This is a genomic window from Streptomyces sp. NPDC020875, from assembly GCF_040641415.1.
Taxonomy (GTDB): domain Bacteria; phylum Actinomycetota; class Actinomycetes; order Streptomycetales; family Streptomycetaceae; genus Streptomyces.
This window is the reverse complement of sequence record NZ_JBFADP010000060.1, coordinates 1-50,224: the sequence shown is the minus strand read 5'-3', so window position 1 is coordinate 50,224 and position 50,224 is coordinate 1. Positions and strand designations below refer to the sequence as shown.

The 50,224-nt window shown below is 71.9% G+C and carries 43 protein-coding genes; 18 read left to right on the top strand and 25 right to left on the bottom strand.

Features of this window, described 5'->3' with window-relative positions:
• Window positions 1–349 precede the first annotated feature (349 nt).
• The 12 genes from AB0G74_RS28495 to AB0G74_RS28440 form a co-directional block, all read right to left on the bottom strand.
• Complete coding sequence (locus AB0G74_RS28495; RefSeq protein WP_361151791.1) at window positions 350–1,525, bottom strand: tyrosine-type recombinase/integrase; 1,176 nt, start codon at window positions 1,523–1,525, stop codon at window positions 350–352.
• Window positions 1,525–1,704: a helix-turn-helix domain-containing protein gene (locus tag AB0G74_RS28490; protein WP_361151788.1), complete on the bottom strand. Its 180-nt coding sequence runs from the start codon at window positions 1,702–1,704 to the stop codon at window positions 1,525–1,527. Before AB0G74_RS28490 ends, AB0G74_RS28495 begins: the two co-directional genes overlap by 1 nt.
• Window positions 1,697–3,061 carry a replication initiator protein RepSA gene (gene repSA / locus AB0G74_RS28485; protein ID WP_361151809.1) on the bottom strand — a complete coding sequence of 455 codons (1,365 nt, stop codon included), beginning with the start codon at window positions 3,059–3,061 and terminating at the stop codon, window positions 1,697–1,699. The genes AB0G74_RS28490 and repSA overlap by 8 nt, the downstream gene beginning before the upstream one ends.
• 14 nt (window positions 3,062–3,075) lie before the next feature.
• Complete coding sequence (locus AB0G74_RS28480) at window positions 3,076–3,270, bottom strand: hypothetical protein (protein WP_361151785.1); 195 nt, start codon at window positions 3,268–3,270, stop codon at window positions 3,076–3,078.
• Window positions 3,263–3,445 (bottom strand): hypothetical protein, encoded by a 183-nt coding sequence (locus AB0G74_RS28475; protein ID WP_361151806.1) that lies wholly within the window; start codon window positions 3,443–3,445, stop codon window positions 3,263–3,265. Before AB0G74_RS28475 ends, AB0G74_RS28480 begins: the two co-directional genes overlap by 8 nt.
• A 93-nt stretch (window positions 3,446–3,538) precedes the next feature.
• The gene (locus AB0G74_RS28470; protein WP_361151782.1) at window positions 3,539–3,778 is read right to left on the bottom strand and encodes a hypothetical protein; all 240 of its coding nucleotides are present in this window, start codon (window positions 3,776–3,778) and stop codon (window positions 3,539–3,541) included.
• Between the two features lie 22 nt (window positions 3,779–3,800).
• Window positions 3,801–4,085, bottom strand: coding sequence for a hypothetical protein (locus tag AB0G74_RS28465; protein WP_361151779.1), 285 nt, complete (start codon window positions 4,083–4,085; stop codon window positions 3,801–3,803).
• A 14-nt stretch (window positions 4,086–4,099) separates the two neighbouring features.
• Entirely contained in the window at window positions 4,100–4,288 is a 189-nt protein-coding gene (locus AB0G74_RS28460; protein ID WP_361151776.1) for a mobile element transfer protein, read from the bottom strand.
• A 16-nt stretch (window positions 4,289–4,304) separates the two neighbouring features.
• The gene (locus AB0G74_RS28455) at window positions 4,305–5,006 is read right to left on the bottom strand and encodes a DUF2637 domain-containing protein (RefSeq protein ID WP_361151773.1); all 702 of its coding nucleotides are present in this window, start codon (window positions 5,004–5,006) and stop codon (window positions 4,305–4,307) included.
• A gap of 65 nt (window positions 5,007–5,071) precedes the next feature.
• Window positions 5,072–5,242 (bottom strand): hypothetical protein, encoded by a 171-nt coding sequence (locus AB0G74_RS28450; protein WP_361151771.1) that lies wholly within the window; start codon window positions 5,240–5,242, stop codon window positions 5,072–5,074.
• A 17-nt stretch (window positions 5,243–5,259) separates the two neighbouring features.
• Window positions 5,260–6,609 (bottom strand): FtsK/SpoIIIE domain-containing protein, encoded by a 1,350-nt coding sequence (locus AB0G74_RS28445; protein WP_361151769.1) that lies wholly within the window; start codon window positions 6,607–6,609, stop codon window positions 5,260–5,262.
• 4 nt (window positions 6,610–6,613) lie between these two features.
• On the bottom strand, window positions 6,614–6,943 hold the full coding sequence (locus AB0G74_RS28440) for a hypothetical protein (RefSeq protein ID WP_361151765.1): 330 nt from the start codon (window positions 6,941–6,943) through the stop codon (window positions 6,614–6,616).
• 129 nt (window positions 6,944–7,072) lie between these two features.
• Here AB0G74_RS28440 and AB0G74_RS28435 point away from each other — a divergent pair, with 129 nt between their 5' ends.
• The 9 genes from AB0G74_RS28435 (at window position 7,073) to AB0G74_RS28395 (ending at window position 17,454) form a co-directional block, all read left to right on the top strand.
• Entirely contained in the window at window positions 7,073–7,846 is a 774-nt protein-coding gene (locus tag AB0G74_RS28435; protein ID WP_361151763.1) for a GntR family transcriptional regulator, read from the top strand.
• A gap of 11 nt (window positions 7,847–7,857) precedes the next feature.
• Complete coding sequence (locus tag AB0G74_RS28430) at window positions 7,858–8,367, top strand: GNAT family N-acetyltransferase (RefSeq protein ID WP_361151760.1); 510 nt, start codon at window positions 7,858–7,860, stop codon at window positions 8,365–8,367.
• Between the two features lie 959 nt (window positions 8,368–9,326).
• Window positions 9,327–9,707, top strand: a complete 381-nt coding sequence (locus tag AB0G74_RS28425) for a hypothetical protein (RefSeq protein WP_361151758.1) — start codon at window positions 9,327–9,329, stop codon at window positions 9,705–9,707.
• A gap of 175 nt (window positions 9,708–9,882) precedes the next feature.
• The gene (mtrA, locus tag AB0G74_RS28420) at window positions 9,883–10,572 is read left to right on the top strand and encodes a two-component system response regulator MtrA (protein ID WP_187740742.1); all 690 of its coding nucleotides are present in this window, start codon (window positions 9,883–9,885) and stop codon (window positions 10,570–10,572) included.
• Between the two features lies 1 nt (window position 10,573).
• On the top strand, window positions 10,574–12,634 hold the full coding sequence (mtrB, locus tag AB0G74_RS28415) for an MtrAB system histidine kinase MtrB (RefSeq protein ID WP_361151754.1): 2,061 nt from the start codon (window positions 10,574–10,576) through the stop codon (window positions 12,632–12,634).
• An 85-nt stretch (window positions 12,635–12,719) separates the two neighbouring features.
• Window positions 12,720–14,474, top strand: a complete 1,755-nt coding sequence (locus AB0G74_RS28410) for an LpqB family beta-propeller domain-containing protein (RefSeq protein WP_361151804.1) — start codon at window positions 12,720–12,722, stop codon at window positions 14,472–14,474.
• Window positions 14,475–14,618: 144 nt separating this feature from the next.
• Window positions 14,619–15,503: a phosphoribosyltransferase family protein gene (locus tag AB0G74_RS28405; RefSeq protein WP_361151751.1), complete on the top strand. Its 885-nt coding sequence runs from the start codon at window positions 14,619–14,621 to the stop codon at window positions 15,501–15,503.
• A 309-nt stretch (window positions 15,504–15,812) separates the two neighbouring features.
• Window positions 15,813–16,502, top strand: coding sequence for a ribosome-associated translation inhibitor RaiA (raiA, locus tag AB0G74_RS28400; RefSeq protein WP_361151749.1), 690 nt, complete (start codon window positions 15,813–15,815; stop codon window positions 16,500–16,502).
• 205 nt (window positions 16,503–16,707) lie between these two features.
• The gene (locus tag AB0G74_RS28395; RefSeq protein ID WP_358823995.1) at window positions 16,708–17,454 is read left to right on the top strand and encodes a response regulator transcription factor; all 747 of its coding nucleotides are present in this window, start codon (window positions 16,708–16,710) and stop codon (window positions 17,452–17,454) included.
• A gap of 54 nt (window positions 17,455–17,508) precedes the next feature.
• Here the strand turns inward: AB0G74_RS28395 and AB0G74_RS28390 are convergent, their stop codons facing one another.
• Together AB0G74_RS28390 and AB0G74_RS28385 are read right to left on the bottom strand one after the other, a co-directional pair.
• Window positions 17,509–18,672 (bottom strand): crosslink repair DNA glycosylase YcaQ family protein, encoded by a 1,164-nt coding sequence (locus AB0G74_RS28390; RefSeq protein WP_361151745.1) that lies wholly within the window; start codon window positions 18,670–18,672, stop codon window positions 17,509–17,511.
• A gap of 130 nt (window positions 18,673–18,802) precedes the next feature.
• Window positions 18,803–19,447: a GNAT family N-acetyltransferase gene (locus tag AB0G74_RS28385; protein WP_361151743.1), complete on the bottom strand. Its 645-nt coding sequence runs from the start codon at window positions 19,445–19,447 to the stop codon at window positions 18,803–18,805.
• A gap of 248 nt (window positions 19,448–19,695) precedes the next feature.
• Between AB0G74_RS28385 and secA the strand changes: the two genes are divergently transcribed.
• Window positions 19,696–22,512 carry a preprotein translocase subunit SecA gene (gene secA / locus AB0G74_RS28380; RefSeq protein WP_361151740.1) on the top strand — a complete coding sequence of 939 codons (2,817 nt, stop codon included), beginning with the start codon at window positions 19,696–19,698 and terminating at the stop codon, window positions 22,510–22,512.
• A gap of 121 nt (window positions 22,513–22,633) precedes the next feature.
• Here secA and AB0G74_RS28375 read toward each other — a convergent pair whose 3' ends face one another.
• Complete coding sequence (locus tag AB0G74_RS28375; protein ID WP_361151737.1) at window positions 22,634–22,960, bottom strand: Rv3235 family protein; 327 nt, start codon at window positions 22,958–22,960, stop codon at window positions 22,634–22,636.
• Between the two features lie 680 nt (window positions 22,961–23,640).
• Here AB0G74_RS28375 and AB0G74_RS28370 point away from each other — a divergent pair.
• On the top strand, window positions 23,641–24,165 hold the full coding sequence (locus AB0G74_RS28370; RefSeq protein WP_361151734.1) for a hypothetical protein: 525 nt from the start codon (window positions 23,641–23,643) through the stop codon (window positions 24,163–24,165).
• 139 nt (window positions 24,166–24,304) lie between these two features.
• A complete protein-coding gene (locus tag AB0G74_RS28365) occupies window positions 24,305–24,976 on the top strand; it encodes an HAD hydrolase-like protein (RefSeq protein ID WP_361151801.1) in 672 nt (223 codons plus the stop codon).
• A gap of 211 nt (window positions 24,977–25,187) precedes the next feature.
• Here the strand turns inward: AB0G74_RS28365 and AB0G74_RS28360 are convergent, their stop codons facing one another.
• Entirely contained in the window at window positions 25,188–25,745 is a 558-nt protein-coding gene (locus tag AB0G74_RS28360) for a DJ-1/PfpI family protein (RefSeq protein ID WP_361151732.1), read from the bottom strand.
• Window positions 25,746–26,176: 431 nt separating this feature from the next.
• On the opposite strand from AB0G74_RS28360, the gene AB0G74_RS28355 reads away from it, so the two are divergent.
• Window positions 26,177–31,147 carry an NAD-glutamate dehydrogenase gene (locus AB0G74_RS28355; protein ID WP_361151729.1) on the top strand — a complete coding sequence of 1,657 codons (4,971 nt, stop codon included), beginning with the start codon at window positions 26,177–26,179 and terminating at the stop codon, window positions 31,145–31,147.
• Window positions 31,148–31,316: 169 nt separating this feature from the next.
• On the opposite strand, the gene AB0G74_RS28350 is transcribed toward AB0G74_RS28355, so the two are convergent.
• The 3 genes from AB0G74_RS28350 to AB0G74_RS28340 all read right to left on the bottom strand — a co-directional run bounded on the left by AB0G74_RS28350 (window position 31,317) and on the right by AB0G74_RS28340 (window position 34,498).
• Window positions 31,317–32,606 (bottom strand): glycosyltransferase 87 family protein, encoded by a 1,290-nt coding sequence (locus AB0G74_RS28350; RefSeq protein WP_361151725.1) that lies wholly within the window; start codon window positions 32,604–32,606, stop codon window positions 31,317–31,319.
• Between the two features lie 175 nt (window positions 32,607–32,781).
• A complete protein-coding gene (locus AB0G74_RS28345; RefSeq protein WP_361151799.1) occupies window positions 32,782–33,615 on the bottom strand; it encodes an ABC transporter ATP-binding protein in 834 nt (277 codons plus the stop codon).
• A gap of 7 nt (window positions 33,616–33,622) precedes the next feature.
• A complete protein-coding gene (locus AB0G74_RS28340) occupies window positions 33,623–34,498 on the bottom strand; it encodes an ABC transporter permease (RefSeq protein WP_361151796.1) in 876 nt (291 codons plus the stop codon).
• A 237-nt stretch (window positions 34,499–34,735) separates the two neighbouring features.
• On the opposite strand from AB0G74_RS28340, the gene AB0G74_RS28335 reads away from it, so the two are divergent.
• Entirely contained in the window at window positions 34,736–35,356 is a 621-nt protein-coding gene (locus AB0G74_RS28335; RefSeq protein WP_361151722.1) for a TetR/AcrR family transcriptional regulator, read from the top strand.
• A 299-nt stretch (window positions 35,357–35,655) separates the two neighbouring features.
• Here the strand turns inward: AB0G74_RS28335 and AB0G74_RS28330 are convergent, their stop codons facing one another.
• The 4 genes from AB0G74_RS28330 to AB0G74_RS28315 all read right to left on the bottom strand — a co-directional run bounded on the left by AB0G74_RS28330 (window position 35,656) and on the right by AB0G74_RS28315 (window position 43,190).
• Window positions 35,656–36,603, bottom strand: coding sequence for a carbohydrate ABC transporter permease (locus AB0G74_RS28330; protein WP_361151719.1), 948 nt, complete (start codon window positions 36,601–36,603; stop codon window positions 35,656–35,658).
• Window positions 36,600–37,946 carry a sugar ABC transporter permease gene (locus AB0G74_RS28325; RefSeq protein ID WP_361151716.1) on the bottom strand — a complete coding sequence of 449 codons (1,347 nt, stop codon included), beginning with the start codon at window positions 37,944–37,946 and terminating at the stop codon, window positions 36,600–36,602. The genes AB0G74_RS28330 and AB0G74_RS28325 overlap by 4 nt, the downstream gene beginning before the upstream one ends.
• 16 nt (window positions 37,947–37,962) lie before the next feature.
• Window positions 37,963–39,315, bottom strand: a complete 1,353-nt coding sequence (locus AB0G74_RS28320; RefSeq protein WP_361151713.1) for an ABC transporter substrate-binding protein — start codon at window positions 39,313–39,315, stop codon at window positions 37,963–37,965.
• A 398-nt stretch (window positions 39,316–39,713) separates the two neighbouring features.
• Window positions 39,714–43,190 (bottom strand): FHA domain-containing protein, encoded by a 3,477-nt coding sequence (locus AB0G74_RS28315; protein WP_361151710.1) that lies wholly within the window; start codon window positions 43,188–43,190, stop codon window positions 39,714–39,716.
• 790 nt (window positions 43,191–43,980) lie between these two features.
• Here AB0G74_RS28315 and AB0G74_RS28310 point away from each other — a divergent pair.
• The 3 genes from AB0G74_RS28310 (at window position 43,981) to prfB (ending at window position 48,595) form a co-directional block, all read left to right on the top strand.
• Window positions 43,981–45,768, top strand: a complete 1,788-nt coding sequence (locus tag AB0G74_RS28310) for a serine/threonine-protein kinase (protein WP_361151707.1) — start codon at window positions 43,981–43,983, stop codon at window positions 45,766–45,768.
• A 273-nt stretch (window positions 45,769–46,041) separates the two neighbouring features.
• On the top strand, window positions 46,042–47,289 hold the full coding sequence (locus AB0G74_RS28305) for a serine/threonine-protein kinase (RefSeq protein WP_361151705.1): 1,248 nt from the start codon (window positions 46,042–46,044) through the stop codon (window positions 47,287–47,289).
• Between the two features lie 187 nt (window positions 47,290–47,476).
• Window positions 47,477–48,595, top strand: coding sequence for a peptide chain release factor 2 (gene prfB / locus AB0G74_RS28300; protein WP_361151703.1), 1,119 nt, complete (start codon window positions 47,477–47,479; stop codon window positions 48,593–48,595).
• 22 nt (window positions 48,596–48,617) lie between these two features.
• Here the strand turns inward: prfB and AB0G74_RS28295 are convergent, their stop codons facing one another.
• A complete protein-coding gene (locus AB0G74_RS28295; protein ID WP_361151700.1) occupies window positions 48,618–48,890 on the bottom strand; it encodes a hypothetical protein in 273 nt (90 codons plus the stop codon).
• A gap of 278 nt (window positions 48,891–49,168) precedes the next feature.
• Between AB0G74_RS28295 and AB0G74_RS28290 the strand changes: the two genes are divergently transcribed.
• The gene (locus AB0G74_RS28290; RefSeq protein WP_361151698.1) at window positions 49,169–50,050 is read left to right on the top strand and encodes a hypothetical protein; all 882 of its coding nucleotides are present in this window, start codon (window positions 49,169–49,171) and stop codon (window positions 50,048–50,050) included.
• A 43-nt stretch (window positions 50,051–50,093) separates the two neighbouring features.
• On the opposite strand, the gene AB0G74_RS28285 is transcribed toward AB0G74_RS28290, so the two are convergent.
• A complete protein-coding gene (locus AB0G74_RS28285) occupies window positions 50,094–50,210 on the bottom strand; it encodes a hypothetical protein (protein ID WP_361151793.1) in 117 nt (38 codons plus the stop codon).
• Window positions 50,211–50,224: the final 14 nt, after the last annotated feature.

The following is a 50,224-nucleotide window of genomic DNA, read 5'->3' as shown; positions in this document are numbered from 1 at the left end:
GCAGTCGCAAGGCGGAGGGTTTCCCTCGTACTGGACGTACTTGGGAAATCCCGACAACGCGGCGAATGCGCGTGCCGGGCGTCGCGGGCCAGGCGGGATTTTGACGACACGGCCTACGAGGCCGCGGGCGGGCCGGTGTTCGGGACCGGTACGCACCGGAGCCGGACGGAAACCGGCTGTGACCAGGGTTGGCGTTCCGGCTGGTGGCGTGTGTCACAGGTCAGTGACCTATCTCACCGGAACCCGTGCAGGCCGTGGGGTAATGGGATGATGTCGATCCCGCACAGCGGAAAGGCCCCTCACCTGCGGTGATCGCAGGAACGAGGGGCCGTGACATCCACGGGAGACATCAGCCGGAGTCCGGGCGCCCCCGGGACGGTTGACGAAGCAGGCGGTCAAGCTGCCCGACCGCGTCCACCACGTCAGGATCCAGTGCTTCGGCGTAGATGTCGAGGGTGGTCGAGATGCGGCTGTGCCGGAGGATCGCCTTGATGACCCTGGGGTGAACGCGAAGGTGGACCAAGAGCGTGCCGCAGGACTTCCGGAGTTCCTTGAGGTTCATCCGTTCCAGCCCGGCACTGGCGATGATCCCTTGCAAGGTCGAGTAGAGCTGTGCGACCTGGAGAGGCTGGCCGGTCCGGGTGATGAACACGTGCCGCTCAGGATCCTCGAACCAGGGCCGCCCCTCCGCGAACGCGGATTCCCGCAGCCAAGCCGTCCGCATCCGCGTCCACCGCAGGGGAGCGATGCACTGTGCCGGTAGCGGAAGGGGAGCCTTCGACGTCGCGGACTTCAGCTCCACGTCGACCGTGCCCGCACTGGTCCGCTGCCGCTGTGTCTCCACCCAGAGAATCCGCTGCTCAAGATCGATGTTCTCCCAACGCAGGCCGCACACCTCGGCCCGCCGCAGCCCCAGCAGACACAGCAGCAGGTACGCCGGGTAGTAGACGGTCCGCTGCCGAGCCTCTGCCAGGAGCAGGAGCACTGCCGCCGCGTCTCTGCTCTTGCCGCTGTTGGTCGACGCCCGGACATGGACGAGCTTGGCCACGTTCCGGGTGAGGCCGATGTCTTCGACCATGGCAGCCGTGAGGGCTGCCGAGAGAACCCGCAGCACGTGCCGGGCTGTCTGGGGTGTCTTCTCCTGAGCCAGGCGCGTGATAGCCCCGCGCAGCTCCTTAACGCCCAGCTTGACCATGACGACGGACCCCAGCCGAGGCCGCAGATGGTTGCGAACGGCTCGGGAGTACGTGCGATAGCTGCCCGCCGAGAGGTCAGGCTTGACGATGCACTCCAGCCAGTAGTCCAGCCACTGACCCAGCGTCATGTCCCGGGTCGGGGTGGGGATGCCGTCAGCCGCACGGTTCAGCAGGTCACGGCGCTTGCGGTCGCACTCGTCGTAGTCCCTGCCGTACGCGAACTTCCGCTTGGTCGTGCCGTCCGGCTGAGGCACGTAGACGGCTGCCTGATAGCGGCCATCGGACCGCTTGGTGACCGTGCCTCCACCGTTGGGACGCCGCTTCGCCATCAGGCAGCACCTCCCATCTCACGGGCGATGAAGTCCTGGACAGCAGCGAGCGGGATCCGCCGGGCCCGGCCGACGAGCATCGACGCGAGACGGCGGGAGCGGATCAGGTCGTACACGGTCGATCGGCCGAGCCGCAGCCGGGCCATCACCTCAGGGACCGTCAGCAGTTCGTCACCCACAACGAACCTCCCCTTCGGCCCGGATCTCCCGCGCGGTGTCTCTGCTGGCTTGGATGTCTCGGTGGATGGTGGCGGCGAGCCAGGATTCTCCGGGGGTGTGGCCGTGTCCGGCGTAGGTCCAGTGGGCGACGACGAGGGTGGTTGCCTCGGGGTGGTCGTCGGGGTCGGGCAGGCCGAGGGCGGTCCGCTCTTGGCGGGCGCGGTAGTCGGCGCGGGTCTGGCGGAGGGTGCCGAGGGTGGTGGAGTACCGGCGGGCCTTGGTGGAGAAGTGGCCCCGGAAGCCGAGCATGTGAGCCCAGGCCCGGAGCTTGCGGTCCGGGTAGACGGGGTCCAGGTCGAGGCAGGTTTCGATCAGGCGCCGGGGGTGGTCGGCGATGCCGAGGAGGACGAGGGCTTCCTTGTTGCCGATGGGGTGGTCCGGGGTGCCCGTGGTCTCGGCCGCCTTGGTGGCGTACTTGGCGACGTAGGAGGCAACCGCCTGCTCCGTGATGTCCGTGCCGTCGCCGAGGGCCTTGATGGGGCGGATGTCGAGCTGGGTGCCCCATCGCAGGGTTCGGGCGGGGTGGTCGTCGGCGGGCGGGATGTCGGCGGCGACGCGGGCGGCGGCGGCCCGGATGGCGTCGGTCAGAAGGGCGAGGGTCGCCCACGGTGGGGGCGGGGAGTCGGGGCCGTCGGGTCCGTCGAAGCGGATGACGGCGTGGAAGTGGATCGAGCCCCGTTTCTGGTACTCGGCGACCTTGGCGTAGGCGATGCGGGCCTGGGCGTGGGCGTCTTTCTGGGTGAGTCCGGCGAGGCGGGCGATCTGTCGGCGGAGGTAGATCGTGAAGAGCCGCCACAGGTCGGGGGAGTGGTTGTTCCAGAGGACGGCTCCGGCGTAGTCGTACGTGGCCGGGTCGAGGGGGGTGCCGAGTTCGGGGGCGTCGTCGGGGTGGCGTAAGCCGCAGCGGCACGGGTGGTCGCCGGGGCGGTTGTGGACGGGGCCGAAGCTGGGGGCGGTGAGGGTGGCGAAGACCCGGGGGTGATCGCGGACCGTGTCGGAGACGCCCTTGGCCGGGTCGCCGACGAGTCCGGCGCGGATCAGGTGGTAGGTGTCTCCGGCGTAGGTCCAGGCGCAGGCCGGGCAGCGGGACGCGCGGCGGTTGCCGCAGGCGATCCGGAGCAGTCCGCCGGGCTCGGTGTCGGTGGAGTAGGTGTGGATGGTCTGGCCGGTGGCCCGGTCGCGGGTGGCGGTCGTGCCGGTGAGGTGGATCGGGTCGGAGCAGCCGCCGGTCCGGCGTACCTGGTCCTGCCAGCGGTCGAAACCGGGGAGCCCGGCCACCCTCAGCGCGTCGGCGAGGGTGGCCGGGTCCGGTCCCATCAGAGTGGGAGTGCTCACCGGGCGCCCCCGTGGTGGGCGGGGCCGTGGTGGGCGGTGTAGCCGTCGATGAGGGCGCGGACGGGGGCGTCACCGGTCGCGGTGGCGGAGGCGCCGCAGGGGCAGACCGCCGAGGCGCGAGCGGGCTGGTTGCGGGTGGGCGCGGTGATGTGGAGGCCGGGCCGGTCCGGGGTGGGGGTGAGGTCAGACATGGGTGACCGCCGGGCGGGGGGCCGGGGTGGTGCCGGTCCCGTGGCAGGTGGGGCAGGTGGCCTTGAGGGTGGCGCGGGAGCCGTCCGGGTGGCGGGTACCGGTGGTGATCGTGACGACGGGGAAGCCGTCGCAGTCCGGGCAAATCTGCTCCGGGGCGGGGGTGTGCTGGGGCATCATGGGATCTCCCTTTCGGGTCCGTTGGATCAGGAAGAGGTGCAGGCGCCTGGGGCGGCGGAAACTTGGCGGTTGAGGCCGCCCCGGGGGCCGTTAGCTGCGGCGGCGGCGCTGGCCGAAGCGGGGGACGGGCGGGATGGAGTCGTACTCCTGCTGGCCCCGCTGGAAGGACGCGGCGTCCGTGTCGGTGCGGGCGGTGTCGCTGTACTGGCGGCCGATGCGGCGCATCGTCTTGCGGTCGCCGTGACGCCGGGCGATCGCGAACTCACGTCCGAGTTCGGTCATGGCCGGGTTGCTGGAGGGTTCCTCGGTCTTGCGGGAGAACAGGCCCATTTAGGGGCTCCTTCCTGGTTCGCTAGGACTTGCGGTTCTTGGTGCGGGCGAGGGTGAGGCCGACGCCGCCGGAGGCGGAGAGGACGGCGACGGCGGCGACCGAGGCCACGTGAAGGGTGACGGCGATCATCAGGACGACGAGCGCGACGCCGCCGCTGATGGTGATCGCCAGCAGGATCGGGCCGGTGTAGGAGCGGGGCGCGGTCTGGACGATCACGACCCGGCGGGGGTCGGTTCCGGGCGGGAGGCGTCGCATCACGTCGGCGGGGATGTGCCCGGCGGCGAACTGGTCCTCAGGTCCACGCATGCTGATCACCTCTTTCAGACCGCGCAGCGGTGGGTGCGGGCCGCGAGTTCGGCGGCGGCACGGCTGGTGTAGTCGGCGGAGAAGCCGCAGCGCGGGGCGGTGCAGGCGGCGGTGTGCAGCTCGCGTCCCCGGCGGTCGAGGTAGGTGCCGACCTCGACCGGGCCGAGACGGCGCATGTTGCGGAAGCGGACAGGGCGGGTCACTGGATCTGACCTCCGGTCAGGTGAGTTGGGCGGCGATGGCGGAGGCCATCGGGGCGGGGACACCGAGGCGGGCGCACAGGGTGTCGGCATCGATCCGGTTGCCGGTTGTGGTCCGGTGGGCGTCGGCGATCTTCTGGGCGTGACCGATGAGCGCCACCGGAACCACGGGGGCCGGGACGGTCACAGGTACGGGCTCGGGCTCGGGAACCGGCTCGGGCTCCGGGGCGGGTTCGATGGCCGGGGCCGGGGGTTGCGGCGGCGGCTCGGGCAGTGCCGGTGCCTGCTCCGGTACCTCGTCGTCGGCGACGGCCGGAGGGACGGGGCCGGGGACGGGGACGGGGCCGGGGTCGGTGTCGGTCTTGGGCGGGGTGTGGGCGAGGAGGGTGCCGCCGAGGAAGGCGATGGCGGGCCATCCGGCGACCAGGACCCGCAGCCACGCGGGCGGGGAGCCGAGGTCGAGGAGTCCGGCGGTCGCGATGTTCGCGCCCAGCGACGCGGCCAGGGCGATGAGGAACCAGCACCAGCCCGACGCCCGGCCGTGGCCGGAGCGGAGGCGGTGCCAGGCGGCGACCAGGAGCAGATCGACGCTGATGGGGTAGAGCCAGGCTTTCCACCCGCTCTGTCCGGCGGCGGCGGCGAGGTCATGGATGTGAGCGAAGGAGAGCGTGGCGGCGATCACCGCCTGGACCAGGACCGCGTCTACGCGGATCCGGCGCATGTCTCCTCCCTTCTGGGATACGGGCCCGGCCGGGCGGTCCGGCCAGGGGTGACGCTGACGGTGAGTCAGGCGGTGCCGGTGCCCCAGCAGCCGGGGCACATCGAGGTCTGACGGTGACCGGTCTCGCGCCGCTTGCGGCCGATGCGAACGGTCTCGGCGATCTCTCCGGCGCCGCCGCACTCCGGGCACGGGGCCGGGGTGGTGGTCTTGCTGGTGGTCTTCTTCCGGGCAGCCACAGCGGGTTCCTTCCGGATCAGTCGGTGACGGGCCGGGGCTTGACCGCCGGGGCGCCGGGGACGGCGGGGGCGGCGGGGGCGGTGACCGTGAGGGGTCGCCAGGGCGCGAGGGACGGCAGCCGGGGCGCGAGGTGCGCGTAGCGGGCGCAGACGGCGGCGGTGTCGTCGGCGGTGATGTGCGGGGTACGGATCCGGGACCAGCCGCCGGAGGTGTCTCCGGCGATCGCGACGCCGGGGCGGTCGGGCGGGATCGTGGTGACCGCGACCACGGCGTCCGGGGCGATGTCGCCCAGTCCCATGTCGGCGGTCTGCTTGTCGTTGACCCGGTGGACGACCCGGCCGGTGAGCTGGGCGCGGAGCGTCGTAGCGCCGCGTCCGAGGTCGGAGCCGAAGCGCTGGCCGCAGATCTCCAGGTAGATCCCGGCGGCACGGGCCATCTGGGCCAGCCGGATCGAGGCGGTGACCATCCGGTCCCGCCGTTCCTCGTCCTTGCGTGAGGAGGTGAGGAACAGCTCCGCCACCTCGTCCACGAACAGGACGACCGGCACCGGCCGGACCCCTTCGGGCAGGGCCCAGATGTCGGAGGCGCCGTGCTGCTTGAGGAGGTCGAAGCGGGCTTCCATCTCGCCGACCAGGGCGTCCAGGAGGCCGGATGCCTCGTCCGGGGTGGTCGCGAAGGCGGAGAGCCGGGGCGCGAACGGCGCCAGCTCGACCCCCCGCTTGCAGTCGATCCCCACCAGCGCGACCGGCAGGCAGGCGAGCCCGGCGATCAGGTTGCGCTGGTACATCGACTTCCCCGACTGGTTCGCGCCCAGGGTCAGGGCGTGGGGAACGGTCCGGTAGTCCCGCACGAACGGGGTGCCGTCGTCCCGCAGCGCGGCCGGGACCATCAGGTCACGCGGCCGGGCGGACCGGGGCAGACGCACCCGGCGAAGAACGTCGTAGCCGGTCATCCGCAGTTCGACGAACCCGGGCCGGGGCTCCGCCACGGTGATCGAGCGGACACCCCAGGCGTGACGCAGACGCTCGGAGGCGGCGGCGATGTCGGCGGGTTCCATCCCGGCCGGGAGCCGCAGGGTCACCCGCAGCCCGGTCGAGGTACCCCGGACCCGGCGGACCTTCGGCGGCACCTGCCGCACCTCGCGCCGGGCCACCGTCCGCGTCATGAAGATCCGCAGATCCGACGGCTGCACCGTCAGCCCGCACACCTCCATGGTGGAGGCGTAGGAGGCGGCGAGCCGGACCCGGGTCACCGGGAGGCCGACCAGCGTCCAGTACACCCGGGGCGCCCGGTACTTCGCGAGGCCGAGGCCACCGGCGCCCGCTAAGACGCCGGAAGCCTCCACCCACAGCGGGAGATCGGTCACCACGTCAGGCCGCCGGGGCGATCGCGACGGCGCGGAAGCTGATCCCGTGCCGGGTCTGGCCGTTGAACGTGTTCTCCCAGTCCCGGGCCCGCAAACCGACCACCGACACCGGCGTCCCCGGGACCAGCGTCTCCGGGAGCCCCGTCTTCGGGATGGTCACCTGGTAGAGGTTCCCCTCCCCCTCGTCCGACACCAGCAGACCCACCGTCGCCAGCGGGGCACCGGTCTCCCGGTCCATCGCAACCTCACCCGACGCCTTGCTCACCAGCTTCGGCACCGGCGCCGTCGCCACGAACACCACAGCGGACGACAGATCGATCTTGAAGGACGGCATGTGAACTCCCTTCGGGCCACGCCGAAGCGGGGCCAACTGGCTTGAGCCACTTACTGGCTTAAGCCAGTTGAGCATGAAGGGGGCCCGGGGTCAAGCTGCTGGCTTGAGCCAGTTGCTAAGCTGGCTGACATGACCCCATCCGGCCCTTCGACCCCGCCGCCTCCGAGCAGGCGAATCGCTGAGGAACTCCGCCTCCAGATCGAGAGTGGAAAGCTACGCAGTGGCGACAAGCTGCTGTCCGAACGCGCACTCGCTGAGAAGTACGGCGCTGCCAGGAACACGGCCCGCGAGGCTGTTCGCCTCCTTGCCGAACAGGGACTCGTGACGGCCGAGCACGGGCGCGGAGTTTTCGTGCGCGAGCCCCGGCGGCTGTTCAGGTTCGGCAGTGACCGTTACTCGATCAAGAACCGGGAGACCGGTCTCACCCCGTTCCGGCTTGAGGCGAAGCGCCAGGGCAAGACAGCACGTATCGACGTTCCGTCGATCACTCGGGAGAAACCGCCCGCAGACGTGGCAGAGCGGCTGAAGGTGAACGCGGATGAGGAGAGCGTGGTTCACCGAGAGAACCACTACTTCGCGGATGACGAGCCTGTGCAGATCGTCTCTACGTACATCCGGTGGGATGAAGCCCAAGGAACCCTGCTCATGCAGGCCAAGACCGGGAAAGACGGCATCTACGGCCGCCTTGAGGATCTAGGCCACGTTATGACGCGAGTACGGGACGAGATCAGCGCGAGGATGCCGACGCCAGCGGAAGCATCGACACTCGGCCTCCCGCCGGGCGTGCCCGTGCTGGAGGTCCTGCATACCAGCCTGGATCAGGATGGGACGCCGTTTGAGGTGTCCCGCTACGTCCACCGTGCCGACCGAACCGGCCTGCTCTACGAACTCCCTGTCGAATGAGAGGACCCATAGTGACGGCTGCCGCTGTACGTCCCTTCGAGGAAGACGATCTCCCCGGTGCCGCCTCCGCGTTGGTGGAGGTACATAGGAGTGACGGGTATCCGGTCGAGGGAGTGGAGGACCCAAGGGCCTGGGTGAGATCTGACGGTGTCGTCGCGGCCTGGGTGGCAGAAGCTGAGGGTCGGATCGTTGGCCATGTCGCGGTCATGAGACCTCAGGGCGAAGACGCAGTGTCCATATGGATCGAGCAGAGTGGCGATGATCTCAGCGGCATAGCTGTGCTGGCGAGGCTGTTCGTCGTCCAGTTCGCGCGGAAGTACGCCTTGGGAAGGACGTTGACCGAGGCGGCCATGGCCTACGGGCGCGATCATGGCCTACGGCTCGTCCTTGATGTCATGTCCAAGGACACTGCCGCCATACGTCTCTACGAGCGCCTTGGCTGGCGCAAGATCGGCGAGACTGCCCACACCTTTGGGTCTGGCCAGACGATCACAGCCCTTTGCTACGTGGCCCCAGCCTGAGTTGTTACAAGTTTCTCTACCTCATCAAGACCCCGCCTTCGGCGGGGAGGGGGTGCCGGGGTCTTCAGAGTCGGGACTCCCGTCGAGGCGTTCTTGCCTGATGGGGGAGTGTCGAGGGATCGCGGGCCGACCGGTGGGGAGGCGCCCATCGTTCACGGTCGTCGCTCAGTCGGATGCGGTCGGGGTTCTTCGGGTGGTCTCGGCGGTGCTGTACGGGTGTCTCCCGGGAGGCGCTTCCGGCCTGTCTTCGGTGCTCTTGCTCTGCGAGCATCCGGCGGGGGCATGCCGATCGGCTTCTACTCGAAGCCGTCGCTACGGGCACACCACGGCCGGTCAGTGACCGGCCGCTCGGTGGCCGCCGCTCCGGGGTGCGCTCCTGCCTTCGGCCCGCTCCCCCCGGGCTGCGGCCCCCGCGCCGACAAGCGCCACGGGGTAGCCCGCTAGACGCTTTCGTCCCGCCCAAAAGCACCCTCCGGACTCCGAGAGCCACCGGGCCAGGCCCACGCCCACCCTGCCGACACCCAGCCCCTTGCCGGATCCCCTGGACACCCAGCCCAACCACCAGAGGCACCACGCAGAACCAAGCACACCCACGGGAGCCAGCACACCCGGACCGGCCCCTCCAGCACGAGGCCGAAGGGCGACCGAGCAGAGGCATATAGAGAGGAGCAGGACCGGGGCGGGGGCCGGTCGGTTCCACGGCTTTAGGCAGCCACCAGGGGGCGAGCCTCGAAGATCGGGGGCCCACTCGGACTATTGCGGGCAGGTCCAGAGACTGCCCGAGTCGCGGAAGCTTACGGGCCCCCGATCTCTCGCCCCCTGGCAGCTCCCGCCCAAAGCCGTTCCACCGACCTCACGCAGTCCCGCTTCTTCCGCACTCGTCCCGAGAGGATGATTTCCCCATGACCCCTGACAGGTTCTCCTTAGCGTCCGAATGCTCAGCGGCCCTCGGTGCACTCGTGACCGCCGACTCCCTCGATCTGGATGCCTGCGCGGCGCTGGCCCGGCGACTTCGCAAGGAAGGCATCGAGAACATGATGCACATCGAGCCCCTGAACCCCGAGGACTACCGAGACGGCGATAACGTGCAGCCCCTCCTCGCGGCGCTCAAGGTCGACCTGTTCATCATGTCGGCACGGCCCTGGCACATCCGAGTCGAACACACCCTGGGCCAGATCCTGGACACCCTGGAGGGTCAGGTGAACGTGTGGAAAACCTCCACCATCCCGGGCTACCCTCCGCAATGGCTGATCGACTCCACCCGCCAAAGCGGGATAGAGACCCTGGACCGGCACCACGCGACCCTCATGGCCCTGCTGGACAACCACCCAGACGCCTAGAGGGGCCGGCCGAACCCGCTTCGCGGAACCGGCAGGCCCCTCCCGGATCAGCCCTGACATCCGCTGCTGACATCAACGGCAGCGGACACCGACGGATACCAGCAGCTCAGGGCAAACATCGTCACAGGTCAGTGACCTATCTCACCGAGCGGTATGTCAGACGTGAGGTAATGGGATGATGTCGATTATGAAGGGACGAGTCCTGGTCGTCGACGACGACACCGCACTGGCCGAGATGCTCGGGATTGTGCTGCGTGGTGAGGGTTTCGAGCCGTCGTTCGTGGCGGACGGCGACAAGGCGCTCGCCGCGTTCCGGGAGGCAAAGCCGGATCTGGTGCTGCTGGATCTGATGCTGCCGGGCCGGGACGGCATCGAGGTGTGCCGGTTGATCCGGGCGGAGTCCGGGGTTCCGATCGTGATGCTCACGGCGAAGAGCGACACCGTGGACGTCGTGGTCGGACTGGAGTCCGGGGCGGACGACTACATCGTCAAGCCGTTCAAGCCGAAGGAACTGGTCGCCCGGATCCGGGCCAGGCTGCGGCGTTCGGAGGAGCCCGCGCCGGAGCAGCTGACCATCGGTGATCTGGTGATCGATGTGGCCGGGCACTCGGTGAAGCGTGACGGGCAGTCCATCGCGCTGACTCCGCTGGAGTTCGATCTGCTGGTGGCGCTGGCCCGCAAGCCGTGGCAGGTGTTCACCCGTGAGGTGCTGCTGGAGCAGGTGTGGGGGTACCGGCACGCCGCGGACACCCGGCTGGTCAATGTGCATGTCCAGCGGCTGCGCTCCAAGGTCGAGAAGGATCCCGAGCGCCCCGAGATCGTGGTGACCGTCCGTGGTGTCGGTTACAAGGCGGGACCGAGCTGATATGCCCGGCGGCAGTGCTGCTCCGCAGCCCGGGAAGCCGGGGGGCCGTGGGGGGCGGGCTGCCGTGCCCGGACCGGGGCCGGTGCGGCCCCATTGGCTGGGGCGTCTTCTGCGCGGCCGGCGGTCCGGTCAGGACGGGGAGCCCAGCAGGCTGCTGCTGAGGATCGTGATGCACTGGGTGCGGCGTCCGCTGCTGCCCGCGGTCCGGCTCTACCGGCGCAATATCCAGCTGCGGATCGTCGCCACCACCCTGCTGATGTCCGTCGGTGTCGTCGTCCTCCTCGGGTTCGTCGTCATCGGCCAGGTCCGCAACGGCCTGCTGGACGCCAAGGGCAGGGCGGCCGAGAGCCAGGCCGCCGGTGGGTTCCAGGTGGCGCGTGAGGCGGTCACCGCACCGCTGACGCCCGGCGGCCCCGACGGCGCGGGCCAGGACGGCCCCACGGCCACCAGTTCCTGGCGGACCGACCTGGTGGAGCGGCTGGCCAGCGGCGGGCAGGGCGCCTTCCACGTGGTGGCCCTCAGCTCCGACGACGCGGGCGCGGGTTCCCGCGCGCCCCGGACGTCCGGCGAGGTCGACCCCGCGTCGATCCCGGAGAAGCTGCGGCACGCCGTCCAGCAGGACACCCGTACCAAACGGGCCTTCATGTCGATCGGCTACAGCAACGACGTGCGGTCGTCCGAGCCCGGACTGGCCGTCGGTATCCAGCTGAACGACGCCGACGACGAGCCGTACGAGCTGTACTACGTCTTTCCCCTCGCCCAGGAGGAGCAGTCGCTGAACCTGGTCAGGGGCACCCTGGCCACCGCCGGGCTCTTCCTGGTCGTCCTGCTCGGCGCCATCGCCTGGCTGGTGGTCCGGCAGATCGTCACCCCCGTACGGATGGCGGCCGGGATCGCCGAACGGCTCTCCGCGGGCCGGTTGCAGGAGCGGATGAAGGTCACCGGCGAGGACGACATCGCCCGGCTGGGCGAAGCCTTCAACAAGATGGCCCAGAACCTTCAGCTGAAGATCCAGCAGCTGGAGGAGTTGTCGCGGATGCAGCGGCGGTTCGTCTCCGATGTCTCGCACGAGCTCCGGACCCCGCTGACCACGGTCCGGATGGCCGCCGACGTCATCCACGAGGCCCGGATCGACTTCGATCCGGTGACCGCGCGCTCCGCCGAACTCCTTGGCGACCAGCTCGACCGGTTCGAGTCGCTGCTCTCCGATCTGCTGGAGATCAGCCGGTTCGACGCGGGCGCCGCGGCCCTGGAGGCCGAGCCGATAGATCTGCGCGAGGTCGTCCGCCGGGTCATCGGCGGCGCCGAGCCCCTCGCCGAACGCAAGGGCAGCCGGATACGTGTCATCGGCGACGACCAGCCCGTCGTCGCCGAGGCCGATGCCCGCCGGGTCGAACGCGTACTGCGCAATCTGGTCGTCAACGCCGTGGAGCACGGCGAGGGCCGGGACGTCGTCGTCCGGCTCGCGGCGGCGGGCGGCGCGGTCGCCGTGGCCGTCCGCGACTACGGCGTCGGGCTGAAGCCCGGCGAGGCCACCCGGGTCTTCAACCGGTTCTGGCGCGCCGACCCGGCCCGGGCCCGTACCACCGGGGGGACCGGCCTCGGGCTCTCCATCGCCGTCGAGGACGCCCGGCTGCACGGCGGCTGGCTCCAGGCGTGGGGCGAGCCCGGCGGCGGCTCCCAGTTCCGGCTCACCCTGCCGCGGACCGCCGACGAACCCCTGCGGGGCTCCCCGATACCGCTGGAGCCCGAGGACTCCCGGCAGAACCGGGAGCGCGCCGGGTCCCGGCGGACCGACCGGCCGGCCGCGGGCGGTGGCACGGACCGGCTGCTGGCCTCCGTACCCGTCCAGCATCCGGCGGGGTCACGGCCGCCGCTGCCGGTGCCGCCGCGCCCGTCCGGTACGCACTGCGAGGCCCCGCACAATGTCGATCCGGCGGCGCTCCCCGGCAACGGTGCCCGGGTCGTCGCCCGGGCGCCCGGCGAACGGCCGGACGACTTCTCGACCGCGGGGCCCGCCCCCGCCTCCCCGGACCAGGAGGACACGACTCGTGGCCGCTGACCCCCGTGCGGCCCGCGGCCGTGGCGCCCGGCGGCTGGGCGCCCTGCTCGGCGGGACCGGGATCCTGTTCACCGGGTGTGCCGCGATGCCCGACAGGGGTGACGTACAGGCCGTGAAGGCGTCGCCGCGGGCGGACGCGCAGGTACGGGTCCACCCCGTCGCCCCCCGTAAGGGCGCCGGGCCGCAGGAGATCATCAACGGTTTCCTGGAGGCCATGACCAGCGACGACGCCGACTACGCCACGGCCCGGGCCTATCTGTCGCCCAAGACGTCGCGCGACTGGCGTCCGCAGGACCGTACGACCGTACTCGCCGTCGCCCCCACGCCCCGGCCGCAGCCGCAGCGCGACACCTGGGACCGGCAGGGCGTCGACTTCCCGATGACGGGGACCCGGATCGCCGAGGTCGACGACCAGCAGGCGTACCAGGCGCTCACGCCCGACGACTACCGGTTCACCATCCATGTGTCGCGGCAGGACGGCGACGGCGAGTGGCGGATCGACGCCCTGCCGCACGGACTGGTGCTCGGCCAGTCGGACTTCCAGCGGAACTACCGTTCCGTTAATAAGTATTACTTCGCCAGCGGGCAGAACAAGGTGGTCGCCGATCCGGTCTTCATCCGGCAGCGGATGGACCCCGTCACCAAGATGGACCCGGTCACCCAGTCCGTGAAGGCGCTCCTCGACGGGCCGACGAACTGGCTGGCGCCCGTCGTGGAATCGCCCTTCCCCACCGGTACGGCCCTGGCGAAGGGCGTCACGGCCCTCACCACCGACGACCGTGACGTGCTGGAGGTGCCGCTCAACGAGAAGGCGTCCAACGCGGGCCGCTCACAGTGCCGCAAGATGGCCGCCCAGATCATGTTCACCCTGAAGGACCTCTCCGCGGTCCGGGTGGAGCAGATCGAGCTCCAGCGGTCCGACGGCTCCCAGTTGTGCACCCTCTCCAGTGGTCATGAACGGGAGTACGCCGCCGATCAGGAGACGGCCGGACGGCCCGCCCGGCAGTACTTCCTCAATGAGAAGAAGCAGCTCGCCGGGCTCACCGGCGACGGCAAGGACGCCGTGGCCGAGCCGGTGCCCGGGCCGCTGGGCACCGGACAGATCCCGATGGGCGCGGTCGCCGTCTCCCGGGACGAGCGGCGGGGCGCCGCGGTCACCGCCGACGGGGCCCGGCTGCACATCGCGTCGATCGTCACCAGCGGCGACCCCGTCCCGCCCACCCTCGCCAGCCAGGGCAAGACCCCGGAGGACCGGCTCACCGCGCCCAGCTGGGACGGTTCGGGTGATCTGTGGATCGCCGACCGCGACCCGGCGAAGCCCGCCCTGCTGCGGCTGGCGGACGGCGCGGAGGTGCCGGTGGAGGTGCCGATCGAGCCCGATCCCGACGGGGCGCGGATCGAGTCCCTGAAGGTGTCGGCCGACGGGGCGCGGATCGCGCTGCTGCTGGAGAAGGACGGGAAGACGGCTCTGCACATCGGGCGGGTGGAGCGGACCGGGTCCCGGGACGACCCCGACGGTGTCTCCGTGACCGGGCTGCGGCCCGCCGCGCCCCAGATGGAGGCCGTGACCGCGTTCTCCTGGGCCGGGCCCAGCCGGCTCGTCGTCGTCGGCCGGGAGGCGGGCGGTGTGCAGCAGCTGCGCTATCTGCACACCGACGGCTACACCTCCGCCGCGAGTGTGCTGCCCGGGCTCAATCAGGTGCGGTCCATCTCCGCCTCCAACGACGACGGGCATCCGCTGGTCGCGCACTCCCAGGAGGAGGGCATCGTGCAGTTGCCCGCGGGGGCGACCTGGCAGACGGTGGTACCGAAGGGTTCGTCACCGGTCTATCCCGGCTGAGCCGCCGCCCCGGTCCGGCCTGTCCGGGCCTGCCTTGCCCGTTCCGGCGGCTTGACCCGCTGCCGGGCCGGTCCGTGGGTCGGTGGGTCCTCGGGTTGTCCACAGGGGGTGGCGGGGTGTCCCGGCCCGGGGCACAGTGACGTCATGCGGGGATGGTGGCGCGAGATCTCCGGCCTGGTGCTGCCGGCCGCATGCGGTGGTTGCGGTGTGCCCCGGACACCGCTGTGCGAGGAGTGCGCGGCGGAGCTGTACGGCTCCCCGGCCCGCCGGGTGCGACCGGACCCGGTGCCCCCGGGGCTGCCGGTGGTCTGCGCGGCGGCGCCGTACGCCGACGCGGTACGGGCGGTGCTGCTCGCCCACAAGGAGCGGGGTGACCTGGGGCTGGCCCGGCCCTTGGGGATCGCGCTCGCGGGGGCCGTGCGGGCGGTCGTGTCCGGACCGGACCCGTCGGCCGTCCGGTCCGTGCCGGGCCGGTGTGACGGCGTACGCGGCCCCGGGCGGCCCACCGGACCGTACGGGACCCCCGGGACCGGCGGGACACGCAGGACGCGCGGGCCGGGCCGGACGGGCGGTGAGGGCGGTGCGCGGGGCGGGCCGCTGCTGCTGGTCCCGGTGCCCTCGGCCCGGGCGGCGGTACGGGCCCGGGGGCACGACGCCGCCCGGCGGATCGCCCTGGCCGCCGCCGGTGAGCTGCGGCGCACGGGCACGGACGCGGTCGTCCTGCCGGTGCTCCGGCAGTGCCGCCCGGTCGCGGACCAGGCCGGTCTCACGGCCCGTGAGCGGGTCGTGAATCTGACCGGGGCGCTCCGGGCCGCCGATACCGCCGTACGGCTGTCGGCGGGCGGCACGGTGGTGCTGGTGGACGATCTGATCACCACCGGCGCATCCCTGACGGAGGCCGTGCGGGCGCTGCGGACGGCGGGAGCGGCCTTCGCCGCGGTGGTCGCGGCGCCCGCGGACTCCTTTCCGGCGGAAGGGGAACCGGCGGAACAGGAACCTGTTGCGTGGGGTAAACGTTGCAATCAGTGAGAAGGAAAACCACCGGAGGAAGGTACGCGCTGGTAGCGGGTGCCGAGACAGGTGTTCTGGGGCTATGTTCGGTGGTGTGGAAGTGGGGATTGACGAACCCCACCTCGTCGAATGCGGAGCCGTGGCATGGGTCCGGGATTCCGGGGCAGCAAATACCCCGGAAGGCGATGGGTGGGGACCTTGTCGACTGGGGAGGAGGAGGTGAAAGTCGCCTAGTCCGGGACTCCGGTTCATCACCGGGGTCTGGTGCAAGAGGGAGACGCCCCGCGGCCGCAGAGGGAGCGGGGCAATCCGGGAACGGAGTTCTGCGTGGACATCGTCGTCAAGGGCCGCAAGACCGAGGTGCCCGAGCGGTTCCGCAAGCACGTGGCCGAGAAGCTGAAGCTGGACAAGATCCAGAAGCTCGACGCCAAGGTGATCAGCCTGGACGTCGAGGTGTCCAAGGAGCACAACCCGCGGCTGGCCGACCGGTCCGACCGTGTGGAGATCACGCTCCACTCCCGAGGCCCGGTGATCCGGGCCGAGGCGTCGGCCAACGACCCGTACGCGGCGCTCGATCTGGCCACCGGCAAATTGGAAGCACGGCTGCGCAAGCAGCACGACAAGCGCAGCACTCGGCGTGGCAACGGCAGGCTGTCGGCGGCGGAAGTGGCGGATGTGGTCCCCGGCGTCGCCGAATTGAACGCCAATGGACACATCGCCGACGACCTGGCGACGGAAACCATTCCCACCACGAAAATCGGCTCGCTGGAAGTGCAGGGCGAAGGGCCGCTGGTGGTCCGCGAGAAGGTCCATACGGCCGCCCCGATGACCCTCGACCAGGCGCTCTACGAAATGGAGCTGGTCGGACACGACTTCTATCTCTTCGTCGACTCCGAGACGAAGCAGCCCAGCGTCGTCTATCGGCGGCACGCCTACGACTACGGCGTCATCCATCTGGAGACCGACCCCCTGGCCGGTTCCGAGGCGGGCGGTGCCGGAGGCGCGCTCGGCGGCTGATCCCGCCGCCCCTCAGGAGTCGTACGGCTGACCGTCAGTGCCCCCGAAGCGCCCCGTGCGCCCTCGGGGGCACCACCGTGCGCCCCGAGGATCACCGCGTCGGCGGCCGGACGTGAAAGCATGGCGTCGTGCCAACGGGTGCCCTACGCACCGGCGTTGGTGGAACGAACATGCCCTTCGGACCCTGATCTCAGGGGGAGGAACGATGGCGGACAGCTTCGGACCGGTTCATCACGACACCGCCGACGCCCGGGACACGGCCGACGAGGCAGTGACGGGCGGCCCCCGCGCCGAGCCGATCAGGGTCCTGGTGGTCGACGACCACGCCCTCTTCCGCAGAGGGCTGGAGATCGTCCTCGCCCATGAGGAGGACATCCAGGTCGTCGGCGAGGCCGGGGACGGCGCCGAGGCCGTCGACAAGGCGGCCGACCTGCTGCCGGACATCGTCCTGATGGATGTCCGGATGCCCCGGCGCGGCGGGATCGAAGCCTGTACCTCCATCAAGGAGGTGGCCCCCAGCGCGAAGATCATCATGCTGACGATCAGCGACGAGGAGGCCGACCTCTACGACGCGATCAAGGCGGGGGCCACCGGCTATCTCCTCAAGGAGATCTCCACCGACGAGGTCGCCACCGCGATCCGCGCGGTGGCCGACGGCCAGTCGCAGATCAGCCCGTCGATGGCGTCCAAGCTGCTGACCGAGTTCAAGTCCATGATCCAGCGGACCGACGAGCGCCGACTGGTGCCCGCGCCCCGGCTCACCGACCGGGAGCTGGAGGTCCTCAAGCTCGTCGCCACCGGGATGAACAACCGCGATATCGCCAAGGAGCTGTTCATCTCGGAGAACACCGTGAAGAACCATGTCCGCAACATCCTGGAGAAGCTTCAGCTGCACTCCCGGATGGAGGCCGTGGTCTACGCGATGCGGGAGAAGATCCTGGAGATCCGGTGAGCCGCTGACCCGGTCGTGCCGGTGCCGGACGGCGGCCCGGCACGGTCCCCGGTGTCAGCCGAGGGCGGCGATCAGCGGCGCGGCCAGTTCGGGCCGGTCGACGCGCTCGATCCGTACGCTGTCGCAGCCCACCCACTCCGCCGCCTCGCGCAGCGCCTTGGCCATCGGCCCGACGGCCTTCGGTGACTCCAGTGAGGTCTGCCGGGCCACCAGGGTGCGTCCCTCGCGGGCCGGGTCCACCCGGCCCAGCAGCCGTCCGCCGGACAGCAGCGGCATCGCGAAATAGCCGTGGATCCGCTTCTGCTTGGGGACGTACGCCTCCAGCCGGTGGGCGAAGCCGAAGATCCGCTCGGTTCGCGCCCGCTCCCAGATCAGGGAGTCGAACGGGGAGAGCAGGGTCGTCCGGTGCCGCCCCCGGGGCGGCGTCGACAGCGCCCACGGATCGGCCCAGGCGGGCTTGGACCAGCCCTCGACGGAGACGGGGACCAGGCCCGAGTCCGCGATCACCGAGTCGAAGTGCTCGCCCTTCAGCCGGTGGTAGTCCGTGATGTCCGAGCGGGTGCCCACGCCCAGCGCCTGCCCGGCGAGCCCGACCAGCCGCCGCAGACACTCCGCGTCGTCCGGCTCGGCCGCCAGCAGCGGGGCCGGGATCGCCCGCTCCGCCAGGTCGTACACCCGCTTCCAGCCGCGCCGTTCGACACAGACCACCTCGCCGTACATCAGCGCCCGCTCGACGGCGATCTTGGAGGCGGACCAGTCCCACCACTCCCCGCCGTTCTTCGCGCCGCCCAGTTCGGTCGCGGTCAGCGGGCCCTCGGCGCGCAGCTGGGCGATCACCTTGTCATAGGCGCCGTCCGGCAGATCGTGGTGCCACTGGGGGTGGGCCCGGTAGGCGCGGCGGCGGAAGGCGAAGTGCGGCCACTCCTCGACGGGCAGTACGCACGCGGCGTGCGACCAGTACTCGAAGCTGTGGCCCCCGGTCCAGTACGCCGAGTCGACCGCGGGGCGGCCGACGGCGCCCAGCCGGGCGTAGGGGACCAGTTCATGGGATCGGGCCAGGACCGAGATCGTGTCGAGCTGGACGGCTCCGAGGTGCCGCAGCACCCCCCGCACCCCGGCCCGCCGGTCCGGCGCGCCGAGGAAGCCCTGGGCGCGCAGGGCTATCCGGCGGGCCTCGTCAGCGGAGAGTTCGACGACGGGCGGTGGCTGCGTGGTCATGTACCGCACGATAGACGGCGCCACTGACAGTACGGTCCCGGCCCCCGCGTGCGCCGGTCCGGGCGCGCGGCCACCGGATACCGGAATCCGGGCCCGCGACCTGCGTGCGGACCGGGGCGGGGGCCGTCGCTCAGGGCCGGTCGCCGCCGGCGGCCGCGGCGCGCTCCGGGCCCGTACCGCCGGACACGGCGGCGGAGGCGTCGGCACGGGCCGGGAGGTAGGCGGTCCTGCCGGACAGTCCGAGGTCCGACGGGAGCAGGGAGCCGAGCCAGGCGTCCCGTAGCGTGCCGTCGCTCTCCAGGGCCGCCCGCAGGGTCCCCTCGAAGGTGAAGCCCGCCCGCAGCGCCACCGCGCGGGAGTCCGTGTTGCCGACCTCGGCCCGCCACTCCAGCCGGGTCGCGCCGAGCCGGGTGAAGGACCACCGGGCGATCTCCGTGACCGCCTCCGTCATCAGCCCCCGGCCCCGGTACTCGGCGCCGAGCCAGAAGCCGACCTCCCAGGTGCCGGAGAGGGTGCGCAGCATCACCGAGATCGAGCCCATCGGCTTGTCGTCCTCCGGAGCGACCAGGGCGAACGTCGGGGACGTGGCGGTGCGCCAGCCCTCCGGGACGATCTGTCCGGTGAACTCCGCCGCGTGTTCCCGCCCGTAGGGCGACGGGACCATGGTCCACCGCTGGATCCCCGGATCCTGGCAGAGCCGGAAGACCTCGTCGGTGTCGTTCTCGGTGAAGGCGCGCAGCCGCAGTCGGCCGGTGGTGAGTGTGATCGGCTCCATGGCCGGATTCTGGTCGGGCCGGAAGGCGGATGCGAGCACTTTTCCCTTCGCACCGGCACCTTCCGCGTGTCCCGTGCGTTGACAGGACGGGTACAAGGCGGCCGAGCCCGGGGACAGGCGCAGTGCGGACCTCCCGACCGACGGGGGTCCTCGCTTACGATGGCCGTTGCGGTGGGGCCCACCTGCCGTGCCCGCGCCAGAGTCCTACGACCCAGCCCAGGCCCGAATCGGCAAGGAGACCTCGCCCAGTGTCCGTCTTCAACAAGCTCATGCGTGCAGGCGAAGGCAAGATCCTGCGCAAACTGCACCGCATCGCGGACCAGGTCAACTCCATCGAAGAGGACTTCGCAGACCTCTCCGACGCCGAGTTGCGGGCGCTCACGGAAGAGTACAAGCAGCGCTTCGAGAGCGGCGAGAACACGCTCGACGACCTGCTGCCGGAAGCCTTCGCCACGGTCCGCGAGGCCGCCAAGCGCGTACTCGGCCAGCGGCACTACGACGTCCAGCTCATGGGCGGCGCGGCGCTGCACCTCGGATATGTGGCCGAGATGAAGACCGGTGAGGGCAAGACCCTCGTCGGTACCCTCCCGGCGTATCTGAACGCGCTCTCCGGCAAGGGCGTCCATCTGATCACGGTCAATGACTACCTGGCCGAACGCGACTCCGAGATGATGGGCCGCGTCCACAAGTTCCTGGGCCTGAGCGTCGGCTGCATCCTGGCCAATATGACGCCCGCGCAGCGCCGTGAGCAGTACGCCTGCGACATCACCTACGGGACGAACAACGAGTTCGGCTTCGACTACCTCCGCGACAACATGGCGTGGTCGAAGGACGAGCTGGTGCAGCGCGGCCACAACTTCGCCATCGTCGACGAGGTCGACTCGATCCTGGTCGACGAGGCCCGTACGCCGCTGATCATCTCCGGCCCCGCCGACCAGGCCACGAAGTGGTACGGCGACTTCGCCAAGCTGGTCACCCGGCTGACCCGGGGCGAGCCCGGCAACCACCTCAAGGGCATCGCCGAGACCGGTGACTACGAGGTCGACGAGAAGAAGCGGACCGTCGGCATCCACGAGTCCGGTGTGTCGAAGGTCGAGGACTGGCTCGGCATCGACAACCTCTACGAGTCCGTGAACACCCCCCTGGTCGGCTATCTCAACAACGCGATCAAGGCCAAGGAGCTGTTCAAGAAGGACAAGGACTACGTCGTCATCGACGGCGAGGTCATGATCGTCGACGAGCACACCGGCCGAATCCTGGCCGGCCGCCGCTACAACGAGGGCATGCACCAGGCGATCGAGGCGAAGGAAGGGGTGGACATCAAGGACGAGAACCAGACGCTCGCCACGATCACCCTCCAGAACTTCTTCCGCCTCTACGGCAAGCTCTCCGGTATGACCGGTACGGCGATGACCGAGGCCGCCGAGTTCCACCAGATCTACAAGCTCGGTGTGGTCCCCATCCCGACCAACAAGCCGATGGTCCGGATGGACCAGTCGGACCTGATCTACCGGACCGAGGTCGCCAAGTTCGCCGCCGTCGTCGACGACATCGCGGAGAAGCACGAGAAGGGCCAGCCGATCCTGGTCGGCACCACCTCGGTCGAGAAGTCCGAGTATCTGTCGCAGCAGCTCAGCAAGCGCGGCGTCCAGCATGAGGTGCTCAACGCCAAGCAGCACGACCGGGAGGCGACCATCGTCGCCCAGGCCGGGCGCCGGGGCGCGGTGACCGTCGCGACGAACATGGCGGGCCGCGGTACCGACATCAAGCTCGGCGGCAACCCCGACGACCTCGCCGAGGCGGAGCTGCGCCAGCGCGGCCTCGACCCGGTCGAGCACGTCGAGGAGTGGGCGGCGGCGCTGCCCGCGGCGCTGAAGGCGGCCGAGGCCGCGGTGCGGACCGAGTTCGAGGAGGTCCGCGAGCTGGGCGGGCTCTACGTCCTGGGCACCGAGCGCCACGAGTCGCGCCGGATCGACAACCAGCTCCGCGGCCGTTCCGGCCGTCAGGGCGACCCGGGCGAGTCCCGGTTCTACCTCTCCCTCGGCGACGATCTGATGCGGCTGTTCAAGGCCCAGATGGTCGAGCGGGTCATGGCGATGGCCAATGTCCCCGACGACGTACCGATCGAGAACAAGATGGTCACCCGCGCCATCGCCTCCGCGCAGTCGCAGGTCGAGCAGCAGAACTTCACCACCCGCAAGGAGGTGCTGAAGTACGACGAGGTGCTCAGCCGCCAGCGTGAGGTGATCTACGGGGAGCGCCGCCGGGTCCTGGAGGGCGAGGACCTCCAGGAGCAGATCGCGCACTTCATGGACGACACCATCGACGCCTACATCCGGGCGGAGACGGTCGAAGGCTTCGCCGAGGAGTGGGACCTGGACCGGCTGTGGGGCGCCTTCAAGCAGCTCTACCCGGTGAAGACCACCATCGAGGAGCTGGAGGAGGCCGCGGGCGACCGGGTCGGCATCACCGCCGACTTCATCGCCGAGTCGGTCAAGGACGACATCCACGAGCAGTACGAGGCCCGGGAGAAGCAGCTCGGCTCGGAGATCATGCGTGAGCTGGAGCGCCGGGTGGTGCTCTCGGTGCTCGACCGCAAGTGGCGTGAGCACCTCTACGAGATGGACTACCTCCAGGACGGCATCGGGCTGCGCGCGATGGCGCAGAAGGACCCCCTGGTCGAGTACCAGCGCGAGGGCTTCGACATGTTCACCGCCATGATGGACAGCATCAAGGAGGAGTCCGTCGGCTATCTGTTCAACCTGGAGGTCCAGGTCGAGCAGCAGGTCGAGGAGGTCCCGGTGGCGGACGGCCCCTCCCTGGAGAAGCGGGACGCGGTGCCCGCGGCGCGCCCCGAGATCCGTGCCAAGGGCCTGGAGGCCCCGCAGCGCCCGGACCGGCTGCACTTCTCCGCGCCGACGGTCGACGGTGAGGGCGGTGTCGTCGAGGGCGACTTCGAGACCGGCGAGAACCGGGCCACGGCCGCCGCCGCCGGTGACGGGATGACCCGCGCGGAGCGGCGCAAGGCGCAGAAGGGCGGCGGGGGACGGCGCCGTAAGAAGTAGCCGTACCGTCGCGGTAGTGGCCGTACGGAGCTGATCGCGGCGGTCCCCTCGCGGGCCGCCGGGCCGGGCCGGTCCCCCTGTTCCGGGGGTACCGGCCCGGCTCTGTCGTTCCCGGGCGATGTCAGACGTTGTTGTCTGGGTTGTTGGGGTTGTCGGAGTTTTCGGGGTGGTCGGGGTCGTCCCGGTCGCCGAGGTCCACGGCAGAGCAGCGCCAACGGCGGTCCTCCCGGCCCTGTTCGAGCCGGAAGGCCATAGCCCGCAGCCGGTCGCCGGTGGCGATCAGGGCGAATGCCTCGATGACCCCGGGCCGGGGCCGGAACTCCCCGCAGTCCCGGACGACAGGGGCCATCGGGCTCGCCGGGTGCGCCGGGTGCGCCGGGCGGAGCGGGGCACCGTCGGCGAGGGCGACCAGCCGGTCGTAGGCGTCACCGACGGTATGGCCGAGCATCCAGTGGACCGGGCGACGGCCGCTGAGGACCGCGAGCAGCCGTTCGGCGAACCAGAACGGCGGGAGGTCCCGCCGCCGGGCCGCCAGTACGCCGGGCGCCGGGGTCCCCGCCGGAGCCGGGGGCGCCGACCGGGACCGTACCGGGGTCCGGGTCGGGCCGCGGGAGTCCCGGCGCCCGCCCGGGCGGCCCCCCGGGCGGGCCTTCGACCGCCCGCCCTGCGGTGGTACGACCGGGCCGCGGGGCGGCCTTCGGGGCGGTGTCCGCCCCGGCGCACCTGGCAGCGTCGCGTCCGGTGTTCGTGTGTCCCTCCGCTCGCCGTCGGCCCGTGTCAGTGGCCGTGTCCGTGTTTGTGCCCGCGTCTCGCGGTCGATCCCCGTACCGTCCATCCTTACCGCCCCCGTCGGTCGGGCCCGGCTCCTCTTTACCGGGCGGTAACACCGTTGGGGCCTTCTTCTACGGGCAGGCGCGCGACGGTCGCAACGAGCGGCACCGGTGGGCGCCGGGCGGCCACACATTCACCTATCCGGGTGAATTCCGGGGCGCGGACGCCCCGACCGCCGGAATACCGGGTGTCCGGAGTGGACGGTTCCGCACGGGCCCCCGGCGGCCCGAAGGGGGACCTCGGCGAACCGGCCCACGTATCCTGAGGTGCGTCTTCCGACTACGAAAGCGGCCTGCCATGCGCGTGTACGTCCCCCTGACCCTCGCCGGACTCGCGGAGGCACACACGGCGGGCGAGCTGGGGCCGGGGCCCCTGACGGCGTACGGGGTAACCCCGTCGCTGCGCGAGTGGTACGTCTCGGACGACATCGAGGAGCTGGAGTACGCGGCGCTCAGCCGGGCCGCCGCCGGTTCGCTCCGGCTGATCGCCGGGGATCCGGGCGCCGCCCGCCGCCGGGTCGTCGTCGCCGTCGACGTACCGGACCGCGAGGTGAGCGCCGACCCCGATCCGGCGCTGGACGCGCGGTCCCTGGGCGAACTGAGGATCGCGTCCGCCGTGCCGCTGCGGCTGGCCGCCGCCGTGCACGTCGACTCCGACGAGGCCCTGGAGGACGTCACGGCGGCCGTCGACGCGCTGGGCGCGGCCGACCACGGCGACGAGGACGCCCGGTTCACCGTCGACGGGGCGGAGGACCACGAGCTGCTCTGGTACGGAGTGCAGGAGATCCCGGCGATCGTGGGCCGGGACGGCTCCGGAGCGTAGCGGGGCGTACCCCCTTGTATCCGGTGGTATCCCGCCGCGTCGTGCCGGGTCGCGTGGCGTCGGCGGTCACGGCCGTCGGCGGGCGTTGTCGGAGGGGGCGAGTACGGTTTTGACCATGGGGACGAACAGGGGGAACGGAATGGCCGGGCAGGGCGGACATCTGGTCTGGGACTGGAACGGCACACTGCTCGACGACATGACTGCCGTCGTCGGCGCGACGAACGCCGCGCTGGAGGTCGTCGGGTTCGACCCGATCACCGTCGACCAGTACCGGTCCTGGTACAGCGTGCCGATACCCCGCTTCTACGAGCGGATGCTCGGCCGGCTGCCGACGGACACCGAGTGGGACGAGATGGACGTCGCCTTCCACGCCGCCTATCTGTCCCGGCAGGACCAGTGCGGCCTCACGGTCGGCGCGGCGGAGCTGCTGGCCGGATGGCGGGCCGCGGGCCGCAGCCAGTCCCTGCTCAGCATGTACGGCCACGAGGAGCTGCTGCCGGCGGTCCGGGGCCGGGGCATCGAGGCGCACTTCGTACGGGTCGACGGGCGCCGGGGGCCCTCGGGGGTCTCCAAGGCCGAGTCCATGGGGCGGCACCTCACGGCCCTGGCGCTGACCGTGTCGCCCGAGCGCACGGTGGTGATCGGCGACGCCGCGGACGACGCGATCGCGGCGGCGCATGTGGGCGCGCACGCGGTGCTCTACACCGGGGGCAGCCACAGCCGGGCGAACCTGGAGCCGGTGGGCGTGCCCGTGGTGGACACGCTGGAGGAGGCGGTCGACCTGGCCGCGCGGCTGGTGGGCGCGGCGTAGTTCTTCCTTCTCGCAGTTCCCCGAGCCCCTGAAATGCCGGGCCGCGCCCGGCCGCCTGATGTGGTTCGCGGTCCGCGGGCCGCCCGTGGCTGGTCGCGCGGTTCCCCGCGCCCCTGACCTCCTTCCTCTCGTCCGCCCTCGTGAAGGGCGCCAGCGCCCTGCGCCCCGCGCCCCTGCCCCGGGCAGTGCCCGGGGCCCGGGGGTGGGGTGGTCAGCCCCTGGTGCGGAGGATCTTGAGGAATTCGCGCATCCAGACCGGGTGGTCCGGCCAGGCGCGGGAGGAGACCAGGGTGCCGTCGACCACGGCCTCCGCGTCCTGGAAGGTCGCGCCCGCCGTCTGCATATCGAGTTCGAGGGCCGGATAGGCGGTGACCCGGCGGCCGGTGAGGCCGCCGACCGCGGCCGTCAGCAGCGGGCCGTGGCAGATCTGGGCGACCGGCTTGTCGGAGTCGAAGAACGACTTGACGATCTTGCGCAGTTCGGGGTCGTTCCGCAGGTACTCCGGGGCCCGGCCGCCCGGGACGACGACCGCCGCGTACTGGCCCGGGTCGACCTCCGAGAAGGCGAGGTCGGCGTCCCAGGTGTAGCCCGGCTTCTCCGTGTAGGTGTCGTAGCCCGTCTCGAAGTCGTGGACGACGAACCGGAGCTTCTTCCGGGAGGGCGCCGCGATATGGACCTCGTACCCCTCCTCCAGCAGCCGCTGATAGGGGTAGAGGACCTCCAGGGACTCCGCGGCGTCGCCGGTGACGATCAGGACCTTCACAGTCATCTCTGCTGCTCCCGTGGTCGCGCGTGGAAGGCCCCGATCCGGGCCTCCGGGCCTCCCGTGGGTTCGTACCCATCGGGTGGGCGCCTGTGCCTGCCCTCTGTGCAGAGTGTCAAACTTCCGGCCCCGCTTTTGTACACATACGGTCCATGACGGCGACGGGGGGTGGAGCGATAGCCTGGAGCCGTGATCAGTGCGATACGCCCTGGGGGCAGAGCAGCCCCCGGTCCTCGCCCGGAGCGCCACCGCGCCCGGGCGATCGCTGGTCGCCGCGTACCGGTCCGGCTGTGGGATTCCCCTGGATTTCACCGATCGGCGCCCGGACATCTCACACAGCGGCATAACGTCGACCCCGACCGGACACCCCGGCCCGTGGCGTTGCGTCGCTTTCTTCCCCTACGTCACGCAACGGCGCGCGACAGGAGCCAGAGGACATGCAGACCAAGCTGGACGAAGCCAAGGCAGAGCTGCTCGGACGGGCGGCCCGGGTAGCCGAGAACGGTCCGGGCGGTAGCCATCATCCAGCCGGGCCCGAGCAGGGCGGGCGTCCCGACCAGGACCACCTGCTCGCCTACCTCCAGCGCTACTACCTGCACACCGCGCCCGAGGACCTGGCCGACCGGGACCCGGTCGACGTCTTCGGTGCCGCGCTCTCCCACTACCGGCTGGCCGAGAACCGGCCGCAGGGCACGGCCAACGTCCGGGTGCACACCCCGACGGTCGAGGAGAACGGCTGGACGTGCAGCCACTCCGTGGTCGAGGTCGTCACCGACGACATGCCCTTCCTGGTCGACTCCGTCACCAATGAGCTGTCCCGGCAGGGCCGCGGCATCCATGTCGTGATCCACCCGCAGGTCACCGTTCGCCGCGATGTCACCGGCAAGCTGCTGGAGGTCCTCTCGACCGCGGCCCGCGGCGCGAAGGACCTGCCGCACGACGCGCTGGTCGAGTCCTGGATCCATGTCGAGATCGACCGGGAGACCGACCGGGCCGACCTCAAGCAGATCGCGCTCGACCTGCTGCGGGTGCTCTCCGACGTCCGGGAGGCCGTCGAGGACTGGGAGAAGATGCGGGACGCGGCGCTGCGGATCGCCGAGGACCTGCCCGGCGAGCCGATCGCCGGGGACATCGCGGGCCAGGAGGTGGACGAGGCCCGGGAGCTGCTGCGCTGGCTCGCCGCCGACCACTTCACCTTCCTCGGCTTCCGGGAGTACGAACTCACCGACGGCGACTCGCTGGCCGCCGTGGCCGGTACCGGGCTCGGCATCCTGCGCTCCGACCCGAAGCACTCCGAGGACGAGGCGCACCCCGTCAGCCCCTCCTTCAGCCGGCTGCCCGCCGACGCCCGCGCCAAGGCCCGGGAGCACAAGCTCCTGGTCCTCACCAAGGCCAACAGCCGCTCCACCGTCCACCGGCCCAGCTATCTCGACTACGTCGGGGTGAAGCGGTTCGACAAGGACGGCAATGTGATCGGGGAGCGCCGCTTCCTGGGCCTGTTCTCCTCGGCCGCGTACACCGAGTCCGTCCGCCGGGTCCCGGTGATCCGCCGGAAGGTCGCCGAGGTCCTCGACGGCGCCGGGTTCACTCCCAACAGCCACGACGGCCGCGATCTGCTCCAGATCCTGGAGACGTACCCGCGTGACGAGCTGTTCCAGACCCCGGTCGACCAGCTCCGGGCCATCGTCACCAGCGTGCTGTACCTCCAGGAGCGCCGCAGGCTCCGGCTCTATCTGCGCCAGGACGAGTACGGCCGCTACTACTCGGCCCTCGTCTATCTGCCCCGCGACCGGTACACCACCGGCGTCCGGCTGCGGCTGATCGACATCCTGAAGGAGGAGCTGGGCGGTACCAGCGTCGACTTCACCGCCTGGAACACCGAATCGATCCTCTCCCGGATCCACTTCGTCGTCCGGGTCCCCCCGGGGACCGAGCTGCCGCATCTCACCGACGGCGACACCGAGCGCATCGAGGCCCGGCTGGTGGAGGCCGCCCGCTCCTGGGCCGACGGCTTCGCCGAGGCCCTCACCGCCGAACTGGGCGAGGAGCGCGGCGCCGAACTGCTGCGGGCGTACGGCGCCGCCTTCCCCGAGGGCTACAAGGCCGACCACTCGCCCCGCTCCGCCGTCGCCGACCTCGTCCATCTCGACGATCTGACCCACTCCGGCCGCGACTTCGCGCTCTCCCTCTACGAGCCGGTCGGCGCCGGTCCCGGCGAGCGCCGGTTCAAGATCTACCGCACCGGCGAGCAGGTCTCCCTCTCCGCCGTGCTGCCGGTGCTCCAGCGGCTGGGCTGCGAGGTCGTCGACGAGCGGCCGTACGAGCTGCGCGGCACCGGCCGGACCACGGCGTGGATCTACGACTTCGGGCTGCGGATGCCCGTCGTCGGCGCCAACGGCAACGGCGGCGGCTATCTCGCCGACGACGCCCGGGAGCGGTTCCAGGACGCCTTCTCGGCCGTCTGGACCGGGGAGGCCGAGAACGACGGCTTCAACGCCCTCGTCCTGGGCGCCGGGCTCAGCTGGCGGCAGGCGATGGTGCTGCGGGCCTACGCCAAGTACCTGCGGCAGGCCGGGGCGACCTTCTCCCAGGAGTACATGGAGGACACCCTCCGTAACAACGTCCACACCACGCGGCTGCTGGTCTCCCTCTTCGAGGCGCGGATGTCGCCGGGCCGCCAGAGCGCCGGGACCGAGCTGACCGACGGACTGCTGGAGGAGCTGGACGGCGCCCTCGACCAGGTCGCCAGCCTCGACGAGGACCGCATCCTGCGCTCCTTCCTCACCGTCATCAAGGCCACCCTGCGGACCAACTTCTTCCAGAAGGCCGGCGGCGGGGAAGGCGGACACCACGGCTATGTGTCGATGAAGTTCGACCCGCAGGCCATCCCGGACCTCCCGGCGCCCCGCCCGGCGTTCGAGATCTGGGTCTACTCGCCCCGGGTCGAGGGCGTCCACCTGCGGTTCGGCAAGGTCGCCCGGGGCGGGCTGCGCTGGTCCGACCGGCGGGAGGACTTCCGTACCGAAATCCTCGGCCTGGTCAAGGCGCAGATGGTGAAGAACACCGTCATCGTGCCCGTCGGCGCCAAGGGCGGCTTCGTCGCCAAGCAGCTCCCCGACCCGGCCGCCGACCGTGACGCCTGGCTCGCCGAGGGCATCGCCAGCTACCGCACCTTCATCTCGGCCCTGCTGGACATCACCGACAACCTGGTCGCGGGCGAGGTCGTACCCCCCGCCGACGTGGTCCGCCACGACGAGGACGACACCTATCTCGTCGTCGCCGCCGACAAGGGCACCGCGTCCTTCTCCGACATCGCCAACGAGGTCGCCGTCGCCTACGACTTCTGGCTCGGCGACGCCTTCGCCTCCGGCGGTTCGGCGGGCTACGACCACAAGGGCATGGGCATCACCGCCCGCGGCGCCTGGGAGTCCGTCAAGCGGCACTTCCGCGAGCTGGGCCACGACACCCAGACCCAGGACTTCACCGTCGTCGGCGTCGGCGACATGTCCGGTGACGTCTTCGGCAACGGCATGCTGCTGAGCGAGCACATCCGGCTGGTCGCCGCCTTCGACCACCGGCATATCTTCATCGACCCCGACCCGGACGCGGCCGTCTCCTACGCGGAGCGCCGCCGCCTCTTCGAACTGCCCCGCTCCAGCTGGGCCGAGTACGACCCGAAGCTGCTCTCCCAGGGCGGCGGCATCCACCCCCGTACCGCCAAGTCGATCCCGATCAACGCCCAGGTACGGGCCGCCCTCGGAATCCCCGACGGGGTCACCAAGATGACCCCCGCCGAGCTGATGCGGACGGTCCTCCAGGCACCGGTCGACCTGCTGTGGAACGGCGGTATCGGCACCTACGTCAAGTCGTCCGCCGAGACCGACGCGGACGTCGGCGACAAGGCCAACGACCCCATCCGGGTCAACGGCGACGAACTGCGGGTCAAGGTCGTCGGCGAGGGCGGCAACCTGGGCCTCACCCAGCTCGGCCGGATCGAGTTCGCCCGCTCCGGCGGCCCCGAAGGCACCGGCGGCCGGATCAACACCGACGCCATCGACAACAGCGCCGGAGTGGACACCTCCGACCACGAGGTCAACATCAAGATCCTGCTCAACGGGCTGGTCGCCGACGGCGATATGACCGTCAAGCAGCGGAACGCCCTGCTGGCGAAGATGACCGACGAGGTCGGCGTCCTGGTCCTGCGGAACAACTACGCGCAGAACGTGGCCCTGGCCAACGCGGTCGCCCAGGCGCCGTCGCTGCTCCAGGCCCATCAGCGGGTACTGCGCCGCCTCGGCCGGGACGGCGCCCTGGACCGGTCGCTGGAGTTCCTGCCCCACGACAAGAAGATCCGGGAACTGCTGAACGCGGGCCGCGGCCTCTCCCAGCCCGAGCTGGCCGTCCTGCTCGCCTACACCAAGATCACGGTGGCGGAGGAGCTGATCGGTACGGATCTGCCGGACGATCCGTACCTGGCGAAGCTGCTGCACGCCTACTTCCCGCAGCCGCTGCGGAAGAAGTTCCCCGCGGCCGTCGACGGCCACGCGCTGCGCCGGGAGATCATCACCACCATCCTGGTCAACGACACCGTCAACACCGGCGGCTCGACCTTCCTGCACCGGCTGCGGGAGGAGACCGGCGCCTCCATCGAAGAGGTCGTACGGGCCCAGACCGCGGCCCGGGAGATCTTCGGCCTGAGCACCGTCTGGGACGCCGTCGAGGCGCTGGACAACGAGGTCCCGGCCGATGTCCAGACCCGGATCCGGCTGCACTCGCGGCGGCTGGTGGAGCGCGGCACCCGCTGGCTGCTGGGCAACCGCCCGCAGCCGCTCCAGCTGGCGGAGACCGTGGAGTTCTTCGCCGAGCGGGTCGCCCGGGTCCGCGGCGAGCTGCCGGACCTGCTGCGCGGCGCCGACCTGGAGTGGTACCAGGGCATCCTGAACGATCTGGTGGACCAGGGTGTGCCGGAGGAGCTGGCGATGTGGGTGGCCGGGTTCTCCTCGGCCTTCCCGACGCTGGACGTGGTCGCCATCGCCGACCGTACGGGCCAGGACCCGCTGGAGGTCGCCGAGGTCTACTACGACCTGGCGGACCGGCTGCGGATCACTCAACTGATGGACCGGATCATCGAACTGCCGCGGGCCGACCGCTGGCAGTCGATGGCCCGTGCCTCCATCCGCGAGGACCTGTACGCGGCGCACGCCATGCTCACCGGCGATGTCCTCTCGGTCGGCGACGGCGGCTCGTCGCCCGAGGAGCGGTTCAAGGCGTGGGAGATCAAGAACGCCTCGATCCTGGGCCGGGCCCGGGCCACCCTCGACGAGATCCAGGGGTCGGACACCTTCGACCTGGCGAATCTGTCGGTGGCCATGCGGACGATGCGCCAACTGCTGCGTACCCACAGCTGAGCGGGGGTACGACCCGAGGGGCCGCGTCCGGGAGACCGGGCGCGGCCCCTCGGCCGTAGGGCGGCTTCGTACGGCTCCGGCGGCGTACGGCTCCGGGTGCGAGGGCCCGCGTACGGCTCCGGTGGCGTACGGCGGGGATTCCGTACGGCTCCGGTGGCGGGCGGACGGCTCAGACGGCGGCGCGCCAGAGGCGGCGGCAGGCCAGTACCGCCGCCGTGAGCAGCAGCCCGTTGCGGACGACCATCAGCGCGCAGCCCGGCACGGTCGCGCCGATCACCTCGTCGTAGTTGAGCGGATAGGCGAGCGCGCTGATCGCCGCCGCGGGGACCATCAGCAGGGCCGCGGGCCGCAGCACGGTCTCCCGGCAGGCCAGGCAGACCGCCGCCAGACCGAGCAGCCAGACCAGGTACTGGGGGCTGATCACCCGGCTGGTCACGGTGAACAGCAGGACGGCGGTGAAGGCCGCGTCGAACGGGGTCGCCGCGGTCCACCGCCGGGCCCGCAGCCGCCAGAGCAGCAGCCAGCAGAAGGCGGCGGCGGTCAGCGCCAGCGCCAGCCGGGCGACGGACGAGACATAGGGGCCGGTGAACTCCATCGCCCCGTACTGGTAGACGACCCGGCCGTCCCAGCCCGCGCGGTGCGCCAGCTGGAGGACCGTACCGCCGAGCGATTCGATCTGGACGCCCCGGGCGCCCTGCTGGCGCAGAAAACCCAGGGCGCCGTCGAAGAGCAGGACGAGGACGGCGAGCAGCCCGGCGGCGGCGGCCACGGCGGCGCCCCACGCCTCTTTGGTGGTACGGCCCCGGGGCGTGCCCAGCAGGGTCAGGACCGGCCACACCTTGATCATCGCGCCGAGTCCGGCGAGGGCGCCCCCGGTCAGTGGGCGCCGGCGCAGCGCGAGCAGCGCCAGGACGGCGACGGCGGTGACGGGGACGTCGTACCGGGCGAGCGGCAGATTCAGCAGCAGCGGCAGCCCGGCGACCCAGAGCCAGGCGCCCGCGGCGGAGCCCGTACCGCCGCCGGGGCCCGTGCCGGAGGCCGTACGTCCGGTTCGGGCCGCGCGGGCCAGCGCCAGGGTGATCACGGCGTCGCAGAGCAGGACGAGGGCGACGAAGGCATGGAAGTACGAGAGGAACGGCAGCGCGCCGGGGGCGAGCAGCACGAGCCCGGCACCGGGCGGGTACTGCCAGGTGACGTCCCCGGCCGGGAAGGCGCCCCGGGCCAGCCACTGCTCGTACCAGCCCCGGTAGAGCAGTCCGACCTCCCCGGCGACGCCGGTGTCGCCGAGCCGGTCCACGGCGAGCAGGACCAGCATCACGGCCCGGGTCAGCAGCCAGGCGGCGGCCAGGGCCGGGCCCGTACGCCGCCGGAGACCGGGCGGGCCGCCGGGCGGGCCCGAGGGGCCGGGGATCCGGACGCGGACGGGCGGCAGCGACGGGGAGGTCCTGTGAGGGCTCATGGCCGGGACGGTAACGTGACATACCGTGCCTTTTCGGTTGCGCCACGTCATGCGCCCCGGGAGCCCCGGGTGCCCCGGGCCGGTGGCGCCGGGAACGCCGGAAGCCCCCGCCGGGTTTCGGCGGGGGCTTCCGGTTCGCTCGCGGGACGGGCGGCGGGGCCGCGTCCCGGTGGGGCTACTTCTTGTTGGTGAACGCCTCGTACGCGGCGATGACCTCCTTGGCGGGGCCGTCCATCCGCAGGACGCCCGCCTCCAGCCACAGGGCCCGCTCGCAGGTCTCCAGGATGGTGCTGTTGCTGTGGCTGACCAGGAAGACCGTCCCGGCCTCCTTGCGCAGCTCGTTGATCCGGTCCTGGCTGCGGCGGCGGAACCTGGCGTCACCCGTCGCCAGCGCCTCGTCGATCAGCAGTACGTCATGGCTCTTGGCCGCGGCGATGGCGAACCGCAGCCGGGCGCCCATGCCCGACGAGTAGGTCCGCATCGGCAGGCTGATGAAGTCGCCCTTCTCGTTGATCCCGGAGAAGTCGACGATGTCCTGGTACGCGGCGTTGATCTCGGCCCGGGTCATCCCCATGGCGAGCCCGCCGAGGATCACGTTCCGCTCCCCGGTCAGATCGCTCATCAGGGCCGCGTTCACCCCGAGGAGCGACGGCTGGCCCTCGGTGAAGACCTTGCCGTCGGCGGTCGGCAGCAGCCCGGCGATCGCCTTCAGCAGGGTCGACTTGCCGGAGCCGTTCGAGCCGATCAGCCCGATGGCCTCGCCCTTGTACGCGGTGAAGGTGACGCCCTTGACCGCGTGCACCTCGCGGATACCCGGTGCGGGCTTGCCCGACTTGCGGGCCTTGCGCTCCTTGCGGGAGATGAGCCGGCTCAGTGCGGCCGTGGCGCTACCCCTGCCCGCGCGGCCCGCGTTCACCCGGTACTTGATGTGCACATCGTCCGCGATGACCGTCGGCACCCGCTCCGGGACCGATCCGGCAGGTGTCGCCAATCGGTCCGCTGTTGTCATCAGATTCTCAGCCACGGCCGTACCGCTCCTCCGCCTTCCAGAAGTACATGAAACCGCCCACCCCGAAGAGCACGGCCCAGCCGAGGGCGACCGCCCAGACGTGCGGCGGCAGCTGGGCCGCGGTGTAGCTGTCGATCAGTGCGAAGCGCACCAGGTCGATATAGACCGCCACCGGGTTGTACTGCAGCCCAAGCATGACCCACTCCGGCAGGTCGTGGTTCCTCAGGACCGCCGAGATGCTCCACATCACACCCGACGCGTACATCCAGGTACGCAGCACGAACGGCAGCAGCTGGGTGATGTCGGGGGTCTGCGCCGCCAGCCGGGCCAGCGCCATCGCCGCCCCCGTGTTGAACACGGTCTGCAGGGCCAGCGCCGGGACCGCCAGCAGCCAGGACCAGCCGGGGACCTGGCCGAAGCCCAGCAGGATCGCCGCCAGGACGCCCATCGAGAAGAGCATCTGCTGGAACTGCTGGAGCGCCAGGGAGATCGGCAGGGCCGCGCGCGGGAAGTGCAGCGCGCGGACCAGCCCGAGATTCCCGGTCACGGACCGGGCACCCGCCATCACCGAGTCCGAGGTGAAGGTCCAGATGAACAGGCCGGTGATCAGGAAGAGGACGAAGTCCGGGACGTCCTTGCTGGTGCCCAGCAGTATGCCGAAGATCACGTAGTAGACCGCCGCGTTCAGCAGCGGCGTCGCCAGTTGCCAGAGCCGGCCGAGGCTCGCCTGGCTGTACTGGGCGGTGGTCCGGGCGGTGGCGAAGGCGCCGATGAAGTGACGCCGCGCCCACAGCTGCCGTACGTACCGGACCGCGCCGGGCCGCTCCCCGCTGACGGTGAGCCCGTACCGCCGGGCCAGCTCGCGCGGGGACTCGGCACGGATCCGTCCCGGGTCCGGGACGCCCGTCGATACCGAGGGGGAGAGGGTCGGGCTGGTCACTCTGGTCGCTTTCGCCGGGAGCCGAGAGGGGCCGGTCGGTGCCGGCGGGGGTCCGGGGCGGACGCCGAATCGGTTTCGACGACGGGACGGGCCCGTTTCGTCGTAACGCTGGTAACGCGAGAGTAGGGCGTAGGTGCGTCGGGACGCAACCGTTTCGTCGTCACGGGTATGCTCCTCGGCATGACCACCGACCCGGATCCGCGACCGCCGCGCACCCCGCGGCGCGCGCCCGCGGGCGCCGCCGTACTCCGTGAGGAAGTGACGGAGGCGATCCGCGCCGCCGTCTTCGAGGAGCTGGCCACGGTCGGCTTCGCCCGGATGTCGATCGAGGGCATCGCCCGCCGGGCCGGGGTCGGCAAGACGGCGGTCTACCGCCGGTGGAAGTCCAAGCTGGCCATGGTCGTGGACCTGCTCTCCGCCTTCGCCGCGCAGGGGCTGCCCGCCCCGGTCACCGGATCGCTCTACGGGGACGTCCGGGCGCTGCTCGAAGTCGCGTCGCACGCCCTCCGCCACCCCGTGGCGTCGCAGATCATCCCGGACCTGGTGGTGGAGTCCGCCCGCAGCCCCGAGATCGCGGACGCGATCAAGGCGGCGCTGGTGGACAGCCAGCGGGGCATGGCGACATCGATCGTGCGGGACGCGGTCGCCCGGGGCGAGCTGCCGCCGGGCACGGACGCGTACCGGCTGCTGGACGTGGTGGTCGGGCCGCTGTACTGGCGGGTGGTCGTGGTCCGCGAGAAGCTGCCGCCGGGGTATCTCGACGCGCTGGCCCGCGGCGCGGTCGCCTCCCTCCGCGCGTAACCCCTCCGGGGCGGCCGGGGGAGTCCCACTCCGGGGCGCGTCCTCCGCCCGACCGGGCCCGGTCGGGCGGAGGCAGTCAGGGGCGCGGTGAACCGTGCGACCGGCCCACCACGGTCCGCGGACCGGATCCGGTGGACGGGAGCCGTACGGTTCCGGCGCACCTCAGGCGCGAGACGGTGGTGTCACCGGAGCGCGCATCCGGTCCGCGCCCCGTCCGTGGCCGAGCGCGCGGTTCCGCCCCCTGTGTCTTCGGCGATGAGGACCCCGGCGCCCCTGACCGGCGGGCCCCGGCCGGGGGGTTACTTGACCGCGCCCGCCATCACCCCCGAGACGAACTGCCGCTGGAACGCGAAGAACACCACCAGCGGGATCAGCATCGACAGAAACGCCCCCGACGCGAGGATGTCGATGTTGTTGCCGAACTGGCGGACCTGGCGCTGGAGCGCGACCGTGATCGGGGCGCCGTCCGTGTCCGCGAAGATCAGGGCGATCAGCATGTCGTTCCAGACCCACAGGAACTGGAAGATCGCCAGCGACGCGACCGCCGGAGCCGCCACCGGCAGTACGACGCGGAGGAAGAGCCGCAGTTCACCGGCGCCGTCCAGCCGTGCGGCCTCCAGCAGTTCGCGCGGGATCTCGGCGAAGAAGTTCCGGAGCAGGAAGATCGCGAACGGCAGCCCGAAGGCGACGTGGAAGAGCACCACCCCGAGGGTCGTCTCGAAGATCCCGATCGCGCCGAAGAGTTCGGAGACCGGGATCAGCGCGACCTGGACGGGTACCACCAGCAACCCGACGACCAGCATGAACCACCAGTCCCGGCCGGGGAAGTCCAGCCAGGCGAAGGCGTACCCCGCGAGCGCCCCGATCACCACGACCAGCACCGTCGACGGGACGGTGATCATGACACTGCTGAGCAATGAGTCGGTGATCGCGTCGTTCTCCAGCAGCCGTTCGTAGTTCTCGGTGGTCAGCTGGGCCGGTGCGGTGAACACCTCCCACCAGCCGCTCGCCGCGATATCGGACGGTCCGCGGAGCGACGACACCAGCAAGCCGACGGCGGGCATCAGCCAGAACAGGGCGATCAGCAGCAGAACGACCTGGACGGCGCCCGAACCGGCCCGGGCCGCGAGCCGGGAGATCAGCGGAGGCCGCCCGGTGCCGCCGTCGGGACTCCCCGGGGCGCCCGGGCCCGCCGGACCGGTGTCCGCCCGGGGCCTGTCCGCCGGGGTCCGGCGTGTGGACGTCATCGGCGGACCTCCTTCCGTATCCGCCGGATATTGATCACCATCACCGGGATCACCAGCAACAGCAGCAGTACCGCGATCGCGCTGCCGACCCCGAGGTCGGCCGCGGGGCCGAAGGACGACTGATAGAGCTGGAGCGCCAGGACGTTGGCATCGTCCTGGGCCGAGCCCGGCGCGATGATGTACACCAGGTCGAAGATCTTCAGTACGTTGATCGTCAGGGTGATCAGCACCACCACCAGGACCGGTGCCAGCAGGGGGACCGTGATCCGGCGGAAGACCTGCCATTCGTTCGCGCCGTCGACCCGGGCGGCCTCCAGCAGTTCCCGGGGCACGCTCGCCAGCCCGGCCGCGATCAGCACCATCGCGAATCCGGCCCACATCCAGACATAGCTGCCGATGATCGCCGGGGTGACCAGGGAGGGGCCGAGCCAGCTCACCCCGTCGTACGGTTCGCGGAAGTTGTCGGCGGGCAGCCGCAGTACGGCCCCGTCGGCGGCGGCGGGCAGGGTGAACGAGCCGTCGGCCCCGGCCCTGGCCGACGCCACCACCTTCCCGTCCTTCACCGCCTCGATCGCGAGGCCCTTCAGCCCCCGCTCCGCCGGGTCGGTGACATTGGGTTTTCCGCCGCCGCCCCGGGTGAAGTCCAGCCAGGCCGTGCCGCCGATCCGCCCGTCGCCCGCGACGGCCGGTGCCGCCGCCGGTCGCGCGTCCGACGGCATCCGCCCCGGCGGCACCCCGACCAGCGGCAGCAGTACGGGTTCGCCCGCCGTCACCGGGGTCTCGGTGACGAACGACCCCCCGCCGCCCGGCTTCAGCGGATGGACCGGCAGCGGCCGGGCCCGGGGGAAGGCCGATGACTCGTTGAAGGTGTCGTGGACCCCGACCCAGACCGCGTTGGCCAGGCCGCGGTCCGGATCCTGCTCGTAGACCAGCCGGAAGATGATGCCCGCGGCCAGCATCGAGATCGCCATCGGCATGAAGACGACCAGCTTGAACGCGGTGGCCCAGCGGATCCGTTCGGTGAGTACGGCGAAGATCAGCCCGAGGGCGGTGGCGACGGTCGGGGCGAGCACCACCCAGATCGCGTTGTTCTTCACCGAGGTGAAGATCGCCTCGTCGGTGAAGATCTCCCGGTAGTTGTCGAACCCGGCGAAACCGGAGCCCGACTGGTCGAAGAAGGAACGGTGGACCGAGTACCCGATGGGGTAGACCACGAGCGCGCCCAGCAGTACCAGCGCCGGCAGCAGAAAACCTGCGGCCAGGACGGTACGGGAGCCGGTCGCGCTCTTGCGCGGAGCCGCGGGGGGCGACGGCCGGCCGGCCGGGCCCCCCGCCTGCGTCACGGAGGACACCAGGCCGTCAGTTCTTGTACGCCTTCGCGGCGTCGGCTTCCAGCTTCGCCTGGGTGCCCGCCACGTCCTTCGGGTTCTTCAGGAAGTCCTGGAGGATCTTCCAGAACCCCCGGCCCGGCGTCCCGCCGAACGCCTGCGGCATCTGGTCGGACATATCGAAACGTACGTCGTCACCCGCGTCGATCAGCGCCTTCGCGATGCCCCGCTGGACCTGGTTGGGGTAGGCGGACAGCTCCAGCGCCTTGTTGGGCGAGACGAAGCCGCCCGCGGCGGCCTGGATCCGGGCCGCGTCGGGGGAGGCGAGGAAGGCGAGCAGTGCCTGGGCGCCCTCGCTGTTCCGCAGCGCCACCGCCGCGTCCCCGCCGGTCACCACCGGTGCCTCGGACCCCACCGCCGGGAAGGGGAAGACCTTGGCGTCCGTGCCGAGTTTCGCCTCCGTCTCGCCGATGTTGACGCCGACGAAGTCGCCCTCGAAGACCATCGCGGCCTCGGGGGTGGCGCCTCCGGTGAAGGTCTGGGTCACCGACTGCGGGAACGGGGTCTGGAGCGCGCCGTCCGCGCCGCCCGCGATCAGTTCCGGCCTGCCGAAGAGTTCGGCGAGGGTGGTCAGCGCCTCGGTGACCGAGGGGTCGGTCCACGGGATGTCGTGCTGGGCCAGCTGGTCGTACTTCTCGGGGCCCGCCTGGGAGAGGTAGATGTTCTCGAACCAGTCGGTGAGGGTCCAGCCGTCGGCGCCCGCCACCGAGACCGGGGTGACACCGGACGCCGAGACGGCCTCCGCGGTCTGCAGGAACTCCTTCCAGGTCTCGGGTGCCTGGACGCCCGCGCCCTCGAACGCCGCCACGTTGTACCAGACCAGGGACTTGTTGGCGGCCTTGTAGTAGACGCCGTACTGCTCGCCGTCGACCTGGCCGATTCGCTGCCAGCCCGCCGCGTAGTTCTTGGTCAGCTGGGCCTTGGCCTCCGGGCCGACCGGCTTGGCCCACTTCCGCGCCACGGCCTGCCGGATCGCGCCCGGCTGCGGCAGCAGCGCCACATCGGGCGGGCTGCCACCCGCGATCTTGGTGCCGAGGAAGTTGACGATCGGGTCCTGGGCGGGGACGAAGGTGACCTTCGCGCCCGTCCGCTTCTCGAACTCGTCCAGGACCTTGACGAAGTTCTCCTGCTCCTTGCCGGTCCACACCGCCGCGACCTGCACGGTCTGCCCGTCGAGCTTCGGCAGCCGGATCGTTGCCGCCGCGTCCTTCCCCGTCTTCCCGCCGTCGCCGGAGTCGTCGTCATTGCCCTTGTCGCCGCAGCCGGCGACGGTGAAAGCGCTGACGACGGCCCAGACCACCGCTGCCTTCGCGACCTTGCTCATGCGAAGAGGTGTACGCATTTCTGCCCCGTTCTCTCCCTCGGCGCTGAAGCGTTGCGTGTCAGGTCTATGCCTGGGCCGCAGGGCTCGCAATCCGCCGGGAGCGTGGCGGGCGCTTTCGTGATCCCTCTGTGACGTGATGTCCCGTCAAAGGTGTTGGGGGTGGGGAGAGTCGGTGGATTCGGGGCGTACGGAGAGGTGTAAGGGGCAGGAGGAGAAGGCGAGTTGGGCGTGACGGCGCTCGCGCGGGTGACCCGGGGGGCGTGCCGGAGCGCGGTGCTCGTACGCCCCGGAGCCGGAGCCGGAGCCGGGCGCCGAAGTGTGGCGCTCGTACGCCCCGGGCCGGAGCCGGGCGCCGGGACGTCGTGCCCGTACGGTCCGGCTCCCGCGCCCGGCGCCTGTCAGGAGACGGGAGAGAGCGGCGGCAGCGGGGTCGCGTCCACCGAGCCCGCCGCCCGCTCCAGCGCGCTCGCCAGCAGCGCCAGATCGGTGGGCCCGTTCCCCAGCTCCCGGACCGGTCTGCGGGTCGGCGGGTCGCCCATCCGCTCCCACTCCAGCGGTACGACGGTGGGGCGTAGCGTCGCCGTACGCGGGATCCGGCCCGTGACCCGGCCGCCCTGGAAGGGGGTGACCCGGCCGTCGGGGTGGCCGAGGGCGCCCCGGCCGGGCAGCGGGGCGTCCTGCCCGGGGGCGGTGGACGGCGCGTCGAGGACGGCCCGCAGCCGGGCGGCGTGCGCCAGGTCGGTGTCCGCCGTCCGGTCCGGACGGGCGGAGGCGGCGATCAGATGGACCCCGAGTCTGCCGCCGTCCCGGGCGACGGCCTCCAGAGCGCGGACGACGGACCCGGCCGCCGGGCGGCCCGTACTGCCGAGGGCGGGGGCGACGAGGGCGTCGAAGTCGTCCACCAGCACCACCAGCCGGGGCAGCGGCCCGGGGACGGGCGCGGGTCTGGTCCGGCCGCCGGGGCGGAGCCGCAGGGTGGAGCTGGGCGGGGAGTCGAGATCGCCCCGGCCGGTGATCCGGGGGTCGGCGGACGCGGTGTCGGGACGACCCGGCCGGAGGGTCCGGCCGCCCGCGGTGTCGGCCCGCGCGGCGGCGGAGACCCGGCGCGATCCGACTCCGGCGCCGTAGCCGCCGTCCTGCTCCCCGGCGACGGGCGAGCGGGGGCCGACGACCCGGCCGGACGCCGTACCGCGGCCGGTGTCGGGACCGGCGGCGGCATCGGAGCCGTAGGACCTCGTGGCGTCGGAGCCGTACGAAACGCCTGGCCGGACCGGAGGGCGCCCGGGGCCGGACCGCGCGGTGTCGCCGCTCCGGGCGTCCCGGCTGTCCCTGGCGTCCCGGCCACCCTGGTCGTCCCGGGCGTGCCAGGCGGCGAAGTCCGTACCGTCCAGCAGCTCGGCCCGGCGCTTCAGCTCCGCGCCCAGGGCCTGGGCGAAGGTCCGCATCCGTATCGGGTCGGTCGCGGCCAGATGGTCGGTGACATGCGGCAGCTCCGTACAGACCGCGAGTCCGGCGCCGCGCTCGCCGCCGCCCGCGCCGTCGACCAGCAGCAGCCCCAGCCGGTCGGGACGGCCCGCGGCGGACAGCGACGCGGCGATCGAGCGGAGCAGCTCCGTACGGCCGCTGCCGGGCGGGCCCTCGATCAGCAGATGCGGGCCCTCGGCCGTCAGATCGACCGCCAGCGGGCCCCGGGGCCCGGCGCCCAGCACCGTCACTGGCGCGGGCTGATCACCGGCCTCCGCCCAGCGGGCCATCAGGGACGCGGGGGTGGCCCGGGCCAGGCCCAGCTCGTCCAGCAGCCGGGCGGAGCGGGGCAGCGCCACGGCCCGGCCCCCGGCCCCCTCCGGGGCGGTGCCGCCCTCGGCCCGCAGCGGCGCCAGGGCCCGGGCGAACCGCTCGGCCCAGGCCGTCGACACCGCGTCGACCACGGCCGGGGCGCCCTGCCCCGCGGGCAGTCCGCCTACGGTCCGCAGTACGCGCAGCGCCGTCGCCACATCGCCGCTGAGCATGCCGACGGCGCCGCACTCCCGGAACGGGAGGGACGCCGCGCAGGCCGTCTCGTACACCGCGGCGACCGGGGAGAGCGGGGACGCGGCGGGCGTCTCGGCCAGCACGATCAGATGGATCCCGGCCGCCCGGCCCGCGCCCGCCAGCCGGGCCGCGGTCTCCCGCAGCGCGGCGGAGCCGGGATCGCCGTCGACGACGACGACCGTCCTGGGGCCCTCGTACCCGGCGGCGACCTCCTCGACGGCCGCCCGGTCGGCGCTCGGCCAGCCGGGGCCCAGCGGACCGGCGTCCAGCCGCCGGGTCAGCTCGGCGGTCCTGGCGATCGCCTGGTCGCGGTCGTACGCCAGCAGCAGCCGGCAGTCCTGGCCGTGCGCGGGCCGCAGCTGGGGCAGCCAGCCCAGCCACGCCCACTCGGCCCGGCGCTCCTCGACCGGGCGGTTCCGGTCGGCGGAGATCAGCACCAGCTCCAGATCGGCGGGGGAGTGCAGGGCGGCGAGCTGGGCGACGGCCCAGCGGGCGGCCCCCGCCAGCCGGGCCCGGGGACCGGCTATCCCGAGGGAACCTGCCTCCCGCAGCCCGACGGTCACGGGCACGGCGGCCAGACCGTCCCGGTCGGCGGTGCCCAGCCGGAGCACCAGGGACTCGGGATGGTCCGGGCCGCGCTCCCAGAGCCGGGGTCCCGGACCCACGGCGGTCAGCAGTACGGCCGCCGGATCCGGCCAGGTCTCCGCCGTCGGCGGGGCGGGCGGTACGGGCGCGGCGCCGCTGTCCGGCGGCTCCGGGAACGACCCGGCGGCGTCCGGCTCGCGGTCCCCCTTGAAGCGCCGGGCGGCCCAGGCGCCTATGCCGCCCTTACGGCGCGCTCCGCCCCGGGGCTCGTCGGCGCCGGGCTCCCCGGCCCGGGGGTACCCGGGGTTGGCCGCGTGGGTGGCGTCGGCGGGGTTGGTGCCGAACACCCCGGACGTCCCGGACGTCCCTGATGTCCCGGACGTCCCGGGCGTCCCGTGCGTCTCCGGCGCGGGGGCGCCCAGCGGGTAGGGCCCCGGAGCGTAGGGCGCACCGGAGGCGTTCGAGCCGTACGAAGCGGGCGGGGCGGTTGAGGTGTTCGTGTCGTACGGGCTGTGCGGGGTGCCCGGGGCGCCCGTGCCCCCGGCGGTATCGGCATCGGCGCCTGCGTCGGCGGTGTCCGGCTCGCCGGGCCGTTCCTGGGCGCGGGCCGGGAGCCTGAGGTGCCCCTCGCCGTCCGGGGTGGTCGGCAGCGGCTCCGTATGCCCGCCGGAGGCGAGCCGGAGCGTCGACTCGCCGAGCCGCAGCAGCGCCCCCGGCGCCAGGGGCACGGGCCGGGAGCCGACGGGCCGGCCGTCGAGCGCCGTCCCGTTGGTGGAGCCGAGGTCCGCGACGGTCACCCGGCCGTCGTCCGCGACGACCACCTCGCAGTGGACCCGGGAGACGTCGGGATCGTCGAGCGGGACGTCCGCGTCCGCGGAACGCCCTATGCCGACCCGGCCGCCGTGCAGGAGATGCACCCCGCCCGCGTCGGGACCCGCGACCACATGGAGCTGGGGCGTCGAGTCCGTACCCGAGGGGCCGTGGTCGCCGGGGAAGTGGAGGGAGAGGACCGCGCCGTCCACCAGGGGCGGCTCGCCGAGGGTCCGCCGCTGGGCGTCCAGCCGCTCCCCGCCCGCGAACAGCACGGCGGGCCCGGACGCGTCCGGACCTGCCACGGCCGCCGCCAGACCCGAGGCCACCGCGGCCAGCGCCGTCCCCGCGGGCGCGGTGACCAGCACATCGCACGCACGCGGTCCCGCCACGGGCCCCGCCGCGGCCTGTCCGCCGCGCGGCGCGAGAACGGTCAGCCGGATCTGCATCGCCGTCAGCAATCCCTTCTGGCACAAGTAACCGGCAGGGAAACCGCCTCGTCGCCCCCACCCGGCAGGTCGGCACGCCCCGGGGATCCCCCGCCCGCGAAGGCGTGCTGGGGGAATCCTCGCACCTGCCACTGACAACACGCCCGGGTATCGCCAAGAAGTGATCATGATTGGTCCGCTCCGGCCGGAAAAGTGCGCCCCAAAGCCCCGATTCCCGACGCCGAACCCCTCCTCCCCCTTCTCGCGCGCGCCTCCTCAGGGCCGGGAAGCCGGAGAGCGTTCCGGGCCGCGGGGAACCGCGCGACCAGCCACGTCCGGTCCGCGGACCGCGAACGACATCAGGCCGCGGGGCGTAGCCCGGGTCATGGGGCGGCACCGGAGGGCGGAGGCGCCGGGTACCCCTCCACCGCCGGTGGCACAACGCGCGGAACCGCGTGACAAGAGCCGCCCCGCGCACCGTGACATGCGCCGCTTCGCGAGGCACCTGGCAACCACCGGGGAATCAGCGGCGTCTCCTGTTCGAACGGTGTACGACCGGTGTACGACGACGACCGACGATGTTCAACGGCGCCCGGCGGCGTTCAACAGCGCGTTCGACCGTCGTACAGCGGCGTCCGACGGTTCTCCGTACCGCCGGGACCGGGGCCGAGCGCCCCACCCGTCCCCGGGGGCCTGTGGACAACCGAACGTCATACCGTTCGACCCCACTAAAGTGGTGCGGAGCGCCGACCGTCGGCGCCCCGCGCCTGGCGGGGATGGTCCGGACCACGATCAGCAGGGAGCGCAAGACGTGCGGCCTGTAGGCAGCAAGTACCTCCTGGAGCAGCCGCTCGGGCGCGGAGCCACGGGCACCGTCTGGCGTGCCCGGCAGCGGGAGACCGCCGGGGCCGAGGCCGCCGTGCCCGGTCAGCCCGGCGAGACCGTGGCGATCAAGGTCCTCAAAGAGGAGCTGGCGAACGACGCGGACGTCGTGATGCGGTTCCTCCGCGAGCGGTCCGTCCTGCTGCGTCTGACGCACCCCAATATCGTCAGGACCCGGGACCTCGTCGTCGAAGGCGATCTCCTCGCCCTCGTCATGGACCTGGTCGACGGCCCCGACCTCCACCGCCAGCTGCGCGACAGCGGCCCGTTCACCCCGGTCGCCGCGGCCCTGCTGACCGCCCAGATCGCCGACGCGCTGGCCTCCAGCCATGCCGACGGCGTGGTCCACCGCGACCTCAAGCCCGCGAACGTCCTGCTGCGGACCGACCCCGACGGTCAGCTCCACCCGATGCTGACCGACTTCGGGATCGCCCGGCTCGCGGACTCGCCCGGCCTGACCCGGACCCACGAGTTCGTCGGCACCCCGGCCTATGTGGCCCCCGAGTCGGCCGAGGGCCGTCCGCAGACCTCCGCCGTCGACATCTACGGCGCCGGCATCCTGCTCTACGAGCTGGTGACCGGCCGCCCGCCGTTCGCCGGGGGTACGGCGCTGGAGGTCCTGCACCGCCATCTGAGCGAGGAGCCCCGGCGGCCCACCACGGTTCCGGAGCCGCTGTGGACCGTCATCGAGCGGTGCCTGCGCAAGGAGCCCGGCGAGCGGCCCAGCGCCCAGAACCTGGCGCGCGGACTCCGGGTCGTCGCCGCCGGTATCGGGGTGCATTCCTCGTCCGCCCAGGTCGACGCGGCCCTCGGAGTCGGCGCGCTGCTGGCGCCCGACCCGGCGCCCGCCCCCGTCCCAGAGACCCCCGGCGCCGCCGACCCCACGCAGGTCCTGCCGCACGGCGCGGCCCCCGCGGGATACGACCCCGCGGCGGCCACCAGCGTGCTGCCGCACACCTCGGGCCCGGCCGGTGCCGCCGACCCGACGAGCGTGCTGCCGCACACCGGCGCCCCGGACCCGACGGCCGTCATGCCGCCGGTGCCGCCGCGCCCCGAAGGACAGCCCGGCGGCCCGGGTCCCGAGGACCCGCACCCCTGGCAGTCCCAGCTCCGCGCCGCCCGCGACCGCAACGAGCAGACCCAGGTCCAGTACTTGGACCCCGGCCAGGACCCGCTGGCCCGCAGGCCCCAGCGCCGACCGCAGCAGCCCCCGCAGGGCCCGCCGCATCAGGGACCCCCGCAGGGTCCGCCGCCGGGACACCACCAGCAGCAGCAGTACGCGCCGCAGCCGTACCAGCAGCAGCGTCCGCAGCCGCCGCAGCGCCAGCAGTACGCGCCCCCGCCCCAGCAGGTCCAGCCGTACACCCCGCCCCAGCAGCCGCAGCAACCCCAGCAGCCGCAGCAGCCCGCGCCGCGCCGTGAGCGCGAGCCCCGGCAGCCGCGCCAGCGCAGCGCCAACCCGATGCGAATCCCGGGTCTGGGCTGTCTCAAGGGCTGTCTGTTCTCCGTGGTGATGCTGGTCGTCGCGGGCTGGCTGATCTGGGAGCTGACCCCGCTCCAGGGCTGGGTCGCCGAAGGCAAGGGCTACTGGGACGCCATCGGCGACGGCATCTCGACCGTGACCGGCTGGATCTCCGACCTGGGCGGTTCCGATTCCGGCTCCGGCGACGGCGGCGGCAACGGCGGTACGGGGAACGGCACGGGCAACCAGCCCTGACACCGGTGAACCCGATGAACCGATGAAGCGGGCAGGGGCGGGATCGCGGCGGTACGCGACCCCGCCCCTCCGCCGTCCCCGGGTTTCCGATTGCCACCAGGCTGTCGTTTTATCGACTTCCGAATGGGTGAAAACGGCCGGACTTCCCTCCGATAATTCCGGCGATATCCCTGGAATTCGCCCGGAGCGTACGTGTCGTGATCCCATCCGGGGCACATGCCTCCCCGACGGCCGCGTACGTTAAGGGCAACGCCAGCCGCTGAGGGAGCAGTCTTGGCACGGAATATCGGCAGCCGGTACACGGCCCATCAGATCCTCGGACGGGGCAGCGCGGGCACGGTGTGGGCCGGGGAGGGCCCCGACGGGCCCGTCGCGATCAAGCTGTTGCGCGAGGACCTCGCCGCCGACCAGGAACTGGTCGGCCGCTTCGTCCAGGAGCGGACCGCCCTGCTCGGGCTCGACCACCCCAGGATCGTCGCCGTCCATGACCTCGTGGTCGACGGCAACGACCTCGCCCTCGTCATGGACCTGGTCCGCGGCACCGATCTGCGGACCCGCCTCGACCGGGAACGGCGGCTCGCGCCCGAGGCGGCCGTCGCGATCGTCGCCGACGTCGCCGACGGGCTGGCCGCCGCCCATCGCGCGGGGATCGTCCACCGCGATGTGAAGCCCGAGAACATCCTGCTCGACATGCAGGGCCCCCTCGGTCCCGCCGGTTCACACCCGGCGCTGCTGACGGACTTCGGCGTCGCCAAACTCATCGACAACGCCCGCCGCACCAAGACCACGAAGATCATCGGCACCCCCGACTATCTGGCGCCGGAGATCGTGGAGGGCCTGCCGCCGCGCGCCGCGGTCGACATCTACGCCCTGGCCACCGTGCTCTACGAGCTGCTGGCCGGGTTCACCCCGTTCGGCGGCGGCCACCCCGGTGCCGTACTGCGCCGCCATGTCACGGAGACCGTCGTCCCCCTCCCGGGCATCCCCGACGACCTGTGGCAGCTGATCGTCCAGTGCCTGGCCAAGGCGCCCGCCTCCCGGCTGCGCGCCTCCGAACTGGGCGTACGGCTGCGCGAGACCCTGCCCGGTCTCGCGGGCATCCCGCCGCTGGACGTCCGCGACGTCGACGGACCCGCCGAGGACGACGACTCCGTACCGACGGAGCGGTACACCAGGGACCTCGAAACCGGCGACGAGGCACCCGCGCCCCGCCGCCGGGGCGCGGTCCCCCTGGTCCCCGGCGCCGCCCCGGCGGACGCCAACCGCGACACCCACACCTCCATGCGGGTCCCGGCCCCCGACGAACTGGCCGGAGGAGCGCACGGCACCGCCCGCGCGCCCCGCAGCCCCGGCCAGCGCCGCCCCGGCTCCGCCCGGAACAAGGGCACCAGCCGATCGGTCCGCCTCCGCCGGGGTGTCGCCGCGCTGCTGGTGGCGGTGGTCGTCGGCGTCGGCGGCTGGCTCGCCACCTCGAACGCCGACGCGCTCCCGCAGGCCCCCGCCCCCGCCGGACAGCGCTAGGCCGTCGCCGGGCACGCCCCCGGCGCGCACCTGGAGCGGCACGCGCCCGGAGCCGCCGGGGCGGACCCTCCGCACGGCCCGCCGGGACCGGCCCTCAGCCGCATTCCCCCCGGTGGGAGCCCCGGCGGGGCACGGGGCCACCACCTGGCGGGCCGGGTCGGGCCGGGCAGCCGTTACGCTTGGACGCGTGGCAGTCGTCGATGTATCCGAAGAGCTGAAGTCCCTCTCCGCGACCATGGGGTCGATCGAGTCCGTTCTGGACCTCGACAGGATCAGGGCAGACATCGCCGTGCTCGAGGAGCAGGCGGCCGCCCCGTCCCTCTGGGACGACCCGGAGGCGGCGCAGAAGATCACCAGCCGGCTCTCCCACCTCCAGGCCGAGCTGCGCAAGGCCGAGCACCTCCGCGGCCGGATCGACGACCTCGGGGTCCTCTTCGAACTGGCCGAGGCCGAGGACGACGCCGACACCCTCGCCGAGGCCGAGACCGAGCTGGCGGACGTCCGCCGCGCGGTCGACGAGATGGAGGTACGTACCCTCCTCTCCGGCGAGTACGACGAGCGCGAGGCCCTCGTCAACATCCGCGCCGAGGCGGGCGGCGTCGACGCCTCCGACTTCGCCGAGCGGCTCCAGCGGATGTACATGCGCTGGGCCGAGCGCCACGGCTACTCCACCGAGGTCTACGAGACCTCCTACGCGGAGGAGGCCGGGATCAAGTCCACCACCTTCGTGGTGAAGGCCCCCTACGCCTACGGCACCCTCTCCGTCGAGCAGGGCACCCACCGGCTGGTCCGTATCTCCCCCTTCGACAACCAGGGCCGCCGCCAGACGTCCTTCGCCGGTGTCGAGGTGCTGCCGGTGGTCGAGCAGTCCGACCATGTGGAGATCGACGAGTCCGAACTCCGGATCGACGTCTACCGCGCCTCCGGCCCCGGCGGCCAGGGCGTCAACACGACGGACTCGGCGGTCCGGATCACCCATATCCCCACCGGCATCGTGGTCTCCTGCCAGAACGAGCGCTCCCAGATCCAGAACAAGGCGAGCGCCATGAACGTCCTCCAGGCCAAGCTCCTCGAACGCCGCCGCCAGGAGGAGCAGGCCAAGATGGACGCCCTCAAGGGCGACGGCGGCAACTCCTGGGGCAACCAGATGCGTTCCTACGTCCTCCACCCGTACCAGATGGTGAAGGACCTCCGTACGGAGTTCGAGGTCGGCAACCCCCAGTCCGTCCTCGACGGCGAGATCGACGGCTTCCTGGAGGCGGGCATCCGCTGGCGCAAGCGCCAGGACCAGGCCCAGGAGAAGTAACCTCCGGGCCAGGACCCCGTTCCTACGGCGAGAGCGCCGGCCCCCCGGGGTCGGCGCTCTCGGCGTTCCCGGGAGCGGTGGCGGTGGCGGAGGCGGCGATTCGGATATCGAACGGGGTGGATTTCTTCACCGCGAACTCTTCGCCGGAGGGGGCGGAATGCGCATCGACGAATGCGCTATCTATGTCGATCATGGAAGTCGGGGCGATATCGAAGAGGAGTTGGATCACCTCATTCGAAATGGCCCGCGTGTCGATTGAGTGTCCGAAAACGGGGTGAGCGGTGGGGACGATCACTCCGGCTTCTTTGTCGACAAGACGGTAAAGCCGGTTCCCTGTGGGGGGAGTTCAGCCTATCGGGTCACAGTTGAGTCGCCTCTGGTGCGGCAACCACCCCTATATCGGGCATCGTTCGCGGAACCGGCTTGACGCCTCCTCGGATACTGGACAGGCTGGCGCGCGGCATGCGTGTTTTCAGGGCGTGGGCGAGCGGGGTGAGGACAGTGGTTCTCCTCTGAGTAGCCGCCCCGGAGACCCGGCTCCATTGACGAATAGCTACTGGGGGTAGCAGGTAGATGACGAAGAAGACGCGAATCCGCGTGGCACGTATCGCCGCCGGCGCGGTGATCGCTGCAGGCGCGTCGCTGACGGTGGCCGGAGCGGCCTCCGCGTTCACCGGTGAGACGTCCGCCGACGTCAGCCTGGGCATTCAGAGCGACGGCGAGACCAATGGCGGCGCCACCGGCGCCGGTGGCGTCGACGGCGGCAATGACGCCGGTGGTGGTAATGGCACCCCCGGCGGTGGTGAAGGCGCTCCCGGTGGTGGTAATGGCACTCCGGGCGGTGGTGAAGGCGCTCCGGGTGGTGGTAATGGCACTCCGGGTGGCGGTGAAGGCGCTCCGGGTGGTGGTAATGGCACTCCGGGTGGCGGTGAAGGCGCTCCGGGTGGTGGCAACGGCACCCCCGGCGGTGGTGAAGGCGCTCCCGGCGGTGGTAACGGGACCCCGGGTGGCGGTGAAGGCGCTCCGGGTGGTGGCAACGGCACCCCCGGCGGCGGCAACGGGACCCCGGGTGGCGGCAACGGCACCCCCGGCGGCGGCAACGGCACTCCGGGTGGCGGCAACGGCACCCCCGGCGGCGGTGACGACGGCGGTAACGACACCGGCGGCGGCAACAGCCACGGCGGTCAGAGCACCGGCGGCAACGGCGGTAACGGCACCCAGGGTGGCGGGAACTCCACCGGTGGGTCGAACGGTGGCTCGACCGGTGGTGGGAACCAGACCGACACCAACAACGCCGGGTCCCAGCCCGTCCAGCAGGGCGAGGCCAAGGAAGAGCTGGCCGAGACCGGTGCGATGGAGGTCACGTTCCTGCTCGTCGGGGCGGCGACCATGATCGCCGGTGGTATCGGGTTCCGGATGCTGCCGCGTCTCGTCGGCGGGCGCGCCGCCGTCTGACTGACGGCACGATGACGGGGTGAACCGGCCGGGTCACGGCCGGTCACCCCGGTTGACAGCGAATACGACGAGGGGCCCGGCCCTCCGCGAGCCGGCGGCGCAGCCGCAGCAGCTCCCGGTCGGTGTCGATCCACGCCCGCAGCCGGGGCCATGCGGTCAGCAGCGCCTCGTGCG

Excerpts from the sequence above, each read along its gene's own strand:
- AB0G74_RS28495 (WP_361151791.1), bottom strand. The coding sequence starts at position 1,525 with ATGGCGAAGCGGCGTCCCAACGGTGGAGGCACGGTCACCAAGCGGTCC.
- repSA (WP_361151809.1), bottom strand. The coding sequence starts at position 3,061 with ATGGGACCGGACCCGGCCACCCTCGCCGACGCGCTGAGGGTGGCCGGG.
- AB0G74_RS28480 (WP_361151785.1), bottom strand. The coding sequence starts at position 3,270 with ATGTCTGACCTCACCCCCACCCCGGACCGGCCCGGCCTCCACATCACC.
- AB0G74_RS28475 (WP_361151806.1), bottom strand. The coding sequence starts at position 3,445 with ATGCCCCAGCACACCCCCGCCCCGGAGCAGATTTGCCCGGACTGCGAC.
- AB0G74_RS28470 (WP_361151782.1), bottom strand. The coding sequence starts at position 3,778 with ATGGGCCTGTTCTCCCGCAAGACCGAGGAACCCTCCAGCAACCCGGCC.
- AB0G74_RS28465 (WP_361151779.1), bottom strand. The coding sequence starts at position 4,085 with ATGCGTGGACCTGAGGACCAGTTCGCCGCCGGGCACATCCCCGCCGAC.
- AB0G74_RS28455 (WP_361151773.1), bottom strand. The coding sequence starts at position 5,006 with ATGCGCCGGATCCGCGTAGACGCGGTCCTGGTCCAGGCGGTGATCGCC.
- AB0G74_RS28440 (WP_361151765.1), bottom strand. The coding sequence starts at position 6,943 with ATGCCGTCCTTCAAGATCGATCTGTCGTCCGCTGTGGTGTTCGTGGCG.
- AB0G74_RS28435 (WP_361151763.1), top strand. The coding sequence starts at position 7,073 with ATGACCCCATCCGGCCCTTCGACCCCGCCGCCTCCGAGCAGGCGAATC.
- mtrA (WP_187740742.1), top strand. The coding sequence starts at position 9,883 with ATGATGTCGATTATGAAGGGACGAGTCCTGGTCGTCGACGACGACACC.
- mtrB (WP_361151754.1), top strand. The coding sequence starts at position 10,574 with ATGCCCGGCGGCAGTGCTGCTCCGCAGCCCGGGAAGCCGGGGGGCCGT.
- AB0G74_RS28410 (WP_361151804.1), top strand. The coding sequence starts at position 12,720 with ATGCCCGACAGGGGTGACGTACAGGCCGTGAAGGCGTCGCCGCGGGCG.
- AB0G74_RS28405 (WP_361151751.1), top strand. The coding sequence starts at position 14,619 with ATGCGGGGATGGTGGCGCGAGATCTCCGGCCTGGTGCTGCCGGCCGCA.
- AB0G74_RS28395 (WP_358823995.1), top strand. The coding sequence starts at position 16,708 with ATGGCGGACAGCTTCGGACCGGTTCATCACGACACCGCCGACGCCCGG.
- AB0G74_RS28390 (WP_361151745.1), bottom strand. The coding sequence starts at position 18,672 with ATGACCACGCAGCCACCGCCCGTCGTCGAACTCTCCGCTGACGAGGCC.
- AB0G74_RS28385 (WP_361151743.1), bottom strand. The coding sequence starts at position 19,447 with ATGGAGCCGATCACACTCACCACCGGCCGACTGCGGCTGCGCGCCTTC.
- AB0G74_RS28375 (WP_361151737.1), bottom strand. The coding sequence starts at position 22,960 with ATGCTCGGCCATACCGTCGGTGACGCCTACGACCGGCTGGTCGCCCTC.
- AB0G74_RS28370 (WP_361151734.1), top strand. The coding sequence starts at position 23,641 with ATGCGCGTGTACGTCCCCCTGACCCTCGCCGGACTCGCGGAGGCACAC.
- AB0G74_RS28365 (WP_361151801.1), top strand. The coding sequence starts at position 24,305 with ATGGCCGGGCAGGGCGGACATCTGGTCTGGGACTGGAACGGCACACTG.
- AB0G74_RS28360 (WP_361151732.1), bottom strand. The coding sequence starts at position 25,745 with ATGACTGTGAAGGTCCTGATCGTCACCGGCGACGCCGCGGAGTCCCTG.
- AB0G74_RS28355 (WP_361151729.1), top strand. The coding sequence starts at position 26,177 with ATGCAGACCAAGCTGGACGAAGCCAAGGCAGAGCTGCTCGGACGGGCG.
- AB0G74_RS28350 (WP_361151725.1), bottom strand. The coding sequence starts at position 32,606 with ATGAGCCCTCACAGGACCTCCCCGTCGCTGCCGCCCGTCCGCGTCCGG.
- AB0G74_RS28345 (WP_361151799.1), bottom strand. The coding sequence starts at position 33,615 with ATGACAACAGCGGACCGATTGGCGACACCTGCCGGATCGGTCCCGGAG.
- AB0G74_RS28335 (WP_361151722.1), top strand. The coding sequence starts at position 34,736 with ATGACCACCGACCCGGATCCGCGACCGCCGCGCACCCCGCGGCGCGCG.
- AB0G74_RS28330 (WP_361151719.1), bottom strand. The coding sequence starts at position 36,603 with ATGACGTCCACACGCCGGACCCCGGCGGACAGGCCCCGGGCGGACACC.
- AB0G74_RS28320 (WP_361151713.1), bottom strand. The coding sequence starts at position 39,315 with ATGAGCAAGGTCGCGAAGGCAGCGGTGGTCTGGGCCGTCGTCAGCGCT.
- AB0G74_RS28315 (WP_361151710.1), bottom strand. The coding sequence starts at position 43,190 with ATGCAGATCCGGCTGACCGTTCTCGCGCCGCGCGGCGGACAGGCCGCG.
- AB0G74_RS28290 (WP_361151698.1), top strand. The coding sequence starts at position 49,169 with ATGACGAAGAAGACGCGAATCCGCGTGGCACGTATCGCCGCCGGCGCG.